The 54318-nt window shown below is 42.0% G+C and carries 65 protein-coding genes, 1 tRNA gene and 1 pseudogene (1 of these 67 running past the window's edge); 42 read left to right on the top strand and 25 right to left on the bottom strand.

Going from position 1 to position 54318, the window contains the following annotated elements; all coding sequences use genetic code 11:
- Positions 1–798: 798 nt before the first annotated feature.
- The 5 genes from KZ793_RS16115 to yieE form a co-directional block, all read right to left on the bottom strand.
- A complete protein-coding gene (locus KZ793_RS16115; protein WP_225816257.1) occupies positions 799–1599 on the bottom strand; it encodes an ABC transporter ATP-binding protein in 801 nt (266 codons plus the stop codon).
- On the bottom strand, positions 1596–2681 hold the full coding sequence (locus tag KZ793_RS16110) for a FecCD family ABC transporter permease (RefSeq protein WP_225816256.1): 1086 nt from the start codon (positions 2679–2681) through the stop codon (positions 1596–1598). The genes KZ793_RS16115 and KZ793_RS16110 overlap by 4 nt, the downstream gene beginning before the upstream one ends.
- A gap of 25 nt (positions 2682–2706) precedes the next feature.
- Positions 2707–3840 (bottom strand): ABC transporter substrate-binding protein, encoded by a 1134-nt coding sequence (locus KZ793_RS16105; RefSeq protein WP_225816255.1) that lies wholly within the window; start codon positions 3838–3840, stop codon positions 2707–2709.
- 327 nt (positions 3841–4167) lie between these two features.
- Complete coding sequence (locus tag KZ793_RS16100; RefSeq protein WP_225816254.1) at positions 4168–5646, bottom strand: amino acid permease; 1479 nt, start codon at positions 5644–5646, stop codon at positions 4168–4170.
- Positions 5647–5800: 154 nt separating this feature from the next.
- Positions 5801–6664 carry a DNA-binding transcriptional regulator YeiE gene (gene yieE, locus KZ793_RS16095; protein WP_225816253.1) on the bottom strand — a complete coding sequence of 288 codons (864 nt, stop codon included), beginning with the start codon at positions 6662–6664 and terminating at the stop codon, positions 5801–5803.
- Between the two features lie 189 nt (positions 6665–6853).
- Between yieE and KZ793_RS16090 the strand changes: the two genes are divergently transcribed.
- A complete protein-coding gene (locus KZ793_RS16090) occupies positions 6854–7936 on the top strand; it encodes a YeiH family protein (RefSeq protein ID WP_225816252.1) in 1083 nt (360 codons plus the stop codon).
- Positions 7937–8168: 232 nt separating this feature from the next.
- Complete coding sequence (gene nfo, locus KZ793_RS16085) at positions 8169–9011, top strand: deoxyribonuclease IV (protein WP_225816251.1); 843 nt, start codon at positions 8169–8171, stop codon at positions 9009–9011.
- Positions 9012–9030: 19 nt separating this feature from the next.
- Here nfo and fruK read toward each other — a convergent pair whose 3' ends face one another.
- Positions 9031–9969, bottom strand: coding sequence for a 1-phosphofructokinase (gene fruK / locus KZ793_RS16080; protein WP_225816250.1), 939 nt, complete (start codon positions 9967–9969; stop codon positions 9031–9033).
- Positions 9970–10174: 205 nt separating this feature from the next.
- Here fruK and KZ793_RS16075 point away from each other — a divergent pair, with 205 nt between their 5' ends.
- From KZ793_RS16075 to yeiP, 3 genes are all read left to right on the top strand, one after another.
- A complete protein-coding gene (locus tag KZ793_RS16075) occupies positions 10175–10594 on the top strand; it encodes a nucleotide triphosphate diphosphatase NUDT15 (protein WP_225816249.1) in 420 nt (139 codons plus the stop codon).
- 114 nt (positions 10595–10708) lie between these two features.
- Positions 10709–11968, top strand: coding sequence for a tryptophan permease (gene mtr / locus KZ793_RS16070; RefSeq protein WP_225816248.1), 1260 nt, complete (start codon positions 10709–10711; stop codon positions 11966–11968).
- Between the two features lie 132 nt (positions 11969–12100).
- Positions 12101–12673, top strand: coding sequence for an elongation factor P-like protein YeiP (yeiP, locus tag KZ793_RS16065; RefSeq protein WP_225816247.1), 573 nt, complete (start codon positions 12101–12103; stop codon positions 12671–12673).
- 356 nt (positions 12674–13029) lie between these two features.
- Here the strand turns inward: yeiP and KZ793_RS16060 are convergent, their stop codons facing one another.
- Positions 13030–13374, bottom strand: coding sequence for a hypothetical protein (locus tag KZ793_RS16060; RefSeq protein ID WP_225816246.1), 345 nt, complete (start codon positions 13372–13374; stop codon positions 13030–13032).
- Positions 13375–13782: 408 nt separating this feature from the next.
- Here KZ793_RS16060 and KZ793_RS16055 point away from each other — a divergent pair, with 408 nt between their 5' ends.
- Positions 13783–14487: a phosphatase PAP2 family protein gene (locus KZ793_RS16055; RefSeq protein ID WP_225816245.1), complete on the top strand. Its 705-nt coding sequence runs from the start codon at positions 13783–13785 to the stop codon at positions 14485–14487.
- Positions 14488–14844: 357 nt separating this feature from the next.
- A complete protein-coding gene (mepS, locus tag KZ793_RS16050; RefSeq protein ID WP_225816244.1) occupies positions 14845–15435 on the top strand; it encodes a bifunctional murein DD-endopeptidase/murein LD-carboxypeptidase in 591 nt (196 codons plus the stop codon).
- Between the two features lie 188 nt (positions 15436–15623).
- Here mepS and KZ793_RS16045 read toward each other — a convergent pair whose 3' ends face one another.
- Positions 15624–15968, bottom strand: a complete 345-nt coding sequence (locus tag KZ793_RS16045) for a YejG family protein (protein ID WP_118986286.1) — start codon at positions 15966–15968, stop codon at positions 15624–15626.
- Between the two features lie 562 nt (positions 15969–16530).
- Between KZ793_RS16045 and KZ793_RS16040 the strand changes: the two genes are divergently transcribed.
- Positions 16531–16791: a hypothetical protein gene (locus tag KZ793_RS16040; RefSeq protein WP_225816243.1), complete on the top strand. Its 261-nt coding sequence runs from the start codon at positions 16531–16533 to the stop codon at positions 16789–16791.
- A 194-nt stretch (positions 16792–16985) separates the two neighbouring features.
- On the opposite strand, the gene KZ793_RS16035 is transcribed toward KZ793_RS16040, so the two are convergent.
- Both KZ793_RS16035 and rsuA read right to left on the bottom strand, forming a co-directional pair.
- The gene (locus KZ793_RS16035) at positions 16986–18170 is read right to left on the bottom strand and encodes a Bcr/CflA family multidrug efflux MFS transporter (RefSeq protein ID WP_225816242.1); all 1185 of its coding nucleotides are present in this window, start codon (positions 18168–18170) and stop codon (positions 16986–16988) included.
- A gap of 43 nt (positions 18171–18213) precedes the next feature.
- The gene (rsuA, locus tag KZ793_RS16030) at positions 18214–18915 is read right to left on the bottom strand and encodes a 16S rRNA pseudouridine(516) synthase RsuA (protein ID WP_225816241.1); all 702 of its coding nucleotides are present in this window, start codon (positions 18913–18915) and stop codon (positions 18214–18216) included.
- Between the two features lie 280 nt (positions 18916–19195).
- On the opposite strand from rsuA, the gene KZ793_RS16025 reads away from it, so the two are divergent.
- Both KZ793_RS16025 and rplY read left to right on the top strand, forming a co-directional pair.
- Complete coding sequence (locus KZ793_RS16025; RefSeq protein WP_225816240.1) at positions 19196–20953, top strand: DEAD/DEAH box helicase; 1758 nt, start codon at positions 19196–19198, stop codon at positions 20951–20953.
- Positions 20954–21098: 145 nt separating this feature from the next.
- Positions 21099–21383, top strand: a complete 285-nt coding sequence (gene rplY, locus KZ793_RS16020; RefSeq protein ID WP_225816239.1) for a 50S ribosomal protein L25 — start codon at positions 21099–21101, stop codon at positions 21381–21383.
- Positions 21384–21455: 72 nt separating this feature from the next.
- Here rplY and yejK read toward each other — a convergent pair whose 3' ends face one another.
- Positions 21456–22460, bottom strand: coding sequence for a nucleoid-associated protein YejK (gene yejK, locus KZ793_RS16015; protein WP_225816238.1), 1005 nt, complete (start codon positions 22458–22460; stop codon positions 21456–21458).
- 272 nt (positions 22461–22732) lie between these two features.
- On the opposite strand from yejK, the gene KZ793_RS16010 reads away from it, so the two are divergent.
- The 3 genes from KZ793_RS16010 (at position 22733) to KZ793_RS16000 (ending at position 24884) form a co-directional block, all read left to right on the top strand.
- Positions 22733–22960: a YejL family protein gene (locus KZ793_RS16010; protein ID WP_225816237.1), complete on the top strand. Its 228-nt coding sequence runs from the start codon at positions 22733–22735 to the stop codon at positions 22958–22960.
- Between the two features lie 32 nt (positions 22961–22992).
- Positions 22993–24732, top strand: a complete 1740-nt coding sequence (gene yejM, locus KZ793_RS16005) for an LPS biosynthesis-modulating metalloenzyme YejM (protein ID WP_225816236.1) — start codon at positions 22993–22995, stop codon at positions 24730–24732.
- 75 nt (positions 24733–24807) lie between these two features.
- Positions 24808–24884: transfer RNA gene (locus KZ793_RS16000), tRNA-Pro, on the top strand.
- A gap of 173 nt (positions 24885–25057) precedes the next feature.
- On the opposite strand, the gene KZ793_RS22945 is transcribed toward KZ793_RS16000, so the two are convergent.
- The 13 genes and pseudogenes from KZ793_RS22945 to KZ793_RS15935 form a co-directional block, all read right to left on the bottom strand.
- The gene (locus KZ793_RS22945) at positions 25058–25141 is read right to left on the bottom strand and encodes a tail fiber assembly protein (RefSeq protein WP_225816270.1); all 84 of its coding nucleotides are present in this window, start codon (positions 25139–25141) and stop codon (positions 25058–25060) included.
- On the bottom strand, positions 25138–25359 hold the full coding sequence (locus KZ793_RS15990; RefSeq protein WP_225816235.1) for a hypothetical protein: 222 nt from the start codon (positions 25357–25359) through the stop codon (positions 25138–25140). The genes KZ793_RS22945 and KZ793_RS15990 overlap by 4 nt, the downstream gene beginning before the upstream one ends.
- Before the next feature lie 149 nt (positions 25360–25508).
- Positions 25509–26057 carry a nucleoid-associated protein gene (locus KZ793_RS15985; protein ID WP_225816269.1) on the bottom strand — a complete coding sequence of 183 codons (549 nt, stop codon included), beginning with the start codon at positions 26055–26057 and terminating at the stop codon, positions 25509–25511.
- A gap of 485 nt (positions 26058–26542) precedes the next feature.
- Complete coding sequence (locus KZ793_RS15980; RefSeq protein WP_225816234.1) at positions 26543–26755, bottom strand: hypothetical protein; 213 nt, start codon at positions 26753–26755, stop codon at positions 26543–26545.
- 83 nt (positions 26756–26838) lie between these two features.
- Entirely contained in the window at positions 26839–26991 is a 153-nt protein-coding gene (locus KZ793_RS15975) for a hypothetical protein (protein ID WP_317987472.1), read from the bottom strand.
- 192 nt (positions 26992–27183) lie between these two features.
- Positions 27184–27552, bottom strand: a complete 369-nt coding sequence (locus KZ793_RS15970; protein ID WP_036843675.1) for a Mor transcription activator family protein — start codon at positions 27550–27552, stop codon at positions 27184–27186.
- A gap of 61 nt (positions 27553–27613) precedes the next feature.
- Positions 27614–27973, bottom strand: a pseudogene (locus tag KZ793_RS15965) (gp16 family protein); the annotation flags it as partial.
- 98 nt (positions 27974–28071) lie between these two features.
- Entirely contained in the window at positions 28072–28263 is a 192-nt protein-coding gene (locus tag KZ793_RS15960) for a hypothetical protein (RefSeq protein ID WP_225816232.1), read from the bottom strand.
- A 459-nt stretch (positions 28264–28722) separates the two neighbouring features.
- A complete protein-coding gene (locus tag KZ793_RS15955) occupies positions 28723–29895 on the bottom strand; it encodes an ExeA family protein (protein WP_225816231.1) in 1173 nt (390 codons plus the stop codon).
- 152 nt (positions 29896–30047) lie between these two features.
- Positions 30048–31832: an integrase gene (locus KZ793_RS15950; RefSeq protein ID WP_225816230.1), complete on the bottom strand. Its 1785-nt coding sequence runs from the start codon at positions 31830–31832 to the stop codon at positions 30048–30050.
- Positions 31833–31884: 52 nt separating this feature from the next.
- Entirely contained in the window at positions 31885–32841 is a 957-nt protein-coding gene (locus KZ793_RS15945; protein ID WP_225816229.1) for a DUF3102 domain-containing protein, read from the bottom strand.
- Positions 32842–32860: 19 nt separating this feature from the next.
- Entirely contained in the window at positions 32861–33169 is a 309-nt protein-coding gene (locus KZ793_RS15940; protein ID WP_132347205.1) for a helix-turn-helix domain-containing protein, read from the bottom strand.
- A 66-nt stretch (positions 33170–33235) separates the two neighbouring features.
- Positions 33236–33424, bottom strand: a complete 189-nt coding sequence (locus KZ793_RS15935) for a DNA-binding protein (protein ID WP_225816228.1) — start codon at positions 33422–33424, stop codon at positions 33236–33238.
- A 90-nt stretch (positions 33425–33514) separates the two neighbouring features.
- Between KZ793_RS15935 and KZ793_RS15930 the strand changes: the two genes are divergently transcribed.
- Genes KZ793_RS15930 through KZ793_RS15915 form a run of 4 tightly spaced genes read left to right on the top strand, consistent with a single transcriptional unit; the run spans position 33515 to position 35398 of the window.
- On the top strand, positions 33515–33931 hold the full coding sequence (locus KZ793_RS15930; RefSeq protein ID WP_225816227.1) for a helix-turn-helix domain-containing protein: 417 nt from the start codon (positions 33515–33517) through the stop codon (positions 33929–33931).
- A gap of 16 nt (positions 33932–33947) precedes the next feature.
- Positions 33948–34484: a hypothetical protein gene (locus KZ793_RS15925; protein WP_225816226.1), complete on the top strand. Its 537-nt coding sequence runs from the start codon at positions 33948–33950 to the stop codon at positions 34482–34484.
- Between the two features lie 39 nt (positions 34485–34523).
- Entirely contained in the window at positions 34524–34943 is a 420-nt protein-coding gene (locus tag KZ793_RS15920) for a hypothetical protein (protein WP_225816225.1), read from the top strand.
- 17 nt (positions 34944–34960) lie between these two features.
- On the top strand, positions 34961–35398 hold the full coding sequence (locus tag KZ793_RS15915) for a hypothetical protein (protein ID WP_225816224.1): 438 nt from the start codon (positions 34961–34963) through the stop codon (positions 35396–35398).
- 47 nt (positions 35399–35445) lie between these two features.
- Here the strand turns inward: KZ793_RS15915 and KZ793_RS15910 are convergent, their stop codons facing one another.
- Complete coding sequence (locus KZ793_RS15910; protein WP_225816223.1) at positions 35446–36216, bottom strand: DNA adenine methylase; 771 nt, start codon at positions 36214–36216, stop codon at positions 35446–35448.
- A 250-nt stretch (positions 36217–36466) separates the two neighbouring features.
- Between KZ793_RS15910 and KZ793_RS15905 the strand changes: the two genes are divergently transcribed.
- The 25 genes from KZ793_RS15905 to KZ793_RS15790 all read left to right on the top strand — a co-directional run.
- Complete coding sequence (locus tag KZ793_RS15905) at positions 36467–36817, top strand: putative holin (protein ID WP_225816222.1); 351 nt, start codon at positions 36467–36469, stop codon at positions 36815–36817.
- 2 nt (positions 36818–36819) lie between these two features.
- Entirely contained in the window at positions 36820–37437 is a 618-nt protein-coding gene (locus KZ793_RS15900; protein ID WP_225816221.1) for a transglycosylase SLT domain-containing protein, read from the top strand.
- Positions 37427–38050, top strand: a complete 624-nt coding sequence (locus KZ793_RS15895; RefSeq protein WP_225816220.1) for a hypothetical protein — start codon at positions 37427–37429, stop codon at positions 38048–38050. Before KZ793_RS15900 ends, KZ793_RS15895 begins: the two co-directional genes overlap by 11 nt.
- Positions 38047–38379: a hypothetical protein gene (locus KZ793_RS15890; protein ID WP_225816219.1), complete on the top strand. Its 333-nt coding sequence runs from the start codon at positions 38047–38049 to the stop codon at positions 38377–38379. The genes KZ793_RS15895 and KZ793_RS15890 overlap by 4 nt, the downstream gene beginning before the upstream one ends.
- Positions 38372–38683 (top strand): hypothetical protein, encoded by a 312-nt coding sequence (locus KZ793_RS15885; protein ID WP_225816218.1) that lies wholly within the window; start codon positions 38372–38374, stop codon positions 38681–38683. The genes KZ793_RS15890 and KZ793_RS15885 overlap by 8 nt, the downstream gene beginning before the upstream one ends.
- The gene (locus tag KZ793_RS15880) at positions 38683–39228 is read left to right on the top strand and encodes a DUF3486 family protein (protein WP_225816217.1); all 546 of its coding nucleotides are present in this window, start codon (positions 38683–38685) and stop codon (positions 39226–39228) included. Before KZ793_RS15885 ends, KZ793_RS15880 begins: the two co-directional genes overlap by 1 nt.
- Positions 39225–40748 (top strand): hypothetical protein, encoded by a 1524-nt coding sequence (locus KZ793_RS15875; protein ID WP_225816216.1) that lies wholly within the window; start codon positions 39225–39227, stop codon positions 40746–40748. Before KZ793_RS15880 ends, KZ793_RS15875 begins: the two co-directional genes overlap by 4 nt.
- Positions 40748–42241, top strand: coding sequence for a DUF935 domain-containing protein (locus tag KZ793_RS15870; RefSeq protein WP_225816215.1), 1494 nt, complete (start codon positions 40748–40750; stop codon positions 42239–42241). Before KZ793_RS15875 ends, KZ793_RS15870 begins: the two co-directional genes overlap by 1 nt.
- A complete protein-coding gene (locus KZ793_RS15865; RefSeq protein WP_225816214.1) occupies positions 42222–43052 on the top strand; it encodes a phage head morphogenesis protein in 831 nt (276 codons plus the stop codon). The genes KZ793_RS15870 and KZ793_RS15865 overlap by 20 nt, the downstream gene beginning before the upstream one ends.
- Positions 43045–43494, top strand: coding sequence for a phage virion morphogenesis protein (locus KZ793_RS15860; RefSeq protein ID WP_225816213.1), 450 nt, complete (start codon positions 43045–43047; stop codon positions 43492–43494). The genes KZ793_RS15865 and KZ793_RS15860 overlap by 8 nt, the downstream gene beginning before the upstream one ends.
- Positions 43495–43695: 201 nt before the next feature.
- Complete coding sequence (locus KZ793_RS15855; protein ID WP_225816212.1) at positions 43696–44790, top strand: peptidase; 1095 nt, start codon at positions 43696–43698, stop codon at positions 44788–44790.
- Positions 44791–44821: 31 nt separating this feature from the next.
- Positions 44822–45757, top strand: a complete 936-nt coding sequence (locus KZ793_RS15850) for a hypothetical protein (RefSeq protein WP_225816211.1) — start codon at positions 44822–44824, stop codon at positions 45755–45757.
- An 11-nt stretch (positions 45758–45768) separates the two neighbouring features.
- Positions 45769–46119 (top strand): DUF2190 family protein, encoded by a 351-nt coding sequence (locus KZ793_RS15845; protein WP_225816210.1) that lies wholly within the window; start codon positions 45769–45771, stop codon positions 46117–46119.
- 1 nt (position 46120) lies between these two features.
- Positions 46121–46558 (top strand): gp436 family protein, encoded by a 438-nt coding sequence (locus tag KZ793_RS15840; RefSeq protein WP_225816209.1) that lies wholly within the window; start codon positions 46121–46123, stop codon positions 46556–46558.
- Positions 46558–47025, top strand: a complete 468-nt coding sequence (locus tag KZ793_RS15835; RefSeq protein ID WP_225816208.1) for a Gp37 family protein — start codon at positions 46558–46560, stop codon at positions 47023–47025. The genes KZ793_RS15840 and KZ793_RS15835 overlap by 1 nt, the downstream gene beginning before the upstream one ends.
- Positions 47022–47234: a hypothetical protein gene (locus KZ793_RS15830; RefSeq protein WP_225816207.1), complete on the top strand. Its 213-nt coding sequence runs from the start codon at positions 47022–47024 to the stop codon at positions 47232–47234. Before KZ793_RS15835 ends, KZ793_RS15830 begins: the two co-directional genes overlap by 4 nt.
- Positions 47224–48651 carry a phage tail sheath subtilisin-like domain-containing protein gene (locus KZ793_RS15825; RefSeq protein WP_225816206.1) on the top strand — a complete coding sequence of 476 codons (1428 nt, stop codon included), beginning with the start codon at positions 47224–47226 and terminating at the stop codon, positions 48649–48651. Before KZ793_RS15830 ends, KZ793_RS15825 begins: the two co-directional genes overlap by 11 nt.
- The gene (locus KZ793_RS15820; protein ID WP_088371087.1) at positions 48651–49175 is read left to right on the top strand and encodes a phage major tail tube protein; all 525 of its coding nucleotides are present in this window, start codon (positions 48651–48653) and stop codon (positions 49173–49175) included. Before KZ793_RS15825 ends, KZ793_RS15820 begins: the two co-directional genes overlap by 1 nt.
- Before the next feature lie 8 nt (positions 49176–49183).
- Entirely contained in the window at positions 49184–49465 is a 282-nt protein-coding gene (locus tag KZ793_RS15815) for a hypothetical protein (RefSeq protein ID WP_225816205.1), read from the top strand.
- Positions 49466–49562: 97 nt separating this feature from the next.
- Positions 49563–49889, top strand: coding sequence for a phage tail assembly protein (locus tag KZ793_RS15810; protein ID WP_225816204.1), 327 nt, complete (start codon positions 49563–49565; stop codon positions 49887–49889).
- Entirely contained in the window at positions 49849–49968 is a 120-nt protein-coding gene (locus KZ793_RS22705) for a GpE family phage tail protein (protein ID WP_110742787.1), read from the top strand. The genes KZ793_RS15810 and KZ793_RS22705 overlap by 41 nt, the downstream gene beginning before the upstream one ends.
- A gap of 89 nt (positions 49969–50057) precedes the next feature.
- On the top strand, positions 50058–52610 hold the full coding sequence (locus KZ793_RS15805) for a phage tail tape measure protein (protein ID WP_225816203.1): 2553 nt from the start codon (positions 50058–50060) through the stop codon (positions 52608–52610).
- Complete coding sequence (locus KZ793_RS15800; protein ID WP_225816202.1) at positions 52610–53494, top strand: phage tail protein; 885 nt, start codon at positions 52610–52612, stop codon at positions 53492–53494. The genes KZ793_RS15805 and KZ793_RS15800 overlap by 1 nt, the downstream gene beginning before the upstream one ends.
- Positions 53495–53496: 2 nt before the next feature.
- Entirely contained in the window at positions 53497–53709 is a 213-nt protein-coding gene (locus KZ793_RS15795) for a tail protein X (RefSeq protein ID WP_225816201.1), read from the top strand.
- Positions 53697–54318 carry the 5' portion of a phage late control D family protein gene (locus KZ793_RS15790; RefSeq protein ID WP_225816200.1) on the top strand. 557 nt of this gene lie beyond the right edge of the window, so only the first 622 of its 1179 coding nucleotides appear in the window; the start codon lies at positions 53697–53699; its stop codon lies off the right edge, out of view. The genes KZ793_RS15795 and KZ793_RS15790 overlap by 13 nt, the downstream gene beginning before the upstream one ends.

Genomic DNA, 54318 nt, shown 5'->3' with positions numbered 1-54318 from the left:
TTATTATTTTATTATTTTATTAGTTTACTTATATCTTATTGCCATAAGACACAAGACAATATCCCCTATTAATTATAACAATCCATCTTATTAACTTATTCCATTTACTATCCTTCGCAGTAAAGAGTGAATCTCAGCATTAACCAGACAAAAAATGTAGCTTTCAAATACGGCCAGCTTTTAAATACACAGTAATACAAGGCAAATAAACTATTCCTCATACACGACGATGCACGTTCTGATTTTTGTGCGCATTCTGCGCCCAAACTTTATTAAAAATACAATTTAAACAATAGGTTAAAATAAACTCTCAATCTCTAGTTTTGAAATCAATACCGGTAAAATACCCCTCTGATAACTGTGTTTAATTCCTTACCATGTCACAAAGCAGTATTAATGTCATATACCCGTTATCTTTCAAGCTGCCTCTTTGTTGGCTGCACTCACTCACCCCGGTCACATAGTTCTCTATGCTCCCGGGGATTCGCTCCCTTGCCGTCGCGATGCAACTCGAAATCTATTAGGTATATACAGCCACCCAAGGTAATAATATTACGACAATATGTTTCTCGATATACCAACTAAGCGGCTCATTTAATAAAAATGAATAATCAACGCATACTAAGATAACGAGGACAAAATATTTGTGTAATTTTATCAGCTTATTAAAATCTTATTACTATAAAGTATAAAACTATATTTTTATTAACTATAATAATCTATCCTATTAAATCATTCTCATACTACCCTTTATAGCTAGGCATTACCCAGACAAAACTGTAACTTTTAAATAACAAGTTAAAATGAATTCTCACTCACTAGCTTTGAAACCAACCCATCAACTAATACCTGAGGAATACCCTGAGAACAACGTTCAATTCTGCCTTTGACACCATAAACTTGTGCCAGACTCTCTGGCGTAATAACCTGCTCAGGAGATCCCTCAGCAATTAAATGACCTTTTTGCAACATGAGTACATGGTCACCATGACGCAAAGCGATATTAATATCATGTACAACGACCACAGTAATCATATTCCGGCGATACGTTTCTTGTGCCACCAACGCCATTACGTGATATTGATAATTTAAATCCAGCGCACTAAGCGGTTCATCTAACAATAATAACGTTGGCTTACGAATTAACGATTGCGCCAATCCAACCAATTGCTTTTGACCGCCAGATAACTGATCTAAATAACATAACGCCAGGTGTTCAATCCCTAACTGACGTAACAACAACATCACTTCTTCTTCACTGGTTTCAGAATGACGCCCTCCAGATGCCCGTTGAGCGACGATAATCGATTCCAATACATGCAAATGAACACCAGCGGGTAAGCTTTGTGGTAAATAAACCACATTTTCCGAGCGCTGGACAAAACTCATCTTCATCAAATCCTGACCATCAAGCCAGAGCTGACCTCTCGCACGATTTAAACCTGCCAGAGAACGCAGAAGTGTTGATTTACCGCTACCATTTGGCCCCAACAGCACCGTAATTTTCCCTCGGGGCAACGGAGAAACATTCAGATCCTCAATAACCGAATGTTTCGGATAACCCGCAAAGAAATTATTAATGGTTAATCCCGGGCTCATATATTCCCCCTATGACGTAAAATTATGCTCAGGAAGAATGGAACCCCAACTAACGCAGTAACGATCCCAACAGGAATAACAATACCTGGGATCAGGTTTTTCGAAGCGATGGACGCCATAGATAACACCAATGCACCAATCAGGGCACTGGCCGGTAAATAGAAACGATGATCTTCACCAAACATCATGCGGGCAATATGTGGCGCAATTAAACCGATAAAGGCAATTGGCCCAACAAATGCAACGGCTAAAGCGGCAAGAATACTGATACGCAATAACGTCCCCAAGCGCAGACGACGAACATCAATACCAAAACTGATTGCACGATCTTCACCCAAGCGTAGCGCTGTCAGTTTCCAAGCATTCATCATTGAAATAGGAAAAACGGCTGCAAACACCAACAACATAACACCCAGTTTTATCCAGGTTGCTCTGGCAAGGCTACCCATTGTCCAGAGTACCAACCCCTGAAGGGTATCTTCCGTTGCAATAAACTGCATCATGGAAACCAATGCTTCAAAGGTAAAGACTAATGCAATACCAAATAATACGACCCCAGACGTAGCAACTCGTGTCCAACGAGTAATCGTATCCAGCACCAACGCTGCCAACAAAGCGAAAATGAAAGCATTCGCAGAGATGAACCATTGATCAGGCACGCCTGGAATACCAATACCAGATACAATCGCCAACGCAGCACCAAATGCAGCCGCCTGAGCAACCCCTAAAGTAGAGGGACTGGCTAATGGGTTATTTAAGATCGTCTGCATTTCTGCGCCAGCCAGCCCAAGAGACAAGCCAATCACTACCGCCATCAGGGCGTAGGGTAAACGGATATCCCAAACAATTACCCGCGTACCCGCATCCACACTCTCTGGCGACACTAAAGTCTGCCAGAGAGATGACAAAGATAAACCTGATGGCCCTATCATAAAATCTAATACCAGTGAAACACCAATAATCAGCACGATGAAGACCATCATCACAATACGGCGGTGTAAAATATATCGGTAATGGACTTTTACATTGCTGTCATCTAATTGTTGTTTCACCATTGGCATCAGCTCGGTAGTGGCACTCATTATTTCCGTTACCTGTCTTCACTAATTACTTCTCACTGATCCAGTAAACTCCTGATGGATCAACTGCCAGGAATTTACTGTGTAATTCATTCAGTGTTTTCTGCGGATCTAAATCTGTAAATTTCTCAGGATAGAACCATTTAGCAAATACCTGAGTCGCTACCACACTATATGGAGAGTTATAGTAATTATGCCAAATCGCATAATCTCTGCCCTCTTTGACCGCAGTCAACGAGCTAATACCTTTACGTTCAGTCATTTGTTTCAGACTGGCTTTTGCTCGTTCAGGCGTAGATTGCGCTCCCAGTTTTACACCAGGTTCATTACTGTCTGGCGCTTTTGCCCCACTAGCAATGTAAATATAAGGGTCAACTGCAATGATTTTTTCGAGGTTCATATTACCAAGCACACCTGGTAGCAAGCCTTTAGCAATGTTTTTACCACCGGCCAAATCGATAAAGTTACCCATATTACCGTCACCGGCAGTCGCACAGCAGTTTTCAAAAGCACCCGCTCTCAAATCGATAAATACTGTTGGTTTTTTCTCTTCCGGGATTTTATTGGTGATATCAGTCACCAGTTTTACATTTTTCTCGTAAAAATCGGCATATTCTGTCGCTTGTTTTTCACGATTTAATACTTTACCTAGCATACGAATACTCGGTAGCGTGTTCTTTAACGGCTCAGTACGAAAATCAACAAATACAACCGGAACACCGGCCTTTTCAAGTTGAGCAACCAATTCGCTGTTTTTACCAGGACCATGACCAGACAAGCCAAAAATAGCGATATCTGGATTAAGAGTTAACACCTTTTCAGAGCTGACACTATCAGCACTGGTGTTACCAATCAAAGGAACCTTGTCAATCTCAGGGAATTTAGCTTTATAGACGGCGTAAGACTGAGGGTCCAATTTACGGAAATCACCTTGCCAACCCGCGATACGGGCCAGTGGTTTATCGCCTTCAAGTAAAGCGATAGCATGGAACAAACGACCTTCGCCCAACAAAATACGATTTACATTCTCAGGAACTTCAACAGTACGACCAACTATATCGGTGACCGTTTCCGCCCATGATGCGAAGCTTGCCACGACTGCCGAACCCGCTAACAGGCCGACACTGATACTCTTTGCTATGGTTCGAGACCTCAATTTCATTTTGTTAGCCCTTTCATATTAATAATTATGGCACTAACAATAGGACAGATGAGAATACTTATCAATATGATCTACACAAATTTTAGTAAATCACGTGATTCATTGTATGATTAACGCTATGAAAAATAAAAAATACTCATTTGATCACAAAATGGGTATTTTCTTTTAATTTCTTATCAAGAACGGCTTATCTGCTTAAATAAATAAAACATTAAGATAATAATAAACTAATCGTGAATCGAATTAAAAAAACCATAAAACCAAGCCGGTAGGAATTTTTTCAAAGATTCCTACCGGCCTGTTAATCACGATTTAACGTATTCACATTCACTGATTCGCGATATCAGGAAATTTCATCTCGCTATATTTAATAAAGTGAGTTTTCCTAACTAGTTTGTAACCAAGCCAAATCAACAGGAATAGTGGAATACCAATATAAGTTGCAGTTACACCATACCAATCAATTTTATCTTGTAGAAATGCCTGATAATTCTGTCCCAATGTGATGGTCAGACACAAAACAAACGCAAAGATTGGGCCAACCGGGAAAAATCCTGAACGATAAGGTAATCTACTTAAATCCAACCCCTGAGCTATATAACCACGGCGGAAACGATAATGGCTAATTGCAATCCCCAACCATGCAATAAAACCGGTCATCCCAGAAGTATTTAATAACCACAGATAGACGGTCTGGTTACCGTACATTGAACTGAGGAAACACAACGCAGCCACCACCGTTGTTGCATACAAGGCATTACGCGGTACACCACCTTCCGATAATTTGCCAAAAATCCTCGGTGCTTTACCCTCTTTTGCCAATGTGAACAACATACGAGTCGATGCATACATACCTGAATTACCCGCAGACAACACAGCCGTCAAAATAACCGCATTCATCGCCGCCGCAGCGGATAACAAACCGGCGTTTTCAAATACCAACGTAAACGGGCTAACACTAATATCACCGACCTCATTACGCAGCAGGTTTGGATCAGTATAAGGAATAATCAGACTGATAATCAGGATTGCAAAAATATAGAACAGCAGAATACGCCAGAATACCTTACGTACAGCACTGGGAACATTTTTCGCCGGATCTTTTGATTCACCCGCCGCAATGCCAATTAGCTCGGTTCCCTGGAAAGAAAACCCAACTATCATTGCCACGCCAATCATGGCAGAGAAACCACCAGCAAAAGGTGCATCACCCACAGTCCAGTTATGCCATCCAGCACCTTCTGCCCCTTTCATGATGCCGGCTATCATCAGTAATCCGACCACAATAAAAACAATAACCGTGCTGACTTTAATTAAAGAGAACCAGTATTCAGCTTCACCAAATCCTTTCACTGAAATAAAATTCAATAGGAAAATCAACGCGAGGAATAGTGCACTCCAAATCCAACCTGGTATATCTGGCAACCAGTATCCCATAACCAATTGAGCAGCAACCAAATCCACCGCGATAGTCACCGCCCAGTTGTACCAGTAGTTCCAACCCAAGGCAAAACCAAACCCTTCTTCAACATATTTGGAACCGTAAGTTGAAAAAGAACCGGAAACCGGCATATAAGCGGCCAGTTCACCCAAACTGGTCATCAGGAAATAAACCATCAAGCCAATTAATGCATAGGAAAGTAATGCTCCGCCAGGCCCTGCCTGTGAAACTGTCGCACCTGAAGCCACGAATAATCCGGTGCCTATTGATCCGCCAATGGCAATCATAGCCAGATGCCGAGCCTTCAATTCACGTCGCAAATGTTGTACGGGTTTCTGGGAAACACTTTTTTGTTGTTGAGACATTCTGTTCCTGTTAGCTGCGAATAAATCTGATGGCGGATTGTAACAAATCCTCACTATCAAAATAGCGAGGAAGCGCTGTTATAAGATACCTTCATAATTTAGAGAAAATTATAAGTAACACAGCTAATTTTGGATTTTAAACAGAACGTAAAATTTATCGGCAATAACTGAGCAATTTTTGCAGTGCGATAGACATATGCTTTTGCCGATGATGAATCAGATACAATGTTCTGAAAAGTCTTAATTCTGGCACTTTTAACTCCAGTAAAGTACGATTTTGCAATTGATCTGCAACAACTCGTCTGGACAAGCAACTGATGCCCATACCAAATTTGACCGCATGTTTTATCGCTTCAGAATTTCCCAATTCCATCAAAATCTTGAACCCAGGCAAATGGGCAAACAGCAGATGATCCAGCACCTCTCTTGTACCCGATCCCCTCTCCCTTAATATCCATGATGCCTTAACTAAATCATCCAATTTTAGATCCTGTTTAGCTAGCGGATTTTCAGGAGAAGAAAAAACAACCAACTCATCCTCCATCCATAGCTGAGTTATCAACTCAGGACTATGACAGGAACCTTCTATCAAACCAAGATCAACACGGAATTCCAGCACAGAATTGATGACATCCTGCGTATTATTGATATTTAACTCTAGCGGCGTATCAGGAAAATCCTGACGATAATTTGCCAGCATTTCCGGCAACATATAATTACCAATGGTACTACTGGCAGCAATACGTAACGCTCCTAACTCCTGTTTGAATAACTGCTGAATTTCCCCTGCCTGCTCTAACAATGCCAGAGCCTTGGGATAGAGTAGACGGCCATGTTCATTAGTCACCAACCGCTTACCTACCCGATCAAAAAGCTGTACGCCAAGTTGGCTTTCCAGATCCGTTAGTGAGGCACTCACTGCGGACTGAGATAGCGCCAATTGCTGAGAGGCTTGCGTCGTTGAACCGCTTTTCAATACCTCAGTAAAAACTTCCAACTGCCTCAATGTGATGTGCATATTGCCCCGCAAAATATGGTGTCGGTCAAAATTAGCTAGTTTTAATTTTATACGGCAATAGACAACTTAACAAAAATCCACTTTCTTACCAATTTTTTCGATTATATATAAAAATATTATCAATTTTAATGATAAATTAGTCTGCTATATGCTTATGTTTAAAACATATAAGCAAAATGAGAAACATCTATGTCTGACATTCGTGCCGAAAAATCCAGCAAACAATCATCCATTCCCGGTATGAAATTAATACTTGGGTTAATATTAGCGGCAACACTTACTGCAATTTCAATATATGCCGGAAATATCCCGTGGTTTATTAATATGGGACTGGGCACATTAACACTGGCGATCCTTGCAGGGATCATTGCCGGTAATACTGTCTATCCTTTACTCAAACCTTATTGTGATGAGGGTATTCATTTCTCAAAACATTATCTTCTGCGAGCAGGAATTATTCTTTATGGTTTCCGTCTGACATTTCAACAAATTGCCGATGTTGGCATTACCGGCCTTCTGATTGATGCTGCTATGTTGTCTTCCACTTTCTTTATTGCAATTTGGCTAGGCAGATCACTCTTTGGATTAGACCAGCAAACGGTAATACTGATCGGTGCCGGTAGCAGTATCTGCGGTGCAGCAGCTATTATGGCAACGCAGCCGGTAGTGAATGCCCCTGCCAGTAAAGTTGCTGTTGCGGTATCGACAGTTGTCATCTTTGGCACTATCGCTATTTTCATTTATCCGTGGTTTTATCAACTCAATGAGCATTATCAGTGGCTACCACTTACTCAGGAAACTTTCGGCATCTTTACTGGCTCCACCCTTCACGAAGTTGCTCAAGTTGTTGCTGTTGGGCATGCTATTAGCGATCAAACGGAAAACGCAGCCGTTATCAGTAAAATGATCAGGGTTATGATGTTGGCGCCATTCCTGTTGTTATTATCCCGTTACATTAGCCGTGCCCGCACTAAAAATGGAAGAAACCATCAGGAGAAAACACCAATGACTATACCCTGGTTTGCGGTGATTTTTATTGCAATAGCGGGTTTTAATTCTTTCAATTTACTGCCGGATGCAACAGTTAATTTTCTGATTAATATCGATACTATTATGCTTACTATGGCAATGGGAGCATTAGGTTTAACCACTCATGTGAGTGCCATCCGTCAGGCCGGATTTAAACCGATTTTATTAGCTCTAATTTTGTTTGTATGGCTGATGGCCGGTGGTTTTTTGATAAATCTTGGCATTCAACATTTGTTTGGCTGATCAGAATCCACACAGAGAAATTCCAGCAGCATATATACCTAATAGATTTCGAGTTGCAGCGCGGCGGCAAGTGAACGAATCCCCAGGAGCATAGACAACTATGTGACTGGGGTGAGTGAAAGCAGCCAACAAAGCAGCAGCTTGAAAGATGAAGGGTATAACCTTTCCGTTCTTAAGGTTCATTGAGTGATTGAACAATGCCATAATGACGTAAAATAAGAAGGAGAAAAATATGAAATTTGTTGGAGCACATGTCAGCGCTGCCGGCGGAGTTGATCAAGCGGTTATCCGGGCACACGAATTAAAAGCTACCGCCTTTGCCCTATTTACAAAAAATCAGCGCCAGTGGCATGCTCCACCTTTAGCCGCTGATGTTATCGATAAATTTAAAGAAAATTGTGAACGTTATGGATATGGCAGCCGACAAATTCTCCCTCACGATAGTTATCTGATTAATCTTGGTCACCCAGAAATTGAAGCACTGGAAAAATCCCGATTGGCTTTCATTGATGAGATGCAACGTTGCGAACAATTAGGGATCGATTTATTGAATTTCCATCCTGGCAGCCATCTCAATAAAATAGATGTGGATAAATGCCTGGCGCGTATTGCAGAATCTATCAATATTGCTCTCAATAAAACCCAAGGAGTCACTGCTGTTATCGAAAATACGGCAGGTCAAGGTACTAATCTGGGTTTCAAATTTGAACATCTGGCAGCAATTATTGATGGAGTTGAAGATAAAAGCCGAGTGGGTGTCTGTATTGATACCTGTCACGCCTTTGCTGCTGGCTACGATTTACGTACAGACGATGTTTGTAAACAAACTTTTCAACAGTTTGAAAAAATTGTTGGCTTTCAATATTTATGCGGAATGCATTTAAATGATGCCAAAAGTGAATTCGCCAGCCGTGTTGACCGACATCATAGCCTTGGAGAAGGAAATATTGGTAAAACACCTTTCAATTATATTATGAAAGATGCTCGTTTTGATGGTATTCCACTCATCCTTGAAACAATAAACCCAGATATTTGGCCGCAAGAAATTGCCTGGCTGAAATTACAACAAAATTAATTATTCTTTAATTAAAGCATTATCTAACGGGTATCAGTTCAACTTTAGCCATCATGGCAGCTAATTCAGGACGATTGCTGATACCCACATTAGGCTGGCTAACGGCAAGTGCAGATACAGCGGTCGCTAATCGCAACGTGTGTTCACTGGATTCCCGCATCAGCAAACCATAAACCAAGCCACCAACCATTGAATCACCAGCCCCAACAGTGCTAACGACTTTACAATGCGGTGGTTTCGCCAACCATGCTCCAGACGCATTAACCCATAATGCCCCCTGCTCACCCAAGGATATGACAACATGAGCAATTCCCTGATCCCTAAGTTGATGTGCCGCTATGATGATATCGGATAACTCAGGTAACAGACGCCCCGCCCATACTTCAAGCTCATGGCGATTCGGCTTCACTAACCAAGGGGATGCTTTTAACCCTGCAACCAATGCTTCACGGCTGCTGTCAAAAATAATGCATGGACAAAGCTGACGTAGACAAACCATCCAGTCGGTAAACGATTCAGCAGAGATACCAGCCGGTAAGCTACCACTCACAACAACCATATCAAACTGCCCAAGCCATGAAAGCGAATCATTAACAAATCCCGACCATTCAGCTTCACCGACATAAAAACCAGTGAAGTTAAAATCTGTCACTTCACCGTTTTCTTCTGTCAATTTGACATTAATCCGTGTTCTGCCCGGTACTAAATGAAAACGATTTACCATACCATTTTCATTGAAGAATTGTTGAAATCCTTCCTGATTTTCCTTACCCAAAAAACCACTCACCGTGACATCAATACCTAAGTCACGCAAAACTTTAGCAACATTATTGCCTTTTCCCGCAGCATGTAGTCCAGCGGTTTGCACTCGGTTGATCGCCCCCTTGACGATTTCCGGGCACAATCCTACCAAATCATAAGCAGGGTTTAAGGTGATAGTGGCAACTCTACGGCTCATTTTGCCCGATGTCTCCTAAGTAGATAATCATCATCATTACTATGAATTTTCAGTTCTATTTATATCACTAAAATTGAATCGTTTCAGTTAAATTCCATGCTTTATTGATCGTTGTCTTAAATTGATTTCTGGATAAGAATAGTATTGAATTTTTCTCAAAAAGAATCGTTAATTTATTGAAATTTAAATGAAAGGAATAAATCAAATGTCTGTCATTGTGGGTGTTGGCGTTGTTATTATGAACGAATATGGTCAAATATTACTCGGAAAACGTAGCAGTAAACATGCTCCATACTGGTCAATCTTTGGTGGTCATGTTGATGCCGGAGAAACTTTTGAGCAATGTGCAATCCGTGAAATTGCAGAAGAAACGGGTCTGACGATTCAATCACCAAAGGTCTATGGTATTTGTAATAACCTTCAAACTTACCAACAGGAAGGAAAACATACTATTTCAGTATGTTTACTAGCAAAATATCCAGGTGGTGAACCAAAATTGATGGAACCAAAAAAATGTGAACAGTTTATGTGGTGCGATCCCGATAATCTTCCTGAACCTCATTTTGAGGCCAGCCGGAATGCAATAAAAATGTGGCAAGAAAATAAATTTTATCTTACCGAATGAACTAACTTATGTTATTTCAATTTCAAATAATCCCTGATGGCATCTATTTACACTCTATAGACAAAAATGTATCTTTGAGCTAGTACAAAGAAACAATATACCAGCGGAGTTCATATGTCCATTCAGACAACTCAAAGTTTAAAACGCCCTCCCATACTGGGTGGTGCAATGATAATTGCCGGAACTGCTGTCGGTGCAGGAATGTTCTCTACTCCGATAGTGACTTCTGGTGTCTGGTTTACTGGCTCAATTATTCTGCTGGTTTACACATGGATGTGTATGTATTTTTCCGGCTTGATGATACTAGAAACCAACCTGAACTACCCATCAGGCGCAAGCTTCCATACCATGACTAAAGATTTACTCGGTAAAGGATGGAATGCAATCAATGGTATCTCTATTACATTCGTACTTTATATATTAACCTACGCCTATATTTCAGCAGGTGGCTCAATTATTGCCCTCAATTTTAAAAATATTATTCCAATATCACAGGCAAATGCTGGCCTTATTTTCGCCTTTATCGTTGCATTTATTGTCTGGTTATCAACTACAGCCGTCGATCGTCTGAGTACAATTTTAATCGGTGGTATGGTTATTACTTTTTTTATGTCGGTCGGCGGTATGTTTACCGAAGTTAAATATGCCATTTTATTTAATCAAACGGATGCTATATCAAACAACACCGCAACAAGTTATATGCCTTACGCCTTAGCCGCTCTACCTTATTTACTCGTTTCATTCGGATATCACGGCAACATCCCAAGTTTAGTAAAATATTACCATAAAGATAGCAAAGCCGTTATTCGCAGTCTGTTATTCGGCACGTTAATCGCATTAGCTATTTACATCTTGTGGCAATATGTCATTCAAGGAAATATTCCCCGCGAAACATTTAAACAGATTATTGCTGATGGCGGGAATATTGGTGATTTATTAAAACACATGGATAATACAATAAACAGTACAACCGTTCACCAGCTTCTCAATGCTTTCTTTTATATGGCATTAGCAAGTTCATTTCTTGGTGTCTCTTTAGGGCTATTTGATTACATAGCCGACTTCTTCGATTTTAAAGATAACAATACAGGCCGATTAAAATCTGCATTAGTGACATTTATTCCACCAACAACACTCGCTTTGCTGTCCCCCAATGGTTTTCTATATGCCATTGGTTTCGCTGGATTCGCTGCAACCATCTGGGCTGTCATTATTCCAGCACTTATGGCTCGGGCAAGTCGTCAGCGCTTCCCAGAAGCCAGTTACCGAGCACCAGGCGGGAAATTCCTCATTGGGTTCATCATTCTGTTTGGTTTGATAAATGCTATAGCTCATATTTTGTCCTCTCTTGATTTATTACCTGTGTATCGTTGATATATAAGGCATTCTTACTACAACCCCAATGTAAAAAAACAGTGGGGTTTTTTAATCCCTACTTGCCTAATGTCTTGACTGCGAGTAATTTTGTCGCCGATTATTCTCTTGCGGTTTTATGGAAGGTTACATATGGCTAAAGCCAACGAAATTAAACGCGGTAGTGCCGTCAGTTATAATGGTAAGTTACTGCTAGTCAAAGATATTGATATTCAAGCGCCAAGCGCCCGGGGAGCTAGCACATTATATAAAATGCGCTTTACTGATATCCGCACCGGTCAGAAAGTGGAAGAACGTTTCAAAGGCGATGATATCCTTGATACGATCAGCCTAACTCGTCGTAGCGTTAACTTTTCCTACATTGATGGCGATGAATATGTTTTCATGGATGATGAAGATTTCACACCTTATCACTTTAAAAAGGAACAAATCGCAGAAGAGCTGTTATTTATTCCTGAAGGTGGCCTGCTTGGTATGCAAGTTCTGACAATAGAGGGACAAGTCATTGCCCTTGAACTACCACAAACAGTCGATATGATTATTGAAGAAACAGCCCCTGGAATTAAAGGCGCTTCAGCCAGTGCACGGACAAAACCTGCCAAAATGAGCACCGGACTCACCGTGCAAGTACCTGAATATATCAGTAGCGGGGAAAAAATCCGTATTCATATTGCAGAACGTCGCTATATGGGACGTTGCGATTAACAATATTAGCTAATTCTGAGTTGCCCGGTATAAAACAGGGCAACTCACTTCTTACTTATTCCATTCATTAAATCAGTCACCTGCTTTCCATTAGCATTTATGGCATAATTTAAATTCCCAAATAAAATATAATATATACCTAATAGATTTCGAGTTGCAGCGCGGCGGCAAGTGAATGAATCCCCAAGAGCATAGATAACTATGTGACTGGGGTGAGTGAAAGCAGCCAACAAAGCAGCGGCTTGAAAGATGAAGGGTATAAATCTGTCACTCATTCATTTTAGCTATAACAGATAAAATCCCGACTCTTCTTCAATTAAACATTGAAGAAATAACATGTAAAATTTCTCCTAACATCAATTATAGAAAATTGTAACAACACCAATTTTCTCTTTTCCTTTTATCCATTTAATCTCTGTTACACCCATTTGGTGTGGTAAATAAAAATAAATATCATTTTGCAAATCGAGCCTTCGTCGTTGGATAATCTTATGTCCTTTTCGCCAACAAGTGGTGTCAGCCCAGTTATCACGCCAATCAAAACGACACGGTGATTCAACGATCGCACCTGAAAAGCGAATAACCCCTGTACTTGATGTTGTTTCTGACTCACTATTGACAAGACTAGGAATCATCAGAAAAAAACAACCCATCATAACCCGGAACATAGACATAAAGCCCCCACCATAAAACAGCATCATTCGCTGCGATTTCCAAAAATGAAATCAATCTAGAAATCGGAAAAATTTATGAGTCTATGTATTGGTAACGGCTATTTTCGTTGTTTATTTATTATTTTTAGCGATTAAAACTGATTAAGATATTTATATCTTACAATATTAGAATTATCAGAAGTAATTCTCAATAAATTAAGAATTTACAACCTTAAACACCCCAACATCACGCAATAAAATCCATAGAATTGAACAAGAATAGTTACCAAAGTAAATAAAAAAATGAAGGAAAAAGCACAAAGTAGATAAAAAAACAACGAATTAAATTACAGGTTCATCAAGAACTGTGACATTATTACTCAATATTTGTTATATTAACCCACATAATTGTAAGTTTAGTTACCACTTATCTTATTTTTAACAAATAGGTCTCCCATGACACGCAATCACCCATTTGCCATATTTATACTGAACCTGTTAGGGATCACTTTATTTCTCTCCTGGTATTTACCAGAGCATCATGGTTTTTGGCTCAAGATCGACTCTGCAATCTTCTACTTCTTTAATAAGAAATTAACATCAGGTTCAACATTCACAGAATTTGTAGCATTTGTGAATATCAGGGCCTTCGATGTCATTTCACTTTTATGTATGGGATTACTGTATTACAACGCTTTTCGTAAACAGAATTACGATGGCAAACGCAGATTATTCATGATTGGTTTGGTCATGATAATAAGCGCAGTTATACTTAACCAAATCGGTCATCTACTCCCTGTTATCCGTCCAAGCCCGACATTAACCTTTGATCATGTCAATCGTATTAGCGAAATGACCAATCTGGTAACAAAAGATGCATCAGGCGATAGCTTTCCAGGCGATCACGGATTAATGCTCCTAATTTTTAGCTGCTTTATCCTTCGATATATCTCAGGTAGAGCATTCTGTATTGCATTACTAATTATGGTAATATTTGCGTTACCTCGCATCATGGCAGGAGCGCACTGGTTTACTGATATTGCAGTTGGTTCTTTATCTCTAGTGCTAATCGGAACAAGTTGGCTATTATTAACACCATTAAGTGACATAATGATTAACTGGCTGGATAAGAATCTACCACAAATTGGTCGCCCAATTTAAGATCTTTCCCATAAACTCTTTTTACTGAATAATATTGGAAAGGTATTCAACCTTCCCAATAGCTCATAAAACCCACATAGATAACATAAATTAGCAACACTCCTGATCTCTCCTACTTAGAAATCTAATTTTTTGTAAATTATGTCATTAAATACTCGCCTTTTCCTGATTGTTTCTGTACTCTCGGTTTGAATAACATTTATTGTAAATATCGTTATAAAACGTGGCATCAGACGCGTTTTTTCACCAAACGCGTTGTTTATTCATTGTTTTTTCTAACACCAGGCTTCGAAGCGTTTGATATTTTTCAATAATAGCGACCAACTAAGGTAAGGATAGCAAGGGAAAACAAAAATAATGGTCAAGTCTCAACCGGCTCTGAGATACATTACGCGGCTGATACCCGCGCTGTTCGTAGCGATCACCTTATCCGCGTGCAGCTCACCAGATTCATCAAGGTTTCGTAACACACAAGCTGATACGCATGCAGTAAACGGTAAGAACGGCTTCTTACTTCAAGCGTCTCAGGATGAATTCGAAGCACTCGTTCGTAATCTGGATATAAAATCTAAAATTCTTAGCCAATACAATGGCTGGAAGGGGGTTGCCTATAGACTCGGTGGCGAGACTAAACGCGGTATAGATTGTTCTGCCTTTGTTCAACGTACTTTCCGTGACCAGTTTGGTATGGAACTGCCACGTTCAACATTTGAACAACAAAATATTGGCAAAAAAATCGACCGTTCAAGATTACGCCCTGGTGATTTAGTTTTATTCAAGACAGGTGCCCGTACCAGGCATATTGGTATCTATGTTGGCAATGACCAATTCGTTCATGCCTCTACTAGCAATGGTGTAATCGTTTCCAGGTTAAACAGTACATACTGGAGCAAACGTTATTATGGTGGTCGCCGGGTCATCAGCAATCGTATAACGCCTAACGGCTAAAAATTTTTCCCTTGCCCCCACAAAAAAGCGCTCCCATCAAAGGAAGCGCTTTTCGCGTTTATACCCTCCATCTTTCAAGCTGCTGCTTTGTTGGCTGCTTTCACTCACCCCAGTCACATCGTTATCTATGCTCCTGGGGATTCGTTCACTTGCCGCCGCGCTGCAACTCGAAATCTATTAGGTATAGATCAGAATGGATAAAGCGCTGTTATCTTTTCAGCAATGGCAGCGCCAAGTGTCTTCAAACGACACATAACCGCACTTTCATCTTCACTATTAATAAATAAGCACGGCTGACCTTCCAACTCAATCACAGTGCTTCCAATTTGCATATCAGCGAGTGATTGCTGTAATTTTTGCATAACATTCCACGCAGCCCCGTCTTCATGGCTGAGTAACTTCAACCCCATCAGGCTGCTTTCTGCATTCACTTCATCAACCGGAAGCGGCTCAACTTTGATACCCGCAAAACCGGGTGACCACCTGTAACTTTGCGGCAGCCGATGTACTACCGAAAGCTGAATATTATTCACGAATCATTCCTACCTGAAAGAACATAGATACAAAAGTTAAAGTTAGCGGCTATCTTCAGGTGTTCTACTCGCCAAAACCGAATAACTAACCCCCAAAAAAGGTAAACGAAAAGTTAAATTTGTGTTTATAGTATTACATTAATTCCAAATTTCACCTTAGAAAAAGTGAGATCAATCTCTCATTTCTCATATATTTATACTTTTTTTAAAGAAAACTCAACTAATTTTTATGCAAAAACCCAACTTTATGTTTAATGATTGTTTACATATTTTATTTTTTCAACTCAACACTTTAACATAAAAATCAAATAAGAACTGTAAAAACAAATAGATAACAATGTGTTTTATAAGGTATAACTAATGACAACCTAATAATAACGCCATTTAATATTTTTTAATTTAACAAAAATACAACAATAACTTATAATTACCATCAATGCATCAATAGAAATTTATTCACACAGAAAAACATTTCGGAATTTCCTTATAGTAAAAAGTTAGCCTATCAACTCAACAGGCATATAAAAATCAGCAAATCCGCAACAGCAATAATAAAAAAATAATGAAGCAACAACAGTTTTACCTCGCCATAAATAGATCAGTATCACCATTTATAGCTATTAAGCATAACCAGTTGTTCAATTCCCCCAGAATATTTAGGCAAAATATTCTCTTTAATAACATTATCGTTTTTAATGATAATATTAGTGATACAGAAAATGCTGCTGATACCAAAAAACCATTACAACTTCATTGCTTAATGGCAAATCCTAGAATAGCAAAAAAAATAGCACAATCTTCTGATCTAATTGGTTATTTTTAATAAATAATATTAAATTTTACCCCTGTCAATCAAGAATATATCAACGAAGGTAGATATATATTTTAGAATAAAAAAACTCCTCAACAATCTCGCCTAAAATTACAACCAGACAACATCATCAAAAATATTTTTCGCTTACCATAATTTTCTTTTTAAGGAAAAGGCTGCACGTGAAAACAGCCTTCTGTTTTTATTTACCGCCTCTTTTTTGCGTATATAATAAGCAACACAGCCAAAATAACAGATAAAACCATAGAGCCAACCATTGGCCAGGCATTACGTGCAGGTAACATGGCAAGTAATATACCAACCAAGGCACTAATACCAAAACGAATTGTACCCGCCAATGAAGACACCGTTCCGGCCATATGTGGATAATCATCTAAAACCACCGCCATGACATTGGATGTAATCATTGCAATACCACATACATAAGCTGCAACACCGATGACCAGAGCAGTAAAACCAAAATCGAGGGCGGTAGACAGTAGCAACCAAATCCCCATCATAAACTGCACACTCAAACCACAATACATCATCTTCAACGCACCAAAGCGCCGGACATAGCGACTATTTATTGTCGTCATCACAAACAGAAATACGATGTTAAGCGCAAAGTAATAACCAAAGTGCTGAGGCGAAACACCATTCAACTCAATATAAACAAATGGCCCTGCACTAAGAAAAGAGAACATTCCCGCAAATGAAAAACCGCTGGCAAGCATGTAGCAAAATACACGACGCTGGCGAAATAACATAATAAACTGACTTACAGTTGTACGAAGATGAAATTTTTGTCTTTTCTCTTTTGGCAAAGTCTCTCTTATAAAGAAAGCGACAAGGAATACGGCAATAACAGAAGTTACCGCAATACTCCAGAAAATCGCATGCCATGTGAACCAAATCATTATCATGCCACCAAGAATTGGTGCAATTAATGGGGCAATAGTCATTACCAATATCACAAAAGACATGCTACGAGAGAATTCGTCTTTGGTGAACAAATCTCGCATTAGCGCATTAATGACAACACCCGCTGCGGCGGCGGAGAATCCATGCAAAAAGCGCATATAAATAAAATCATCAATATTCTGTACCATTGCACACGCAGCTGAAGCTAGGGCAAATACAGTCACCCCGCCTAGAATAACCGGCTTACGCCCCAAACTGTCAGCCATTGGACCATATACCATCTGACCGATAGCAAAACCAAAAATATAGCTGCTCAGCGTCATCTGAACCTGTCCGCTATCTACACCGAAATCCTCGGCAACAGTAGGCAAACTCGGCAAATACATATCAATGGCAAGGGGCATTAACATAGAAAGCAGCCCAAGGATTAAAATCAATCCAAAATAGGATGATCGTTGTTGTTGCACGTATATTGCTCCAATAATTTAAAATAATTAACTAAAACCAAGATTAAGGAAGATTGACACTGGCAATTTCTTGCTCAGTTAATGATCGGTACTCTCCTGGCTCCAGTTCAGGATCTAAGATGATTTCACCGATTCGCTCACGATGAAGCTCGGTTACCCGATTACCTACCGCTGCAAACATGCGTTTTACCTGATGGTAACGCCCTTCACTAATCGTCAGGCGGGCTACTTGAGGTTCCAGAATTTCCAGTTGAGCGGGTTTTGTCACTGTTTTTTCACCATTAAGTTGAACACCTGCAAGAAATTTATCCGCTGTCTCTGCTGCAACTGGACATTCAAGTATGACTAGATATGTTTTTTTACAATGATGTTTTGGGGCAGTAATACGATGAGACCATTGACCATCATCAGTTAGCAAAACCAGACCGGTGGTATCCATATCCAACCTACCCGCCGTATGTAATTTATGCGCTGCTGGCTCATCAATAAAATAGAGCACCGTCGGATTTATCGGATCATCGGTGGAACAGACATACCCCTGTGGTTTATTTAACATAAAATAACGAGGCCCTTGTTGCTGTTCCAATAATGAACCATCAAACATGACCTGTTGCTCTGGAGTTAATTTATAAGCTCCGGTTTTTACAATCTCATCATCAACAGTGATACGCCCCGCACGCAACTCGCGTCCTACGTCATTCCGACTGATACCAAGCTGTTGTGACAAAAATTTATCCAATCGCATGGATGAAGACACCTGTATTAATTAATTTAAAAATGAACGTGATCCACTACTATTTTGGCACTACAACACAGAGCCACCAAAAAAAAGAAGATATGAAATGAGCCCAAAAGCTTTTAAAGCTAATCATAACTATGTTTACTATAAACAACAATTATCTATTTATTATAACCAGTTATAGTTTCACTCAATCAGATAATTATCTTACCTTGACTTCCGCCCACGGAAAATTGATAAGAAAAATGTTACTCTTTTGCGAATATTTTTCGGTTACGGAACGATTATGACTTTTACTTTACGTCCCTATCAGCAAGAAGCCGTGGATGCCACCGTTAATCATTTCCGGCACCACCATGAGCCTGCGGTCATTGTGTTACCAACTGGCGCAGGTAAAAGCCTGGTTATTGCTGAACTGGCAAAATTAGCTCGTGGGAGAGTATTAGTATTGGCTCATGTAAAAGAATTAGTTGCACAGAATTACAGCAAATACTGCGCATACAGTTTACCAGCAGATATTTTTTCCGCAGGATTGCAGCAAAAACAAAGTGCAGGAAAAGTCGTGTTTGGTAGTGTGCAATCTGTCGCCCGTAATCTTGAACATTTTGCTAATCAATTCTCTTTGCTGATAATTGATGAATGCCACCGTATCAGTGATGATGAAAATAGCCAGTATCAGCAAATTATTCATCACCTTCGACAAAATAATCCACAACTACGTCTTCTTGGCTTAACAGCGACACCTTACAGACTGGCTATCGGCTGGATATATCAATATCACTATCACGGCATGATCCGTGGTGATGAAAACTGTTTTTTCCGTGATTGCATCTATGAATTGCCCCTGCGTTATATGATTAAACACGGTTTCCTGGTCCCGCCAAAACGGCTAGATATGCCTGTTATGCAATATGATTTCAGCCAAGTTCGCTCCAGTCAGCAAGGCATCTTCAATGAAACTGATTTGAACCACGAAATTAAACGACAAAAACGCATCACACCTCATATTATCAGACAAGTCATTGAATATTCCGCTGACCGCAAAGGCGTTATGCTTTTTGCTGCAACTGTCGAACATGCCAAAGAGATTTTTCAATTACTCCCTTCCGGCCAAGCCGCATTAGTCAATGCCGATACATCAACCGCTGATCGTGATCTGTTTATCGAAGCCTTTAAAACTCAGCAATTGCGCTATCTGGTTAACGTCGCCGTATTGACAACTGGATTTGATGCTCCCCATGTTGATCTGATAGTCATTCTGCGTCCTACTGAATCTGTCAGTCTATATCAGCAAATTATCGGTCGTGGTTTACGATTATTTCCCGGCAAAAAAGATTGCCTGATTCTCGATTATGCAGGAAACCCTCACGATCTCTACACACCAGAAGTTGGCAGCAATAAACCGGACAAACAGAGCCAACCGATTCAAGTATTCTGCCCTATCTGCAACTTTGCCAATATATTTTGGGGAAAATGTACCTCCGACGGTGAAATTATTGAGCATTTTGGCCGCCGCTGTCAGGGTTGGGAAAACGATCAATACGGCAAACGCCATCAATGTGAGTTCCGCTTTCGTTTTAAACTCTGCCCTCATTGCAATGCAGAAAATGATATTGCAGCGCGGCGTTGCCACAGTTGCCAAGAGGTGCTGGTTGATCCCGACGATATGTTGAAAGCCGCATTGAAGCTTAAAGATGCACTGGTACTACGTTGTGGTGGCATGCAACTCATCACTGAAACTGACAGTAAAGGCGAATGGCTGGAAATCATCTATTACGATGAAGATGGTACTGATGTTTCGGAACGCTTTCGGCTTACAACCCCGGCCCAACGACTAGCCTTTGAGCACCAATTTCTTCGTCAGCATCAACGTGCCCCGGCTATACCTTTTAACTGGAAAACCGCCTTAGATATCGTTCACCAGCAACCTTTATTACGTCATCCAGATTTTGTTGTCGCCCGTAAAAAAGGTCGATTCTGGCAGATTCGTGAAAAAATCTTTGATTACCAAGGGCGTTTCCGACGAGCAGACGAATTATATTAATAGGTTTAGATTAACCTATTCCATTTGCTGTAACTGCCATTTTTCGCTAGAATGCCGCCCGCTTGACACTATGTTAAGCCAAATCTCGAACCTGCTGCTGGGTCGCCTGTAGCAGGATTTATTTTCTTCTTAAAGAGAAAAAATAATGTTTACTATTAATGCAGAAGTACGTAAAGAGCAGGGCAAAGGTGCGAGCCGCCGCCTGCGTAGAGCTAACAAGTTTCCAGCTATCGTATACGGTGGCAACCAAGAGCCAGTTTCTATTGAACTGTCTCACGATCAGGTTATCACTATGGAACGCAAAGCTGAATTTTATAGCGAAGCTCTGACCCTGGTTATCGACGGTAAAGAGACTAAAGTTAAAGTGCAGGCTGTACAGCGCCATCCGTTTAAACCAAAACTGGCGCACATTGACTTCCTGCGTGCTTAATTAGCCACAGCCGAGCTTTTCGGGACGCCGAGTAAATAACGCCGCAAATGCGGCGTTATTTATTTTTTGGCCTCAATGATCACCTCTACGGCGCTGTAACTGGTCACGTAAATTTGGTGGCGTGCCTTTAATGGTTAAAGTATCCGTTGCCGGATCCCAGAAAATTCTTTCACCAAATAACATCGCATCGAAATTAATTGTTAATCCACCACCACTGCCAGCAAATTTAGTTAGCTGACGCAACGTACTGCGATCCGCCGGAAAACTCTCTTCCAATTCATATCCCTGATCCTGAGAAAACTGCTGAAAATTCTGCTCACCAAATGTGGGTAATGCCTGAGACAACGCCTTAATTTCAATTTCCTCTCCCGCCTGCAATTGATCATTACAATAGCCGTATACTTGCTGGCGATACGCTTGACGCTCATTCTTATTCAGCTCACCAGATTCACAATAATCATTAACTGCTTGTAGCAGTCCTTTATTCTGAACTTTAGCATTCATACCTTCACTAGCAGCGAGAAAATCCATAAAGAAATCTGAAACTTTACGCCCTACCCGGCCTTTCAAGAATGTTAAATAACGGCTTGATTCAGGATTAGCTTCCCACTCCGTCAAATCTATACGAGCAACAATATCAGCATGAGGAATATCCAGATAACGAGTGGTATTTAAATCCAGATTATCGTTAACAGACATACTGTTACAGCTATTAAGTACAGCAATCAATAAATACTCTACCGCCAGATAGCGATACTGACAAAACAGGACCGTCCCTCCCTCGGCAAACGGATATTTCGCCAGTTCATCCCTCAAACGTGCGGTTGCCGCACGACTGAACCCAAGAAAATCTTCATCACCTTTACGCTGATGTCTGAGTGCTTCTGCCAATTCACTCTCTTCATTAAATAAGCCGTAAGCTTTACTTTTTGCGCTGTATACTCGGTGTAATTCAGCCATCATATCTTCCACAACTTGATCGGTGGCGAGTAAAGAATCACGCAACACAACATCTAATGTCTGTTCATCACGCTTGATTAATTGATGCAAGGCAATCTGGTCTATTTGCAGACTCATTCTTTCTACTCCTTTCGCGGCTGACTTCATGCGTTTTTAAACACGCATTCAAACACCGATAACAAACGACTGCAATAAAAAACCCCGAAAGAAAATAACGTTTCATCATCTGCCATCAACTATAATTTGCTGACAGGTATCAAAAAATTGCTAAAAATAGGCTATTACTGCAACATAATCTTAACCGTGAATTAATTTGCCACAAAAGAGCAGAAAATCACGCATCTATACGGTAAGATAATGTGCTTTGTTAGTTCAGGAAGTTTAAATCTATGCCACAGTCATCTCGTTACAGTGACGAACACGTTGAACGTTTATTAACAGAACTCGTCAGTGTTCTGGAAAAAAACCATACGCCGACAGACCTTTCTTTAATGGTACTGGGCAATATGGTAACAAATTTAATCAATACGAGTATATCTCCTGCACAGCGCAGACATATTGCTGACTCGTTTGCACACGCGCTTAAATCTTCAGTAAACGAAGATAAAGCCCATTGATTTTTTAACTAAGACTACAACGTAAACAAAATATGGTGACTAGCCGTCAGCGTTATCGTGAAAAAGTTTCCCAAATGATTAGCTGGGGGCATTGGTTTGCCCTATTTAATATTCTGTTCAGTCTTGGATTAGGTAGTCGTTACCTGTTTGTTTCTGACTGGCCGAGCTCACTGTTCGGCCGAGTCTATGCTCTGGCTAGTTGGCTTGGGCATTTTAGTTTTATTGTTTTTGCCGCTTATTTGCTGATCCTGTTTCCACTGACATTTATTGTCATGTCACAGCGCCTGCTCAGGTTTCTTTCAGCCATTTTCGCCACCGCCGGGCTGACACTGTTAATATTCGATATTGCCATATACAACCGTTTCCATCTTCACCTTACACCTCTGGTGTGGGATTTAGTTATCAATCCTGATCAAGGGGAACTGGCGCGAGAATGGCAGCTAATGTTCATCTGTATTCCAGTCATTTTTCTGATACAGATGTTATTTGGTACCTGGAGTTGGCAGAAACTACGCAGCCTGAATCGGCAACGGTCTGGTAAGCCACTGGCTGCCGTCCTTATTTCGGCTTTTTTAGCTTCCCATTTGATGTATATCTGGGCTGATGCTAATTTTTATCGACCGATTACCATGCAACGTTCTAATCTGCCGCTCTCCTATCCAATGACAGCGCGTAAATTTCTTGAAAAACATGGTCTGCTCGATCAACAAGAATATCAACGCCGCCTTATGCAACAAGGTGATCCTGCTGCGCTGACCGTGGAATATCCACTTAATGATCTGACTTATCAGGATAAAGGAAGCGGACACAACCTGTTAATACTGGTAATTGATAAACTGGATAATAGAGATATTACCGAGAATATGCCTGCGCTCTCTCATTTCAGAGAAACCAGTATTCAGTTCAATCAACATTTCAGTACCGGGATTCAAAATGATACTGCTCTATTCGGGCTGTTTTATGGCATTTCTTCTGGTTATCTGGATGGAATACTGGCTGGACGTAAATCATCAGCCCTGATTAATGCCCTGACTCATCAAGGATATCAATTCGGTCTATTCTCTTCTGTAGGATTCAATACTCCTCTTTATCGTCATGCATTACTTTCCGACTATTCACTGCCCACTGAGATCAACCAAAGCAACCAACTCACGGTAGAACAATGGCAGCAATGGTTAAATTTACCCAGTACTAACACTCCGTGGTTCTCCTTCTTGAGGGTGAGTGGATTAGATAAAGTCGATGCACTTGGTAATGCTGCTACGCTTGATAATCCAATAAATACCGTATTAGAGACACTAAAAAGCAAAAATGCACTGAACAATACTGTCATTATTATTACCGCTGAACATAGTGAAATCGCCACTACACATCCACCTAGATGGATAAATAATGGCAGATTTAATCGTGCTCAGATGCATGTTCCACTGCTGATTCATTGGCCAGGAACACCATCACAGACAATTAGTAAACTGACAAGTCATCAGGACGTCATGACAACATTAATGCAACGTTTGTTACATGTTAGCAACACTCCTGCTGATTATTCTCAGGGCCAAGATCTATTTGCAGCACAGCGTGATAATCCGTGGGTGATTACCGGTGATGACGGCTCCTTGATCATTACAACCAGCGAAAATACCTTGTTCCTGGATAAAAATGGTGACTATCACCTATATGACCTGGAAGGCAACGAAATCAAAGATGCTAAACCCAATCTGGCGCAACTGTTACAGATACTAACCGAGGTTAAACATTTTATAGCCAACTAAATGCTTAAAAATCAATCAGTCACAAAATTCAGTGCTTGCTTTTAGGAAAAAAATCAGTACTATAATACGAATTATCGGCATGTAGCGCAGCTTGGTAGCGCACCGTCATGGGGTGTCGGGGGTCGTAGGTTCAAATCCTATCATGCCGACCAAATTTCCCCAGAAAAACCAACCTCTTACGGTTGGTTTTTTTATGGGTGACATTTGCTTGGGGAAAAACTAGGGCAAAACTGGGGAAAAACCCCAACTTCAAATCTGGCATTGATATCCACTGATAAGCCAGCTTTTTCTGACTAAAAACATAAAATTATCTAATCATTATTCTTCACTTCGGCACCTCCGGCCACTTCACATCAGGTGCTTGATCAACATCTACACGAGTAAGCAATACCCATAAAGATCTGCTCATAATTTATACTCATCAAAGTATTTCAATGAAAAACCAACTTCATTTTTGTTCGATCTTGGTTTTTCTATTAATCCACAGGCCGTTAATGACTTTTTAAAATCATTCAGATTAACTGCTTTTTCTTCGGAGAGAATGACGGTTACAAAAGAACTATTAAGATTAAAATATGACTCCAGCATAGTATCTATAATAAATCTAAAACCCCGTTCTTTGTTCATAGCAACCTCTATCAATCACTCTTTAAAAAAGTATCCAAGTGAACTGTCGGCTCAAAAACCTCATCTACTTTATATTTATTTACATTAACAAAATCTTTGAATTTACCTTTGGCTTTGTGTTCTCTGGGAAGATGACGATCTATTTGATCTTATATATCCTTTATTGTTATCTTTTTATCAACTGGATCTCTAGCTTTCTTTTGAACAAATTCTTGAATTTTTTGATCTAACGCATCAGCTTCAACCATTGTTAGTTCAACCGTAGTAGTAAAGTCATTGATGGCTCTAAATATTTCAAATATGCTTCTCTGATTATCAATTTTTGGGTCACAACCTAGAGCTCTTTTAAAAAACCTACTTTTAGATTTTCCTGATATAAACCCTATATAAGACTCACCGTCATTATCAGGATAGCTTGCCTCAAATAGTGTTAAATCAACCATCGTCGCCTGTCGTAGTAAGTCAATATCTATTGACGTGATCTGTTCTGGAACTAAGTTACGGTCAAAATCAAAAACACCTTTTTTATCGACCATGAGAATCAATAAACGCCCAAGCCCAGTAATATCTTCCTCAGTTTTATAATGAATAAAAATTAAAGCTCCACCAACAAGAGTTGATTTGTCAGCATTTGACTCCAACTTCATTTTCTTCATTATCGCATTTACAAATTTTTCAAAGTCATAATCTTTACTTATATATTTTAAAAAAACATCTGGTGTAGAAAGAGGTTTTTATGAAGCCATGATGTTTCCCTTTTCGATCAAATTTACTTTCAATCCTTTTTAAAAAAAAGCTGCACATCCCCTTTATCTAAATGCCAAAGTTTACCCATTTTGTAATCGAATGCTACCGGCTGCTCTTTCTTGAATAACTCAGCCGTTAAAGCAAACTGAGGTCTATATCTAGCAGGAACTACCACCAACAAGGGATCATAACCGCAACTCTCACAATGTTCATCTACAACATAGCTTTCATTACCACATTCCGGATATCCTCAAGCATATAATTTCCTTTCAATACAATCGGATCTAACAATGAGTTATGGTTAAATTTAAAACAACCTTAATCATATATTAGTCATTTTACTGAAATTTGCTTACTGGTAATTTGAACAGTCAAAATAACTGCATATAAAAACAGTACAAATACTATGTAGAGAATCACAAGAAGGTTTTACCTATCAATCTGCCTCTTTAGATACACCCGCAGCCTCATCTCGAAGTCGCTTTATGTGCTTCTCGCGGATTTCAGAACCAATTTCAAAACTGTCATTAAGACCAGTTGACGCCTTACTTGCTTTTTCAGCAACAGATTGAAATTTGTTTAGTTCCTGATTTCCGCGTTCCAAATCAGCGTTGTTAACTCCCAGAAAAATAGTTGCTATATCAGACATGCTGGCCTCAAAAATAAAAACCAGCACTAAGCTGGCATGAGTTGGTTATATGTTAGAAACAGGAAGCTACTTGACGGGTTGATTCAGTTATCAGATTTAAATGCCCGGCCAGCAACAAAGATCGCCGCCAAACCAACAAGATCTAGAGTAATAAGCGTTCCAGCAAACCAGGTGTTGCCAAGAGCTGCGAATACTGTAGCTATGACAAGGATCATTACAGAGATAGTAAATCCCATCCATTGACCCCTCTTGATCATAAGTAAGATATTTGAAAGGGAACTGAAAGATAATTATGGGAAAAACTTGGACTAAGTGGGAAGTTATGGAGATTCAATTGTAAATTCTTTTCAGTATTTGAAAGGCAGACCGAACGAGAATCATGCTTAGTCTGCCGTCTAATTTTACTAAGCTCAATCAGTTTGACCTGCCTATTCAGACTCGTTATCAAATAACTTACCTTGCAGGCGATCTAGTTCTTCCTTTCGGATACGCTTCACTACGCTGTAAATCCATTGAATAGAAACACCAAACTTGCGAGCCAGATCATGATGATTTTTACCGTTAAACTCGTTGAAAATCTCACGATCACGGAGGCTGACTTTCCAAACCATGCCCATAGGAAAATAGACATTCTGACCGCCCCAAACCTGCATCATATGGTTTGCAACAGCTTCACCAATTTGTTCAGCTAACGCAGGCTCAACATGGATTATTTCACTGACCGTGCAGGCTGTATGCTGTGCCAGTTCTACCAGCAGTTCAGGACCTTTGCTACGAAAGTTATTCACATCATTCATACTTTTTCCTCATGACGCGGTTCCGCCACTTCTTCAGTTTTTCAATAATGCTGCTGGCTTAGTCTGAATCCAACCACTGTAAACCATCAATATCCGTTTTACGCTTAATCCAGTGAGCTAAGGCTTGTTCAGAACTATTATAAACAATACCTATAGATGCCATTTCCAACCACAATGCACGTATCTTCTTTGATTGGGGATGGCTATCTAATGGATGTGATGTTTTGGATTTCCTGGAGGATTTAATCTTAAAACCGCGCTTTTTCATAGCTCCCAAAACGCGAATTAACTGCGGGATATCCATTTCCCGCGTAGAGGTTTTTCCGGTTTCTGAAAGTAGCATCTGGCGATACGTATCTTCATCTAGTTTTAGATTACTACGTGCAATATGAATAAGCTGAATAAGTTTCTGTTTTGCCATCTTATTCATCCTCTGCTATGTACTTTCTAATTGAGTAAACCAAAATAGTCAGCATTAACTTGATACTACTGAACCTGGCTTTTCGGTATAAGGCCGTTTTATCCATGAGTGGTCTCCAGTGGCTGTAAATCCCATGTTGCCACAGATACACCGTATTGCTGACTACAATGTGGACAAACCAAGATTAAATCAACAACCCACTCACCAAACTCAAGAGTCTGGATAACCTTGGCTTGTTTTAGATTCATTTTTTCAACAGGTTGTTTGCAGTGATTACATGTTATTTTCATAAGTATGTTCCTTACTTAATTTTCTGTTCAAATAGGATAATTGAAAAATTTTCTTTTCCTGAGTTAATTGATATTCCATTAATATCTTTTACAATAGCTTTATTTACATAATTGCGGAGTGTAGAAAGCGGCTTTAGCTTTAAACAGAATTTTTCTTTTTACCATATTTAATTACCTGTTACTTAATGAATGTATTTATTAATGCCAATATATTCACTTCTTTTTCTCAACAAAGAAATTTTTTCAAATAGATCGATAATGAAATGCCGGTATTAATATTTCCAAGACTTCCATTTCTCTGGTTATGGTATGTTACATCCTTGTTGTAACCAACTTGAAATTAATAAAACCAGAAATTAGTCGAATCCGCCTTGCATATTTAACTTGTGATAAGGCAGTTTTAATATGAATATTGTCAATATTAATTGTTAAGTAGAACTTTTTCTCATAATGATATCTTCAGCTAACACTGCGAATAATATTAGCATCAACCATCGTTATCTCATTAATTGCAGCCATGTTCATCGCTGCAATAATCAAGTTTCCGATAGCTAATGGATATAATAAACTAACAGTCTCTTTACCACTATGCCGACTAAGACATAAACGGTCACGGATAGCACCAATAGCGCTATTATCTAAGATCTTGTTAGTCTTCATGCCTACACGACCAAATTTAAAATCCAGAAATGTTTCCAGATAATCATTAAGAGGAAACAAATTAACAACTTCACAACGTTGCACTACTTCACGAACCTCTTGATTACGTTCAGATAGCTTTAATTCCAGCTCAGACTGACCAATCAAAATGATCGACAACAGTTTCTTAAATCCATCTTCCAGTTCAAAGAACCGCTTAAGATGTTTTAATGTTGGTAAAGGCAATGAGTGTGCTTCTTCTATTATTAACACATGTTGATAGCCAGCTCGATAACTATCTTTCAATATCTTGTGCAGCTGGCGGAAGCGTGCTTCAGGCGATCGTTTCAGGTTTTCCAACGGCGCTAAGGTATTCACAATAGCTTCAGCAATGTTTGATGCTTTCAAGGTTTTACCTTTTACGTCATTGTCTTCCATTGCTAATACATAGGGTTCAATAACAATAACAGGGGCATTCTCCCTGTTAATACGGTCAATAAGATCACGACGCAGCGTCGTTTTACCCGAACCTGATTCCCCTGATACTGCCAGGAAACCACCATAGCGGGCTGTTTGATACATGGTCTCCCGTACATAACGGCTATCTGGAGTCATAAAAACATCTTCAGCACTTTGAATTGCACTATCTTCAAATGGATCACGAAATAAACCAAAATGCTTTTTCGTAGCTGGAAATAATACTTGTTTTTTTAGTAACATGTTTTCCTCCTCAGAAATGAGGGCTGTATTTTTATTATCGGTATAGGTATCTAATTTATCGGTTGCTTGTACCACCTCAAAACTTTTTGCGGTATCGATACCTTTTTTTACCAAGAAATCAGTAATACGTTGACGAATTGCATCCACGTTCTGCCGTGGCCATATATTGTGATTAACAATTTGAGCCAACGCCGCCGCTGAAATTCCCGCAGCACTTGCTGCTGCACTTTGCGTTAACTGATGTGTTTGTAACTGTTGTTTAAACACCAGCATAATAATCCCTCCGTTAAGCGGCTACCTTGTGTACCCGACCAAAGATATATCGTTGCTGAACACCATATTCGTCAACAAGTATTACCTACATTTATTTCTGCATATGCCATTGATAATAATTGCCATTTTCCTTAAATATATGCCATGAAAAACTAATTACCGTTGACAATACTGCGTGTAACTGTTGTTGATTGCCCCATGAATTCATCAACCAACTCATCAATTTGATCTGTTGGAACACCATTAGGAAAGCGTTTAACTATTTGCTGATAAAATTCACCACACCATGTCTTGCCATGTGATTGGAACCGTTCACGTAAAATTTTGACAACATCAACGGGGTTCATGAGCTGTTCAATACGTGGACTATGTACCGTAGAAGCTTGTCCACGTTTTAGCATATATGTTGGTGCATCATTACGTTCAATATCCAAATATGGATCAAACCGACCATTGAGGGGTAGTGTTTTCAATTTACGTGCTATTTCAGTTTCAACCGTGCTATTTGTCCCCATGATTTTCTGTTCAATTTCGGCTAAATTACGTTGTGCAATTGTTTGAGGAATGGCCTGGAATTCACTACCAATTACAGGTGCACCGATGGCAAAGCCATACTCATCTTTAGTGACTTCATTAACAAGATGGAAAGCATCAAAGCCATCTTCACCAGTAATGACTACTTGTGCCTCTTCGTCACGCCACGGATTGCGGGTGATCATGATTGAATCACCAACACTTACGCTAGGAACGGTACTCACGTCATACTCACGCCCCCTGAAAGATACTCGCAAGGTTGCCTGTACTTTACGGCTTTCTGGTGCGCCAATTGCCAATTCACGACAAACGTTAATGGCAGGCGCTTTTACTAACTGTTCTGCTGTGATTTTTAGCCAGCAATCTGTACGGGTTTGTCCATGCCGGCTATGTATTGCACTGCGGTTAAACTTCATACGCCATAGCCGTGCCAGACGGTTCAGTTCATCAATATCATCAACCTGTCGAAAGCGTAAACCGGACTCGAAATTGCGTTCGATGATGTCACGCGCTTTTTCAACAGAGCCTGTAGCACGGGCGTTACGGGCCTTGTGTTGTATCATTTGAATGCCTAGAGCCTTACACAAGTTGCGTAGTGTAGGTGCTGTCAAAGCTGAACCGGGGTCAGTAAATAAAATTTGGGGTACACCGTGTAATACATCTGCGTCACCGCGATCTTGCATTGCGTTAATTAATACAGAAGTAAAATTTTGACTGGTTTCACCGCCAAATAAGTATTCAACATATATCCAGCCACTTGTATGATCTGTTAATTCAAACGACCAGACACGATCATTAATAATACGAGCCAGATTTTTCGGCTTATTTTTATTAAATTCAGCCACAGGCATCATGCGTAATCCACTGTCAATTCCATTATTTTTATTAGGATTTTTTAGGTAATACAGTACACAAATTGAGGCGTCTAATTCCCATACATGATTGGGATGCAGGCTAGCCAATTGTAGGCTGGGTGCAGACACTTTCATCTGTTCAGGATGAAGTTTGTACTGGCGTAATGCACGACTAATAGCGTCAATGGATAACGGAGAAAATTCGCCCGTTTCGGTATCAATATGGCCTGCATGAATCAGGCCGTTTGAACGCAGATCATTAACGGCCTGTTCGAGACTATATAACCGTTTCCCTGTATTACGAGTGGCCTCTATCAATATTCCTGAAATCAACGTTGCTTCTTCACGTGTTAGTGCACTATTGCCTGCATCAGAACGTTTCTTACGTGGTTTTTTGCTAAAAACTTCACCGAGTTTTTTAATCAACGTTGAACGTGACATACACAGTTCTTCACAAGCCGCCTGATATATTGCTTCTTTACCGCCATGTCCGACTTTATGTGCTGCCTGTGCAATAGAAATTAATCGTTCGGTCATTGTGGTGTTCATGTTATTGCCCTTATTCCGTCAGTTTCTTTTCAAGCATTTTTTCAATTTAGATTTATTCATGTGCCTCTTCCTTATCCATCCATTCTGGTCGTTTAAATCCTTCCTCTTCTGCCTCCTCACCTTCTTTAGCCCAATCAGGAACAATGCTGTGTTCTCTGTACTCAGGCAGATTAAAGTGATTACGCAGGTTACGAATTTTGACTTCAAGGTCATCAAGTACGCCTGCCATAAACCCAGCATGGCTAATGTCGGTGCGTGTGGTATGGGCATTAAGCGTTTCAAATCCATTGAAAAGATTGGTGATAGCGGCATCAACAGAAAAAGACAATGAATTAACCTCTTGTGTCAAAGCAGCACCTTCCTCTTCAGGTTTTTCATGATTAATTCGGCGCTGAAGTTTGTGCTGGATTGCAGATTTCTCCTCAATCAAATTACTAACAAGTTCCTTTTTTTCCTGCACCGTCTGGCGTGAGATTTCCAGATCAGCGCGTGTATCACGCAGGGTCTTACGTAGTTCGCGGACAGACATGCGATCAATATCATCTAATGTCAAACCTGCTACAGTGCCACCTTCAGCCAATTCTGACAGTTCATCATCGTCTTCAAGCATCAACTCATACAGTTTGGAACGTCCCAAAAGCGAAAACGTTTTCGCTTTTGTTTCTAATCCAGGTGAAAGAAATTTGAGTGCAGCTTGTGCCATTTTTTGAGCAATTCGGGGTTCCAAGCCAAGTTGATCCTTAACGATGTCAACAAATTCACCATGAGGTTCATTCTCTTTAAGAATAATAAGGCGCTTCCCAGCCTCTAACATCGCTTCAGCACTCTGAGCCATATAGAAACGGGTTTCGTGAACGATACGTTCACGTTCATACGGCAGACCATCCCCAAACTGTTCCATGATTTGCAGGCGGTGTGTTGTCATAGCGTTGAGATTGGCCTGCAGATCGTCAGCAAGTTGAACATCTTCGGCTAGTTTTACTGATGTTGTATTTTTTGAGCGTGCCATTGTATGAATCTCTTGTTAATTAATTTCTGCTACCAGCCAAAACGCGCTGATTCATTTCTGTAATTCTGGCCTGTGTGTTAGCCATTTCATTTGAGAACGATTGTGCTATTTGCAGTAATTGCATACCTGGTGCATATCTGCCGCTACCCAGTTTTTGCGCCAACCCTTCTTCTATTAATGTATTCAGTGCACGATTAATATTTGCAGGAGATTCCCCCAGTAATTCCGCTAATTCACCATTACTCATCCCAGACAAGGAATGACCACGTAGAGCCTTAAGAACCCGTAATATGCGCGTACCAGAGCTGGAAACGTTAATTTTGCGCATGTCACACTCTCCCTTTTCAATATGTGATAATCTATTACATAGAGTGATAAAATACTTAGGCTAAATTTAAATGCCTAAACTTGGTGTTTTCAGACCTAGCTTTACAGCTATTTCATGGGCCTTTCCGTAATTAGCTTTGGATTGTCCATTAAGAACTCGGTATACAGCTTCACGGGAATACCCATTCTCCTGTGCCCATTGGGTAATAGTGATGCCGTGTTGCCGAAAGCGGCGTTTAATTTTCTCGGGTGTCATGCTATGGCCTCCGGTAATGCAATGATGTTTGTACAATACGTGACATTATTGTCCCATTAGTGGGACTTGTAAAGGGTTTTGGTGACAAAAATGTCTCTTGGTGAGAGATTAAAAAAAGAACGTGAGCGATTGGGGTTTAATCAGTCTGATTTCGCGGAGATAGTTGGCGCATCAAGAAAATCACAGATAAGGTGGGAAAAAGATGAATCTGCACCAGGGGCTGACGCTATAAGCCTTTGGGCAAAAATTGGTCTTGATGTGTTGTACTTGATTACAGGACAAGTTCAAAAGTCAGCCTCTACCGCTTACAAAAACAGTGAGATAGATGAAGAGTTACTAGGCAAAATTGTTCATAAACTAGATTCGATGGCACAACAGGCTAATCGCCGCTGGACACCCGGTGAACTCGTCCTGCAATCATCAAAAATATATAACTTTTTAATTAAAGAGTCGGTTGTCGATGACAGTAGAATTGATAGAGTATTAAAACTGGTTGTTAATCATTAAAAAATAAAGGATTTGCATGGACAGAAGAGATGAAGAATTACAAACATTAGCAGAACAAGTTTTTGATAGCCTTAAACAACTTCCCCAAGATGGGCAGGAACGACAGATAACCATCAGCGTTGGTGGCAATAATCATGGTTCTATTCATGTAGGTTCAGTCGTCAATATTAACCCCGCACCATCTCGCTCACGTGAGCTTCATGAAAGGGATAGTCGAGAGTTACTTGCTATAAAACGAGAATTACTTATAAAAAATAAAGATGCCAAATGGCGTTGTTACACCAATGCACCTTGCCTACTGTTACTTAGCCTCGTGCTTATAACATTCACGTTTGCCTTATGGAACGCTTATATGATGTTTTTTGGTGGGGGATTTACTAATGCATTGGTACTTAATGAGAAGACATTGATAATCTTTATTTCTTGGGTAGTACTGATAATGCTTTGTGGAAAAAAAATGGACAAGAACAGGAAGATAGAAAATAGGATAATAGGTGAAAATCAGAATGTTATTGATACCATAGATGTAATCTTACGACGTAGAAATTCTTAAAAATATAGTTATTTTTTATTTTATATAAGGGTATGAGCTGTGCGTAAGTTATTAATTCCCACAATATTTATTTTGGCGGGGTGTGGTGATGAGACAGAAAATAGCGTTCAGATTGAGTCTGAAAAAGCTCCAGCCCCCGTGTTTTCGATAGCAACAGATGATTCCGCTATCAATCAATTATTGCCAACTATTAGAAAAATGTGCCCAGGATTGGATAAATACTCCAATCAATTTACTGACATCACAGTTTACGAAAACAGTTATCCTTCACGCACAACCATCAAATTTCATATTGATGAAAATGCCAAACTGCCCAATGATTATATAGTCAATGGAAATAATTGCTTTCTTGATATAGAGGATAACGAAACAGTTTTATCTATATCTAAATCAGCTTGCCAATCTGTTTGTTTAGATCAACAGAATGTATCTAGTGGAACGTTGAAATTGAAACTTTAGAAACAAATAGGATATTTATGTCTACTACAAACATAGAAAAATTTAATGAAATTGTAGGTATTATATTTGGGAAATTATATGAGTCATTTCCTTTAAAGATAGATCTTTTATCCACAGAGATAATCGGTGAACCCCTTCAATATTCTGATGGAACATACTCTGACGAACTTTGTACTACAGTAGAAGATCATAGATTTTTTCTGGATACAGTGGATTGGCTCATGACGAATGATTATTTGGCAGGGACTATGAGCTCTGAAGGTTGTCATAGAGCCGTATTAACCGCTGAGGGTTTAGAAGTTCTCAAAGTAATCCCTGATAGCTTAGAAACCCCATTAGGTGATCGTATTAAGGAAACATTGAAGACTGAAAGTAAAGAAGCATTAAGGTCTTTAGTTAGCCAAACTCTTGGAATAGGTTTACAGTTTGTGTCCCGTTCTATTGGCTTGGGTTAAAGGTAAAAAATGGCAAAGCAAATATATTGCCTTGCCATTCTCGGTTATTAGAAATTACAAATGATCAGTTCTTTACTCTGTTTAGCTTTCCCCGTAACTTTCAAGTTGTAACCGATATTAACTGCTTGCATTGTCAGCCCTTTGAACGCCTTGCGCATTTCTGGAATATCATTCACCGAAATCACCATTTTCCCTCGGATGGTATGTGCTAATTCTGCTAATAGATCATAGTTCTCAAGCCCGAACTCTATGCCATATCCCTCTGTACCCCAATATGGAGGATCACAATAAAATAGTGTATGCGGCCTGTCGTACCGCTGGATGCATTGCGCCCAATCCATATTTTCAATGATCGTTCTTGCCAGTCTTAGGTGAGCCATTGATAACTCTTCTTCTATTCTGAGCAAATTAAATCGTGGTGGACTGGTGGTGGAAGTTCCAAAAGTATGTTCAGCAACCTTACCGCCAAATGCCTGCTTTTGGAGATAGTAGAAACGCGCTGCTCTCTGAATATCGGTTAGCGTTTCTTCGGGGGTAATCTGCAACCATTTATAAATTTGGCGGCTGACCAATGCCCATTTAAATTGCCGGACAAACTCTTCCAAGTGATGTTTTATCACGCGATAAAGATTCACCAACTCACCATTAATATCATTAATCACTTCACATTTGCTCGGTACTTTTAGGAAATACAGTGCAGCAGCACCACAGAACGGTTCGACATAACAGGTATGCCCAGGAAATAACGGTAAAATATGTTTTGCTAATCGGCGTTTACCACCAATCCACGGAACGATGGGTAAAGCTTGTTCTTTCATTATCCGTAAGCCTTTTCCATTAGCTGAAAATGAGCCAGGCTTTTCCGGTCATCAATAATCAATAACGGAAAGAGCCTAGGTTGACTCACAGTACATACCTGTGAGTTGATAGCCTACCCAGTGTTCGAGCGTTAGGCAGGTCGCTCTTATCCTGTCTTTTACTTTTCTGATGCGCTCTTAACGCCCTTTAAAATCCTTTTCCCGATAAATTGGCAAAACTGTTTCCATCAACGACTACGGAGACAGTTCAATGAGAACTTTCAAAGCGTTTGTATCACTTATCAAAAAATTACGCCTCGGTGGCTGGTTGTTAACAGCTGTTCTATTGCTGCTCACTATCGGTTTAGTTTCTCCCCAACAAGTCCCCGTCGTTATCTACAAATTATCGCTTATTGCTCTGGCTGTCGTTTTGGGGTACTGGCTAGACCGCAGTCTATTCCCGAAAGCAAGGCCCGGTCAGTATCTGCAACATAATGAAATACTCATGAACGAAGGAAAATATCCCGTTCAAACTGGCTACCATCTGGTGTTTGCGGCTGTTCTGATACGCCGTGCACTGATTGTTGCCGCCACCTGTCTGAGCGTAGCTACAGGGTTATGATTATGAATTGGCGGCAGATTATCAGAATTGTACTGTTGTGGTGTGGCGGTATGGTCAGCCCAGCATTGGCTGACGAATCTCCACACCGTTCGCGGCAATACCGCAATGACTTGATACGTGCTTCTCGTGTGATCTGGGGATTGAATGCACCTGTAGCTGATTTTGCCGCTCAATTGCATCAAGAGAGTGGTTGGAAATCACGAGCAGTTTCTCCTGTCGGTGCTCAGGGCATGGCTCAATTCATGCCTGCAACCGCAGACTGGATCGGTCAACGTATCCCTGAATTATCTAATAAAGATCCCTTCAATCCAGCTTGGTCTATACGGGCGATGATTCACTATGACCATTGGCTATGGCAACGCATTAAAGCTGCCGATAAGTGCCAAAGAATGGCAATGGTGCTGTCTTCCTATAACGGAGGTTTAGGCTGGTTACTACAGGATAAGCAGAAAACCGAAGAAGTTGGTCTCAATCCGTGGGTCTGGTTCGGTCACGTTGAATTTCAGAACGCAGGGCGCCGGGCCTCAGCATGGAAGGAGAATCGTTATTATCCCCGACGCATATTACTGGCACTCGCACCGCGCTATTTGGCTTGGGGAGGTGCTAGCTGTGCCAGTTAAATTGTGGGCTAAACCTGTTGTATTGATTTTGTCGCTAATTGGCATGTTCGCTTTGGCTCATTGGAGAGGCCATACCACAGGCTTTCAGAAAGCAACGGAGACCGGAAATACCGCATTGGCACAACAGAAAGCCGAATTTCTCCTACTGGAAAAACAACGGACAGAACGGGAACTGGCAGCGCTTAATGCTTTGCAGAAACGTTACCAAATGCAGGTCAATACGGCGCATCAGGCAGAAGTTAATTATCTCAATGACATTGAACGACTCCGCACTCAAAACCAGCAACTCAAGAGGAAGATTGACCATGTTACTCAACGTTGGATGGATGAAAAACAACAATTTCATCCCGTTAATTGCGTGTTTACTCGTGGCTTCGTGCAGCAATACAACGCCTCCTTTGGCCTGTCCAGTGAACAAACTCGCTCTGCCTCCGTTGCCTCCGGCGCTGATGAAACGTCCCGTGGAAATGAAAGCTCTGGTGCCCAGCTACGGCCATCAGATATCACACAACGAGATATCCTCTCCAATATCATCGACAACGGAGAACAGTGTCTTGCATTGAAAGCGCAGGTTAATGGTCTGTTGGATTACATCAAAGGATTACAACAATGACACTACAAATTGAATTTTGGGCTGCCGTAGGTTTTCTGCTCTCTTTTCTCGGTTTCGTGTTTGGTATCGCAAAGTGGTTATTCACTAAAGCGGAAGAACGGCAGGATGAACGACATGCATCGTTAGAACTGGCGTTTAAAAATTCCGTAGACAATTGGTCTCAGCTCGAACGCGAGTTCATGCAATTCAAAGCTGAACTCCCTCTGAACTATGTACGCCGTGAAGATTACATTCGTGGTCAGACAGTAATTGAAGCAAAACTGGATGCACTTTATAGCAAATTAGAGGTGGTGCAGCAGCACCGAATTGCTGGAGGTCAAAATGATTGATGTTGCCCGTGTTCGTCGTGAATCATTGCGTTGGAGTCTGTTAGTCTCACTGAATAAAACCCGCCCATATACCGCCAGTGAAACGCTGTTATTGGATATATCGCGCGCGATTTATCCTGACGTCACTGCATTGGAATTACGGAAAGAATTGGATTATCTGGCAGGCAGTAAATTCATTGACCTCAATAAACAGCCATCGGGTAGTTGGTTTGCTGACTTAACTCGTATTGGTGTTGATGTCGTTGAATATACGGTCGAATGCTGTCTTGGTATTGCTCGCCCTGAAAAATATTGGAGTGAATAATGGCGCGTCGAAGCACAATCGATAAACTCCCTGAAGATGTTCGGCGCTGGTTGGAGCGGGCGTTGACTGAATCAGGGTTTAGTGGATACCAAGAACTCGAAACCTTGCTGCGTGATCAAGGTTATGTAATCAGTAAGTCCGCTATTCACCGTTATGGACAAAAAATAGAAAAGCGATACGGTGCAATACGGGCGGCAACAGAAGCAGCACGGATGCTTACAGAAGGTGCAATGGATGATCAAGATGCACGTTCTGAGGCTGTGATTGCATTAATTCAAACTGAACTTTTTGAAAGTATTATTCAACTTCAGGAAGCTGAAGAAGGAGAAATTGCGCCAAAAGAGCGCGTCACACTGCTTTCAAAGGTTGCAAAAAACGTAGCTACACTTTCTCGTGCTAGCGTGAATCTGAAAAAATTCCAATCTGAAGTCCAGGCACGGACTGAAGCTGCTGCAAGTAATGCAGAGAAAATTGCACGCAAAGGTGGATTATCTGCCGAAGCAGTTGCTGCATTACGTCGGGAAATATTGGGAATTGCTACATGAATCAGCTTGCACCTGTCCTACCAGATACTTCCTCAATAGCAGCACCTGTCGTCTTATTACCATACCAGCAACGATGGGTGGCCGATTCGTCTCCTCTTAAAGTCAATGAGAAGAGTCGTCGAACGGGAATTACTTGGGCTGAAGCGTCAGATAATGTACTCATCGCTGCATCTTCTACTGCTGCTGGTGGCATGAATGTGTATTACATCGCCTATAACCAAGATATGACCGTTGAATATATTCAAGCCTGTGCAATGTGGGCTCGTGCCTTCAACTATGCAGCCAGTGAAATTGAGGAAGGGTTCTGGGAAGAAGACGAAGATGATAAGCACATCAAAACCTTCACTATCAAATTCCCAGACTCTGGATTCCGTGTAGTGGCGCTTTCTAGCCGTCCGTCTAACTTGCGTGGCCGTCAGGGGATCATTGTCATTGATGAGGCTGCTTTCCACGAACAGCTCGATGAATTACTGAAAGCGGCACTAGCCATGCTTATCTGGGGCGGTAAAGTGCGAGTGATCTCCACCCATAACGGAGATAGCAACTTGTTTAATGAGTTGCTGAACGATATCCGGGCAGGACGCAGGGACGGTGTTATCCACCGTATTACCTTTAAGGAGGCTGTAGCTGAAGGACTATTTCACCGTGTCTGCTTACGTACCGGACGTGAATGGTCACAAGAGGCTGAACAACAGTGGATGATGTCGGTATACAAATTCTACGGAGCCGGGGCATCAGAAGAATTGGATTGTATTCCTGCTAATGGTGGCGGAGCTTGGTTGTCCCGCGCTTTGATTGAATCTCGGATGTCTCCCGATACGCCAGTACTGCGACTGACTTGCCCGAAAGGATATGAGCTTAAATACGATGAAATACGCCGCATAGATACCGAAGAGTGGCTAAAAGCCAACCTGAAGCCGTTGCTAGATGCATTGCCTTCTGATGCTCGTTCGTTTCTGGGACGCGATTTTGGCCGCAGTGGCGATTTGTCCGTGGATTATCCATTGCTGCAACAAAAAAATCTGGTACGCAGAGTGCCGTTCGTGTTGGAACTGCGCAACGTGCCATTCAAACAACAGGAGCAAATCACTTGGTATCTAATGGATGGACTTCCTAATTTACTGGGTGCAGCCTTTGATGCCCGTGGTAACGGTGCTTATTTGGCTGAATATGCCATGCAAAAATATGGCGCCAGCCGTGTGCAGCAAGTCATGCCCACCGAAGGTTGGTACCGTGACAATATGCCCCCGGTGAAGGCTGCGCTGGAAGACGGCAATCTGGAGGCACTGCCAAAGGATGAAGACACTTTGGATGATCTGAGGGCAGTACAGGTTATTAACGGTGTTCCCCGTGTACCTGATCAGCGCTCAAAAGCAAAAGCGGACGGCGGCAAGCGCCACGGTGATGCAGCGATAGCCCTTGCTCTGGCGTACTTCGCCAGCCGTGAAATTAACAAAGGTCCGGTAAAGGCAAGTTCCCGCCGTCGTCGTCAGTCTGCACGTATGCTGGAGGGATATTAATGGCTCGTGGTATCTGGGTTTCACCAACAGAATTTATTAACTTTTCCGAATCAAAGCAGTCGTTCACTGAACAAATTGCATCGCGTAGCCGTTCCATTGACTTCTACAGTCTGGGGACATATCTACCTAACCCTGATCCTATTCTTAAAGCTCAAGGGCGGGATATTTGTATCTATCGTGAATTACGTACTGATCCTTTGGTTGGTGGATGTATTCGCCGCCGCAAGGCCGGAGTGAAAGCATTAGAACGTGGTGTAGAACGTAGTCATGCCGCTGTACGAGTCTTTAACTTTATCCGTGACATGCTCGCGGATTTGGATATGTCACGCATCATTGGTGAAATGCATGAAGCGGTTCTGTACGGTTATCAGCCTTGTGAATTGATGTGGAGTCAGCATCAATCATGGTCAGTGACGGATATCGTTAGCAAGCCACCTGACTGGTTCCACTATGACCGTGATAACCAACTGCGTTTTCGTGCTCGTGATGCAGGCGTTGAGGGAGAACTGGTTCCTCTCTATAAATTTGTAACGCCACGTCAAGACGCTACTTATGACAACCCTTACGGATTTCCAGATTTATCAATGTGCTTCTGGCCCGTCACCTTTAAGAAAGGCGGAATGAAGTTTTGGGTACGCTTTGCCGAGAAGTATGGTTCACCGTGGGTAATTGGAAAACATCCACGAGGTACGCCACAAAGTGAAATTGATCTGTTATTGGATTCGATGGAAGCGATGATTGATGATGCAGTTGCCGCCATTCCTGATGATTCCTCCGTTGAGATTAAAGAGGCAGCAGGTAAATCAGACAGCAGTGATATTTACCAGAACTTAATTACCGTTGCTCGCAGTGAGATCTCCATTGCATTACTGGGACAAAACCAAACGACCGAAGCAAACAGCAATAAAGCCTCTGCACAAGCGGGATTGGAAGTAACGGATGATATTCGTGATGCTGATGTTGATGTTATCACCAGCGCCATTAATCAGGCTATACGCTGGGTCGTAGAACTGAACTTCGGTAACGTTGAATGTCCGGTCTATTGTCTTTGGGAACAGCAATCGGTTGATGAAACACAGGCTAATCGTGACGTTAAGTTGAGTCAGGCTGGTGTCAGATTTACTCCGCAATACTGGAAACGCGAATATCAATTGCAGGATGGGGATATTGATGAAACAACCTTGTCAACCACGCCTATTCCACCATTCCCACTGGCGTTTTCTGAAGCTGTGAACGCAGATTTAGCAGCACAGGACACCTTAGATGAAGCGCTGGATATTTTGATGAATGAAGGATCATTGAATGAATCGTTGAAATCTCTACTGGCTCCTTTGTTCCATCGTGTTCAAAACGGTGCTAATCCCAGCGATCTTATAGGAGAGTTAGCCGAGCTTTATCCACAAATGGACGCAGATGGTTTGCAAGAGCGGCTAGCGCGGGTTTTGTTTGTGTCTAACATTTGGGGGCGCTTGCATGAGCATAACCACGCCTGAACTGGCGTATTGCATGACATTACCTCCCAAGAGAGTCATTGGTTATCTGCAATCTAAGGGCTACAAGATAACGTGGGATTGGGAAGAGCTTTGGCAAGAGACTCACTCCCGTGCATTCACGGTGGCGAAAGTCACGCGTCTGGATATCCTGGAAGATATTCGCCAGGCGCTACAACAGGCACTGGATGAAGGCAAGACTGATCGTTGGTTTCGCCAGGAGTTGGAGCCAACATTAAGACATAAGGGGTGGTGGGGAAAGAAAGAAACCGATGACCCCGTTACAGGGGAACGTGTCACTGTTCAGCAAGGTAGCCCGTGGCGCCTTGATACTATCTTTCGTACCAACATGTCAGTGCTGTACAGTGCAGGCCGTTGGGCCGAACAAATGGAAAATGTTGATGACCGACCGTACTGGATGTATACAGGGATCAACGATAACCATACACGTAAGAGCCATCTCGCATTGCATGGTTTGGTATTTCGCTCTGACGACCCATTTTGGCAAGCTTTCTATCCTCCTAATGGTTGGCGTTGCCGTTGCAGTGTGATTGCTCTCAGTCATGATGATGTTCGTGCCAGAGGGATGAAAGTTATGAATTCAGGTAAAGCAATGGGCTGGGAGTTGAAATTGGTTTCACAAAAAACAGGTGAGATGCAGTCCGTTGCTACATTCAACACAGGTATAACAAAAGTGGCAACTGATGTAGGTTGGTCATATTCGCCGGGGGCAGCATATCGTCCCGATTTGACCAGATATCAGGGAGAGCTATCTGGACTGGCCCGCCGCGAACTGAGAGGACAGAATGGGTAATCTTACTATCACCATTAATGATGAAGACCTAAGACGTGGATTACGGGCATTAGAATTGGCTGCTAATGATCTGACACCTGCCATGCGTAAAATTGCTGGGACATTGTCAGCAGAAACCGCCTTTAACTTTGAAGCTGAAGGACGTCCGGCATGGATACCCTCTGTAGCTGCAAAGGAACGTGGTGGTCAAACGCTGCAAAAAACTGCTCGTTTGATGCGTTCAGTCAGTACCCACTATGATGCCCATACGGCAGTTGTCGGTACAAACTTAGTCTACGGGCGTATTCATCAATTGGGAGGTAAAACTGGCCGCAATCAATCTTTATTGCTACCAGCCCGGCCTTATCTGCCCGTAACAGAACAAGGCGAATTATCACCAGATGCAGCAAGAGCTGTATTAAGCACCATTCAACGACATCTTGAATCAGCGGCGCATCGTTAAACTTTTCCTCCCTATGCGGGTGATTTATCATTGTCATCCGCAAAAAACTTTATAAAGCGTTTACAGACTCAAATTTTCGATATCTAATTGCATGCAGTTCCACTTTATTATTTCCTTCCCAAATCTTTTCTAAAGCAGATTAAAAGTCGTTTTTTCTGATTGCGGAGAAACTGCCTCTATTAACGTAATAGAGGCAGTGAAATGAAGTCACTTCACATTTTCAAATCCGGTACACATACCGATATGTATGGCAAACAATTGCCGTTCAGCACCGCAGATTTGCAAGCTTGTGCAAAGGGTTATGACTCATCGTTGCATGAAGCACCGATTGTGATTGGGCATCCAAAAGACAATTTACCCGCCTATGGTTGGGTTAAATCGCTGACGTCTTCCGGTGATGACTTGATTGCAGAGACTCAACAGGTTGATGTTCAGTTCGCTGAACTGGTCGATGCAGGCCGCTATAAAAAAATCTCTGCTTCTTTCTATTTACCGGATTCCCCAAACAACCCTAAACCCGGCGTGCTCTATTTGCGTCATGTCGGCTTTTTGGGCGCACAGCCACCCGCCATTAAAGGACTGAAACAGGTTGAATTCAGCGAGCAAGAATATGGTGTCGTGGAGTTCTCTGATTGGAGTGACATCACCAACGCTTCACTTTGGGGGAGTCTGCGAGAATTTTTGATCAGTAAATTCGGTATGGACGAAGCAGACAAAGCGCTTCCTTCTTGGCAGGTGGATTCATTACGTGAAGAAGCTTATAGCACGACTCAACCTGCTCCTGCCTTTCATGAACCCAATAACACACATCAACGTGAGGAAAACATCGTGACAAATGAAGAAAAAAAGGCGCTCAAAGATGAAAACACCCGCCTGAAAGAACAGCTTGTTGCCCGTGATGCTGCCGACGCAAAGCGCAAACAAACTGAGCAACATGCCGGAAACGTGGCATTTGCCGAAAAGCTGGTCGCAGACGGCAAATTGGTACCTGCTGCCCAATCTGTCGTGGTCGCCTTGCTGGACGCTGTAACTCAAGGAGAGTCCCCTGTCGAGTTTGCTGAAGGTGATGTGAAAAAACCATTGTCTACCGCGTTTAAAGATCTGCTGAGTTCTGCCCAGCCTGTTATTGATTTTGGCGAACATGCAACAAAAGACCGGATTGACCAAAACACATCAGCAGATATTGCTGAGTTTTCTGATGCAGATCCTGAGCGTCTGGCGCTACATCAAAAAGCCGTCGCTTTGGCGAAGAAAGAAGGTATCAGTTACGACGTAGCCGTTGCCCGCTGCCTGTAACACTGCAACCGTAACTATTGAGGAGAGATAAATGTCTGATTATTTGAAAGGCAAACGTATTGTTGACCCTGTGCTAACCAGTGTTGCACGTGGTTATAAAAATGCGGCATTCATTGGCGAACATCTTTTCCCTGTCGTCGAAATGGAGAAAGAAGGTGCTAGTGTGCCGACATTTGGCAAAAGTGCCTTTGTGGAGTATGACACCACGCGTGCTGTTGGTGCCAACAGTAACATTTTGATCCGTGAGAAAGGCTCTTCGTTAGATATTGTGCTCAACGAACATGATCTAGCTGCACCTGTTGATTATCGCGAGAAATCGGAATCTTTATTTAATGAAGAAGCAAAGGCAATCCGTCGCTCCACCAATGGCGTGAACCTCAAGCGCGAACTGTATGCAGCTCGATTGGCACAAGACCCTGCAGTTTATCTTGGTGACTCGGTGAAGAGTCTGACAGTTAATGAACGTTGGGCTGGTGGCAAAGGTAATCCAATCAAAGTCATTGAAGCTGGAGTTGATGTTGTTCGTACTGCCATTGGTGTACGTCCAAACCTCATGACAATGGGGGCTAGCGTGATGTCACTGTTGAAATTTCATCCTGAAATTCAGGCAGCTATTGGAGCCAATGAACGTAAACGTATCACAATAGAAATACTCAAAGATCTTTTCCAAATCCAGAACGTTGTCGTTGGTGAACCTGTTTCTACCCCAAGCATTAAAGAAAATCCCGTTGATATCTGGGCTGACAATTTGATGTTGCATTACGTATCACCTCCGCAGGCAGGAGCAGAAAGTGCTGATGAGCATGAGCCTTCATTTGGCTATACGTTTCGTCGCAAAGGAATGCCTGTGGCAGATAAATATCCGGGTGTTGGCGGCAAGGTGAATTACTGCCGTTATACCGATATTTATAAAGTTGCGGTTGTTGGCGGTGATGCTGGCTATCTGATTACCAACATTGTGAAGTAAGGGGAGCAATCATGGCAGTGACACAACAACCCGTATTGACCACGACCATCATCGCCACGGCTAATATCGTACAGCATCGTTTGGTGGGGGCCGATAATGCCCCTTGTCAGGCTGGAGCCGCTGCACTTGGTATAGCGGAAATGGATGCGAAAGCAGGTGATGCGGTTCCAGTCAATGTTTTGGGCATTATTGCTGTTGAAGCAGGTGGGCCAATAGCTTGCGGGCAAGTCGTACAGTCGGATAAGAATGCCTGTGCAGTACCACTAAGTTCTGCGGAGAATGCTGACGGAACATCTATCGGATTTGCGCTGGATGAGGCCACGGCTGCTGGCAATGTTATTCGCATCTTACGTGGTGTATGACATGTATTGCTCATTGGCAGATCTACAAGGACAGATACCAACGCAATCATTGATATGGCTGTCTAACGAAGAGCCTAATGCCCAGACAATCAATGCAACTGTGGTTAACAGTGTCATTCGCTATGCCGATGAACTTATTGATTCCCATTTACGTGGGCGTTATATCCTGCCTCTGGCGGAGGTTCCCACGGTATTACGCGATGCTGCTATTACGTTAACACGCTATCGGTTGTATGCCCGCCGTCCAGAAGGCTCTATTCCTGAAGCCGTGATAGATGATTACAAAATTGTTTTGCGCCAACTGGCTGATATTCGTGATGCCAAACTGACACTGGGCCTGCTTTCCACAGGAAAAGATGCCCCTGAGCCGGGAGAGTTTCGTGTTCGAGCGCGTTGTCCCACCTTTGGGGGGCGTCAAGGGATGTTGGAGAAATACTAATGGATGTTTCGCCGATCATTGATGCCATCGTCATGAGACTAAAAGGAAAACTACCTGGCTTACAGGTGGAGTATTTCCCTGAAAGGCCGACTGAATTCAGGCTGAACCATCCCGTGGGAGCCATTTTAATCAGCTATCCCGGCTCTCGCTTTGATAAGCCTGAAGATGCTGGAGCAGTATTGCAGACACAAACTGTCATGCTCAATGCCACTATCGTTTTTCGTCAGCTTAATGGGCGTCATGGAGCCGTTGCCACACTGGATGATGTACGCCGGGTTCTCGGCGGATTCCAACCACCGAACTGCCAACGTAAATGTTGGCTGGTACGGGATACATTTCTCGGTGAGATAGCTGGCTTGTGGCAATACACGCTGGATTTTGCGACTGAAAGTGTATTTATCGAAGATAGTGAGTCACCGGATGGCCCGCCGTTAGCCCAAATCAATTATGAGGAAACTGAACAATGAAATACCTCTATACAGGCCCAGCAAGCGGCGTCACTTTAGCTGATGGCACAGAAGTCTTGCTCTGGCCAGAAAAAACCGTTGATTTACCGGAGCAGCATGATTATGTGAAGACATTGATCGCGCTGCGATATCTTCATCCACTGTCAAGACAGCAAAAAAGTATCCTGAAGAAAAAAGAGAAGTCTGAGGAGATCACAGATGGCCGCTAATTATTTGCATGGCGTCGAAACTATCGAGGTCGAAAAAGGCTCACGTCCGGTCAAGACAGTAAAATCCGTCGTGATCGGCTTAATTGGTACTGCACCGATAGGGCCAGTAAACGCAGTGACACTTTGTCTGTCAGAAAAAGATACAGCTCAATTTGGTGCTCAAATGAATGGTTTTACCATCCCACAAGCACTGGATGCTATTTATGATCATGGTGCGGGAACTGTGCTGGTCATTAACGTTCTTGATCCTGAAGTGCATAAAGCCAATGTTGCCAATGAAAACATTATCTTTGATAAAACTACAGGAACAGCGAAACTGGCTAATCCTGTGGTCAGTAATGTCTTGCTAAAAGCCAACTCTGATAGTGCACCTTATATAGAAGGACAAGATTATTCTCTGGATGTTCAAACAGGTAGGCTCAAGAATATCGGTAAAAACATTACTGCTGGTGCAACCGTAATTGCCAGTTATGACTTTACCGATCCCACGTTGGTAACACCCGCCGACATTATTGGCAACATCAGTGCTGCGGGTAACCGTACAGGTATGAAATTGCTGAATGATACTTATAACCTGTATGGATTTTTTGCCAAGATCTTGCTGGCTCCTGTTTACTGTACCCAGCTAAATGTGACGACAGAACTGATTGCCCTTGCAACTAAATTGGGTGCCATGACTTATATTGATGCCCCGATAGGTACCACTTTTGTTCAGGCTATCAGTGGCCGAGGCCCGTCTGGCACAATCAATTTTAATACCAGTTCTGATCGTGTCCGGCTGTGTTACCCATATGTCAAAGTCTATGATGCGGAAAGCAATAGCGAGCGCTTGGAACCATTGTCATCTCGTGCAGCAGGGCTGCGTGCCAAGATTGATGCAGACAAAGGTTTTTGGTGGTCATCCTCCAATCAAGAAATTATGGGGATCACAGGTATTGAGCGTCAACTATCCGCCATGATTGACGATCCACAAAGTGAAGTGAACCAGCTCAATGAACAAGGGATTACTACAGTGTTCAATAATTATGGCTCTGGTTTGCGCTTATGGGGCAACCGTACCGCCGCGTGGCCAACTGTGACACACATGCGTAACTTCGAGAACGTGCGCAGAACAGGAGATGTGATTAATGAATCCCTGCGTTACTTCAGTCAGCAATATATCGATATGCCGATCACACCGGCGCTGATAGATGCCCTGACAGAATCTGTGAATGCCTATGGTCGTAAATTGATTGCCGATGGTGCCTTATTGGGATTCAAATGTTGGTTTGACCCTACACGTAATGAAGAAACTGAGCTGACTGCTGGCCATCTATTATTCAGCTATAAATATACACCACCGCCACCACTGGAACGGCTGACATTCGAAACTGAGATTACCTCTGAATATTTACTGAATTTAAAGGGGAATAGTTAATGGCTGGGAAAATTGAAATTAACCGTATTACTAACGCCAACATTTATATTGATGGCAATAACCTGCTGGGACGGGCGGAAGAAGTGAAACTGCCAGACGTTTCCATGACCATGCAGGAGCATAAGGCGCTGGGGATGGTTGGTAAGGTGGAATTACCGGCAGGTTTCGATAAGCTGGAAGGCGAGATCAAGTGGAACAGTTTCTACCGTGACGCTATGTTATCTGCTGCCAATCCCTATAAGTCTCTTGCATTACAGTGCCGTTCCAGCGTCCAGAAATTCAGTTCACAGGGGCGCATTGATGAAGTGCCATTGGTGACGTATCTGACCATCTTATTTAAGAAGAATCCGCTGGGCACATTTAAACAACATGAAAATGCTGATTTTTCCAGTAGCTTTACCTGTACCTATATTAAACAGGTACTGGATGGTGAAGAATTGCTAGAACTGGATTATTTGGCCAATATCTTCCGTGTTGGTGGCGTTGATCAATTGACCGATTATCGCATCAATATCGGAGGTTAAACTAAATAATGACGGTAGAATTAGTGGATAAAGACCAGCATATTCCCAGTCTTGGATTACCTAATGGTACATGGTTTGCTGTCTTAAACATTCCAGGTGTGGAGACTTTATTTTCTACTCAGAAAACCAATGATCCTATTGACTGCTCTCGTTCCAAAGCCAGAAAGCTCGCCGACTTGATTGATAGGTGGATTCCACCGGAAGGTTGGTTTTCCGATATCGGTGCAGAGAAAGGGAAAGAATATTTGATAGATTTTTTCTGTAACTGTAAAGGCTTTCGCACTCACTAATGACAGGGGCATCAGCCCCTTTCTTCTTTAATCCCCTTTAATATCTCCGTTTCCATACATGAATGATACTGAATGAAACTTACAGAGGAGTATCATCATGTCAACTACGACTTACCATCTTCAATTTCCCTATACCACGGCTGCTGGCGTTCTCATTGAAGAGCTCCAGCTATCACGTTTGAGAGTTAAAGATATCAAAGCTGTCCGGCGAGCCAGCGAAAACCCTACTGACTGGGATGATATTTTGATAGCACGTTCGACAGGATTGTTACCAGAAGATATCGAACAGATGGATGTCGCTGATTATCTGGCATTGCAGCAACGATTTCAGCAAGTCATCGGATTGGGTCAGGGAAATAAAAACAGTGTGGCAAGCATCGGCGATGTTAGCACGATGGTTCCGGTTCCAGCCGAGCGAGATTGATAATCTGGCACTGGATGAATTTGAATGTTGGCTGGATGAGGCCAACACCCAAATCAAACGCGAGAATGGAGACGGTTAATTGATGCAGACAAATATTGTCACTAATAGTGTCTGGAATACTGGAAGTGAATTTTCCATTTTATTTGCCATTTAATGAGAGCTTAATTCGTGTCAGCAGAATTTTCCATTGGTGTCATTATTGGTGGGGCCATTAGTGGTGCGTTCAGTTCTACCATGTCCGGTACACGTCGTACACTGGAAACGCTGGGAGAAACGACACGGCGACTTGGGAACAGACAACAAGCGCTGAACCGTGCTATTGAACGTTACGGTCAGCTCGGTTCCCGCAGTGCTCAGAGTTTGAATAGTGATCTACAACGCGTTAGCCGAACGCTGGAGCAGTTGAACCGTCAGCAACAGCGCTTACAGTCTGCTGCTATCATGAGTGATGCAGCCAAAGCGAATCGTATGGCGCTATATGCACAGGGAGCCGAAACCTATGCATTAACTCGCACGATATCTTCTCCTGTTATGAAATCGGTAACAAAATACGCCTCTTTTGAATCAGGATTGCGAGATATTGCTGTCACTGGTGATCTGTCTCCGAAAGAAGAACAAAAAATCGGAATCATCTTGCGCCAGAACGCCAAGCAAACAAACCAATTACAAGAAACTCTGCTGGAAGGTGTTGGTACATTGGTTGCCGCCGGAAAATCTCCCATGAAATCGACCGATATGAGTGGATTATTGGGCCGTGTCGCCACGGCATCCAAAGCTAATATTAATGACTTAGCAAAAATGGCTCTATCCTTTGAGTCCCTGAAAATTGAAGGCGATCAAGCGCTAAAAGAAGCCTTTAACCGAGCCGTTTTCGGTGCTAAATCGGGCCGTTTTGAATTAAAAGATCTCGCCCAATACTTCCCAGAAATGGCGCAACAATTTGCTGGTAAGGGAATATACGGTCAGGAGGCAGTTTCACAGATTATTTCCAGCTTGGAAGTTGGTCGTGAAGGTGCGGGAACGGAAGGTGAAGCAGCTACCAATATGAGGAACTGGCTGGCCTCAATGGGACGTGGTGATATTGCCAAAAGATATGCTGAGGCTAACATCGATTACCAAACCTCAATGAGCAGATATGTTTCTTCGGGGTACTCGCAATATGAAGCTTCAATCATGATCGCAGACCGCTTTATCAAGAGTAAAGGTGCTGATCTCATGAAAGAGTGGAAAAAAGCGGGAGCCAGAGGTGATGAAGATGCACAACGTATGCTCATGGAATCTTTCGGGCTATCCTCTATTTTCACCGACGTACAGACAGTCAACCATCTCTTGGCCATGCGGCAACGTTGGGGCGATTATCAGCGCATCAAAACAGGCATGGGGACTGATTCGGCACAAAAATCTGTTGATACCGACTTTGATAAACAGAACGATACCTTAGAATCGCAGTGGCGGCGTACTCAAATTGGGTTTAATGATTCGGCTATTAGCATTGGTCAGTCGCTGCGTCCAGCATTAATACAGTTAGCCGAAACCTTTATTCCATTGATGGACAAGACCGGAAAATGGCTGGCCGCTAATCCTGGACTCATCAGTAATGTTGTCATGCTGGTTGGTGGGTTCCTAGCACTCAAAGCCGCTTCAATCGGTGTAAGATTAGGTCTTAATCTTTTGCTTTCCCCTATAACTGATATCTGGAAAGGCGCAATGTTAATGCGCACACGGTGGTTACTGTTTCGAATGGCTATCGGTAGTGGTGGTAGATTCGGTGTCGTTGCAAATATCTTGGGAAAAATAGCCGGAGCAGCTCTCTGGTTGAGCAGAATCCTCGGTAGTGCTCTTTATAAGGGCTTGATGTTAGCTGGTAGAACTATTTTGTGGATTGGACGCGCACTATTAATGAATCCTATCGGATTGATCATCGCCGGTATTGCAGTGGCCGCTTATCTTATCTATCGCTATTGGAGGCCCATCAGTAATTTCTTTAAACGGCTTTGGGTCTTAGTAAAATTCGCTTTCCAAATGGGATGGCAGGGAATCAAAAATATTTGGTCTAACGTCAAAGGTTGGTTTACAGCTCGATGGAATGACATTACTAATGCGTTTGATGGCGGAATATTTGAGGTCAGTAAATTAATTTTAAATTGGTCGCCATTGGGGTTGTTCTATAAAACATTTGCTGACGTTATGAAATGGTTTGGCATTGATCTGCCCAATAATTTTACTGACTTTGGTAAAAATATCGTTAATGGGTTGGTTAATGGTATTTCTAATATGCTGATCACGGCTAAGGACACCATTAAAAACTTCGGTGGCAAAGTTTCTAGCTGGTTTAAAGAAGCTTTGGGTATTCAATCCCCCAGTCAGGTATTTATGGGATTTGGCGATAATATTGTGCAAGGTGCGGTTGTTGGTATTGATCGTACTACGCCATTGGCTGCTCGTGCTACTCAACGTCTGGCTGAGGGAATGACCCCTGATGTCCCACAAATTTCACCTCCTGAGATGATGTTGAGCAATCCAGTCAGACGAACAGGTTATAAAGATACCAGCAACAGCAATAATGGTTTTTCTATCTCTTTCTCCCCGCAAATATACATTGGTGATAAACAACAAACGGCTATACCCGATATTAGTCAAGCTTTAAACCTGAGTGTGCGTGAATTAGAGAAACTGCTGGAGCGTATTGTTATTCAGAGAGAACGCCGGAGGTACGGATAATGTTTGCGGTATTAGGTGATATCGAATTTGAGCTGATCACATATTGGGATGGTTTCGATGTAACGTTTGGTGTTGATTATGCCGAACATGCCCGAATTCAAGGTAAGCCCAGCTTGCAGTTCGTGGGTGAGAAACTGGATGAAATTCAAATTAGCTTGGTCTTTCATCAACATTATTGTGCGCCAGATGTTGAATTGAATCGGCTGCGTAAAGCAATGCGGAAGCATCAGGCACTTGCGCTAATATTCGGAAATGGTGATTACCGTGGCTGGTTTGTTATTACCGATGTGACAGCCACCAGTGAACAAACGGATTCAGTAGGTAATATATTTGCCCTCAATGCCTCGGTGACATTACGTGAATATATCGGTGCTCCTAAAAAACCACTGAAACTGCCTGCCATTAAATCCCATGTCCCGAATACAAAGGCGTTGTCTAATGCAATACCAAAACCATCAGGTATGGCTAAAAAAGTCAGGGATGGCGTGAATTATGCCAAACAAGCACAATCAGCACTGCAAACAACCATCAGCGCGGTACGTATTGCACAGAAGATGAAAGACAACCCGACCATAGCGTTAACCCGTGTACCAGGTCTTCTTACCGGACTTAACAATATTGTTGGGACATTAGGGAAAAGCCATCCGGCTTTTCGATCACTCGGTAACTCATTGCCAGATGCGATTCAATTGACCAGAGCAACGGGACAAGCAGCAACATTTGTTAACAATGCTCAATCGTCATTAAACCGTGCAGACAGCCGTAATATCGCGGCTGCATTGGATTCTGTATCAGCTCAACTTGAATCGGCAAGTTCAACATTTACATCAATATCACCCGCGCTCAGTAAGATGGCAGCGCAAATTACCACAAGGGGACTTTGATCATGTTTCTTGAACACATAACGAAAGATAGCGAGAGATGGGATTTATTGGCTCACCATTATTATGGTGACCCTTTAGGTTACGCTCGCATAATTGCTGCCAATCCGCACGTTGCAGTTACACCTATATTACCATCAGGGATTGTATTGTTGATCCCTATCATTGACGCTGACAATGTAGTAACGGCAGAGGATACACCACCGTGGCTGAGATAATTGATCCCAAGCAAACACCATCTATAACGGGTGTCTCAGAAGTTTTAAGTCCGACATTCACGTTACGATATTTGCAAAAAGATATCACAAATGACATCACTCCTTATGTCACTCGTGTCAGCTATACCGACAACATCAAAAGCGAATCCGATGAAATAGAGGTAGAGTTGGATGATACTGATGGTCGCTGGCTGGATAAATGGTATCCGGGCAAAGGTGATACGTTGACATTGAAGTTGGGCTATTTCGGCGAACGGTTACTGAATTGTGGCTCGTTCTATATTGATGAAATTGAAGTCAGCATCCCTCCTTCTATTGTATCTGTTCGAGGCGTAGCAACGTCTATCAATACGGCATTGCGTACCAAATCTAACCGCGGATTTGAGAATACAACACTGGCAGCTATTGCTAACAGCATCGCCAAGAAACATCGGTTAAAGCTGGTCGGCAGTATCGAAATCATCAAGATTGACAGGGTGACGCAATATTCAGAAACCGATGTGGCGTTCCTGAAACGACTGGCTAGTGAATATGGTTATGCCGTTAAGGTTGTCAGTGAACAGCTAATTTTCTCCCACTTAGCCACTTTGCGCAGCCAAGAGCCCATAA

This window comes from Photorhabdus antumapuensis (assembly GCF_020387775.1).
Taxonomy (GTDB): Bacteria; Pseudomonadota; Gammaproteobacteria; order Enterobacterales; family Enterobacteriaceae; genus Photorhabdus; species Photorhabdus antumapuensis.
The sequence above is the reverse complement of the archived record's forward strand: the minus strand, read 5'-3'. Positions and strand labels throughout refer to the sequence as shown.

What these genes read in the sequence shown, in the direction of transcription:
- KZ793_RS15940 (WP_132347205.1), bottom strand. Translation starts at nt 33,169, where the DNA reads ATGCGCAAAATTAACGTTTCCAGCTCTGGTACGCGCATATTACGGGTT.
- yejM (WP_225816236.1), top strand. Translation starts at nt 22,993, where the DNA reads ATGGTGACTAGCCGTCAGCGTTATCGTGAAAAAGTTTCCCAAATGATT.
- KZ793_RS15960 (WP_225816232.1), bottom strand. Translation starts at nt 28,263, where the DNA reads ATGAAAATAACATGTAATCACTGCAAACAACCTGTTGAAAAAATGAAT.
- KZ793_RS15835 (WP_225816208.1), top strand. Translation starts at nt 46,558, where the DNA reads ATGGATGTTTCGCCGATCATTGATGCCATCGTCATGAGACTAAAAGGA.
- KZ793_RS15905 (WP_225816222.1), top strand. Translation starts at nt 36,467, where the DNA reads ATGAGAACTTTCAAAGCGTTTGTATCACTTATCAAAAAATTACGCCTC.
- KZ793_RS15875 (WP_225816216.1), top strand. Translation starts at nt 39,225, where the DNA reads ATGAATCAGCTTGCACCTGTCCTACCAGATACTTCCTCAATAGCAGCA.
- KZ793_RS15890 (WP_225816219.1), top strand. Translation starts at nt 38,047, where the DNA reads ATGACACTACAAATTGAATTTTGGGCTGCCGTAGGTTTTCTGCTCTCT.
- KZ793_RS15815 (WP_225816205.1), top strand. Translation starts at nt 49,184, where the DNA reads ATGACGGTAGAATTAGTGGATAAAGACCAGCATATTCCCAGTCTTGGA.
- KZ793_RS16055 (WP_225816245.1), top strand. Translation starts at nt 13,783, where the DNA reads ATGACACGCAATCACCCATTTGCCATATTTATACTGAACCTGTTAGGG.
- KZ793_RS15925 (WP_225816226.1), top strand. Translation starts at nt 33,948, where the DNA reads ATGGACAGAAGAGATGAAGAATTACAAACATTAGCAGAACAAGTTTTT.
- KZ793_RS16060 (WP_225816246.1), bottom strand. Translation starts at nt 13,374, where the DNA reads ATGATGCTGTTTTATGGTGGGGGCTTTATGTCTATGTTCCGGGTTATG.
- KZ793_RS16010 (WP_225816237.1), top strand. Translation starts at nt 22,733, where the DNA reads ATGCCACAGTCATCTCGTTACAGTGACGAACACGTTGAACGTTTATTA.
- KZ793_RS15955 (WP_225816231.1), bottom strand. Translation starts at nt 29,895, where the DNA reads ATGCTGGTGTTTAAACAACAGTTACAAACACATCAGTTAACGCAAAGT.
- fruK (WP_225816250.1), bottom strand. Translation starts at nt 9,969, where the DNA reads ATGAGCCGTAGAGTTGCCACTATCACCTTAAACCCTGCTTATGATTTG.
- yieE (WP_225816253.1), bottom strand. Translation starts at nt 6,664, where the DNA reads ATGCACATCACATTGAGGCAGTTGGAAGTTTTTACTGAGGTATTGAAA.
- KZ793_RS16090 (WP_225816252.1), top strand. Translation starts at nt 6,854, where the DNA reads ATGTCTGACATTCGTGCCGAAAAATCCAGCAAACAATCATCCATTCCC.
- yejK (WP_225816238.1), bottom strand. Translation starts at nt 22,460, where the DNA reads ATGAGTCTGCAAATAGACCAGATTGCCTTGCATCAATTAATCAAGCGT.
- rsuA (WP_225816241.1), bottom strand. Translation starts at nt 18,915, where the DNA reads ATGCGATTGGATAAATTTTTGTCACAACAGCTTGGTATCAGTCGGAAT.
- KZ793_RS15885 (WP_225816218.1), top strand. Translation starts at nt 38,372, where the DNA reads ATGATTGATGTTGCCCGTGTTCGTCGTGAATCATTGCGTTGGAGTCTG.
- KZ793_RS16075 (WP_225816249.1), top strand. Translation starts at nt 10,175, where the DNA reads ATGTCTGTCATTGTGGGTGTTGGCGTTGTTATTATGAACGAATATGGT.
- KZ793_RS16100 (WP_225816254.1), bottom strand. Translation starts at nt 5,646, where the DNA reads ATGTCTCAACAACAAAAAAGTGTTTCCCAGAAACCCGTACAACATTTG.
- KZ793_RS16105 (WP_225816255.1), bottom strand. Translation starts at nt 3,840, where the DNA reads ATGAAATTGAGGTCTCGAACCATAGCAAAGAGTATCAGTGTCGGCCTG.
- KZ793_RS22705 (WP_110742787.1), top strand. Translation starts at nt 49,849, where the DNA reads ATGTTAGCACGATGGTTCCGGTTCCAGCCGAGCGAGATTGATAATCTG.
- mtr (WP_225816248.1), top strand. Translation starts at nt 10,709, where the DNA reads ATGTCCATTCAGACAACTCAAAGTTTAAAACGCCCTCCCATACTGGGT.
- KZ793_RS15980 (WP_225816234.1), bottom strand. Translation starts at nt 26,755, where the DNA reads ATGTCTGATATAGCAACTATTTTTCTGGGAGTTAACAACGCTGATTTG.
- rplY (WP_225816239.1), top strand. Translation starts at nt 21,099, where the DNA reads ATGTTTACTATTAATGCAGAAGTACGTAAAGAGCAGGGCAAAGGTGCG.
- KZ793_RS15825 (WP_225816206.1), top strand. Translation starts at nt 47,224, where the DNA reads ATGGCCGCTAATTATTTGCATGGCGTCGAAACTATCGAGGTCGAAAAA.
- KZ793_RS15865 (WP_225816214.1), top strand. Translation starts at nt 42,222, where the DNA reads ATGAGCATAACCACGCCTGAACTGGCGTATTGCATGACATTACCTCCC.
- KZ793_RS15975 (WP_317987472.1), bottom strand. Translation starts at nt 26,991, where the DNA reads ATGGGATTTACTATCTCTGTAATGATCCTTGTCATAGCTACAGTATTC.
- KZ793_RS15990 (WP_225816235.1), bottom strand. Translation starts at nt 25,359, where the DNA reads ATGAACAAAGAACGGGGTTTTAGATTTATTATAGATACTATGCTGGAG.
- nfo (WP_225816251.1), top strand. Translation starts at nt 8,169, where the DNA reads ATGAAATTTGTTGGAGCACATGTCAGCGCTGCCGGCGGAGTTGATCAA.
- KZ793_RS22945 (WP_225816270.1), bottom strand. Translation starts at nt 25,141, where the DNA reads ATGAGCAGATCTTTATGGGTATTGCTTACTCGTGTAGATGTTGATCAA.
- KZ793_RS15915 (WP_225816224.1), top strand. Translation starts at nt 34,961, where the DNA reads ATGTCTACTACAAACATAGAAAAATTTAATGAAATTGTAGGTATTATA.
- KZ793_RS15910 (WP_225816223.1), bottom strand. Translation starts at nt 36,216, where the DNA reads ATGAAAGAACAAGCTTTACCCATCGTTCCGTGGATTGGTGGTAAACGC.
- KZ793_RS16115 (WP_225816257.1), bottom strand. Translation starts at nt 1,599, where the DNA reads ATGAGCCCGGGATTAACCATTAATAATTTCTTTGCGGGTTATCCGAAA.
- KZ793_RS15840 (WP_225816209.1), top strand. Translation starts at nt 46,121, where the DNA reads ATGTATTGCTCATTGGCAGATCTACAAGGACAGATACCAACGCAATCA.
- KZ793_RS15950 (WP_225816230.1), bottom strand. Translation starts at nt 31,832, where the DNA reads ATGAACACCACAATGACCGAACGATTAATTTCTATTGCACAGGCAGCA.
- KZ793_RS15800 (WP_225816202.1), top strand. Translation starts at nt 52,610, where the DNA reads ATGTTTGCGGTATTAGGTGATATCGAATTTGAGCTGATCACATATTGG.
- KZ793_RS16025 (WP_225816240.1), top strand. Translation starts at nt 19,196, where the DNA reads ATGACTTTTACTTTACGTCCCTATCAGCAAGAAGCCGTGGATGCCACC.
- yeiP (WP_225816247.1), top strand. Translation starts at nt 12,101, where the DNA reads ATGGCTAAAGCCAACGAAATTAAACGCGGTAGTGCCGTCAGTTATAAT.
- KZ793_RS15945 (WP_225816229.1), bottom strand. Translation starts at nt 32,841, where the DNA reads ATGGCACGCTCAAAAAATACAACATCAGTAAAACTAGCCGAAGATGTT.
- KZ793_RS15845 (WP_225816210.1), top strand. Translation starts at nt 45,769, where the DNA reads ATGGCAGTGACACAACAACCCGTATTGACCACGACCATCATCGCCACG.
- KZ793_RS15795 (WP_225816201.1), top strand. Translation starts at nt 53,497, where the DNA reads ATGTTTCTTGAACACATAACGAAAGATAGCGAGAGATGGGATTTATTG.
- KZ793_RS15830 (WP_225816207.1), top strand. Translation starts at nt 47,022, where the DNA reads ATGAAATACCTCTATACAGGCCCAGCAAGCGGCGTCACTTTAGCTGAT.
- mepS (WP_225816244.1), top strand. Translation starts at nt 14,845, where the DNA reads ATGGTCAAGTCTCAACCGGCTCTGAGATACATTACGCGGCTGATACCC.
- KZ793_RS15855 (WP_225816212.1), top strand. Translation starts at nt 43,696, where the DNA reads ATGAAGTCACTTCACATTTTCAAATCCGGTACACATACCGATATGTAT.
- KZ793_RS15810 (WP_225816204.1), top strand. Translation starts at nt 49,563, where the DNA reads ATGTCAACTACGACTTACCATCTTCAATTTCCCTATACCACGGCTGCT.
- KZ793_RS15870 (WP_225816215.1), top strand. Translation starts at nt 40,748, where the DNA reads ATGGCTCGTGGTATCTGGGTTTCACCAACAGAATTTATTAACTTTTCC.
- KZ793_RS15935 (WP_225816228.1), bottom strand. Translation starts at nt 33,424, where the DNA reads ATGACACCCGAGAAAATTAAACGCCGCTTTCGGCAACACGGCATCACT.
- KZ793_RS15820 (WP_088371087.1), top strand. Translation starts at nt 48,651, where the DNA reads ATGGCTGGGAAAATTGAAATTAACCGTATTACTAACGCCAACATTTAT.
- KZ793_RS15860 (WP_225816213.1), top strand. Translation starts at nt 43,045, where the DNA reads ATGGGTAATCTTACTATCACCATTAATGATGAAGACCTAAGACGTGGA.
- KZ793_RS16110 (WP_225816256.1), bottom strand. Translation starts at nt 2,681, where the DNA reads ATGAGTGCCACTACCGAGCTGATGCCAATGGTGAAACAACAATTAGAT.
- KZ793_RS15900 (WP_225816221.1), top strand. Translation starts at nt 36,820, where the DNA reads ATGAATTGGCGGCAGATTATCAGAATTGTACTGTTGTGGTGTGGCGGT.
- KZ793_RS15930 (WP_225816227.1), top strand. Translation starts at nt 33,515, where the DNA reads ATGTCTCTTGGTGAGAGATTAAAAAAAGAACGTGAGCGATTGGGGTTT.
- KZ793_RS15970 (WP_036843675.1), bottom strand. Translation starts at nt 27,552, where the DNA reads ATGAATGATGTGAATAACTTTCGTAGCAAAGGTCCTGAACTGCTGGTA.
- KZ793_RS15850 (WP_225816211.1), top strand. Translation starts at nt 44,822, where the DNA reads ATGTCTGATTATTTGAAAGGCAAACGTATTGTTGACCCTGTGCTAACC.
- KZ793_RS16040 (WP_225816243.1), top strand. Translation starts at nt 16,531, where the DNA reads ATGAAGCAACAACAGTTTTACCTCGCCATAAATAGATCAGTATCACCA.
- KZ793_RS15880 (WP_225816217.1), top strand. Translation starts at nt 38,683, where the DNA reads ATGGCGCGTCGAAGCACAATCGATAAACTCCCTGAAGATGTTCGGCGC.